Genomic DNA, 44,341 nt, shown 5'->3' with positions numbered 1-44,341 from the left:
TTACATTTTTTCATCTTGAAATTTAATTGTTTAGCATAACAGGTACTGAAGAACCTTTATTTTTAAGCATAAATTGCTCCAGATCGTGATATTGCCCTTTGAAGAAAGCATACTGTTTTAGTACACCCTGACTGTGAAACCCTAACTTTTCTAGCAACTTTTTAGAAGCGATATTTTCTAGCATGACTTGGGCAACAACGAAACGCAAACCCATTTTCTGAAACCCAAATTGCAAGATAGTACCCATCGCCTCAGTCATGATGCCTTGTCTCCAAAAAGCACTAGCAAGCTCATAACCAACTTCAGCTGAGTGTTCTTGCGGGTTCCACGTAAACCCACAAGAACCAATCAAAATGTTGTCTTGCTTACGGGTAATTCCCCAGCGAATCCCATCTCCTTGCTCAAACCGTTTGGCTCTACGTTCAATGACAGCGCTCGCTTCTTTAATAGAAGTGAAAGTATCAAGATCGTGAAACTGAGTCACACCTGGATCAGAGAGGACAGCAAAGATAGCTTCAGCATCCTGCAACGTTGTCTCACGAAGAAGAAGCCTTGCTGTTTCTAATTGAGGAAAGGAAGATGGTGAGAAATCTTTGTTCATAGTTGCTCGCCACAGTGACAAGACAATTCAAAAGGCTCAAGGCTGAATAGTCTTCGCCGACTGGTTAAATAACAAATCTCGTAACTTATCTGGATCGAGCGTTTCAGTTTTGAATGCTTCTGCTTTTTCGTAGGCGCGAATTGTTGCCGGACGCGCTTTAATTGTCTCAAACCAGCGCTTGAGGTGAGGAAAATTCTCTAGGTTTTGACTTTGGAGTTCATGGGGCACAATCCAGGGATAAGCAGCAATATCAGCGATGGAATAATCGCCAGCTACAAATTCTTTATCTGCTAATTGCTTATTTAGTACTGCATATAAGCGTCCCGTCTCATTTACGTAGCGGTTAATAGCATATTCAATTTTTTCGGGAGCATAGACGCTAAAGTGATGATTTTGTCCTGCCATTGGCCCCAGTCCTGCCATTTGCCAGAACAACCATTCTAAAACTTGAGCGCGATTACGTAAATCTTGGGGGATTAATTTCCTGGTTTTTTCTGCCAAATATAGCAAGATTGCACCAGACTCAAATACCGAAATTGGCGCCCCTCCATCTGCTGGCACATGGTCAATGATCGCAGGCATACGATTGTTAGGAGAAATCTTCAGAAATTCCGGCTTAAATTGATCCCCAGCCCCAATATTTACAGGAATTATCGTGTATGGTAAGCCGACTTCTTCCAAGAAAATTGTGATTTTATGACCGTTTGGAGTTGCCCAATAGTAAAGTTCAATCATGATTATTTTTCCTGAAATTGTGCTATTTTTTCTAGGTTAATAGTGCGTTACAGACACCTTTGGTATTCATATAAGTGACCATCAAATAGTCCAGACATCTGACACCTCTTAATTACGAATTACGTTAGCGTAGCGTTAGCGAGTCTTCTCCCAAGGGGAGACGCCAAGGGCGATAGCGCAGCGTTAGCGAGTTATCGAGCGTCACGAGCGTCATTACGAATTACGAATTAGATTGTGGTGATTTTGCGATCGCAGCCCAAACTCTATGGTGAACCTGAAGAATTGGTGTAGGATATTTTGTTTTGAGCAATGTTGCCAATTCCTGGTCAAATACTTCTACTTTTTCTGGTGTCAAGCTGGCTCCCACACCAGCACTCGCCCGAATTCGTCCCCGCCAGTCTTCGTGTGTATAACAGACAAATACATCGTAAGAAAATGTGCGGATTTCTCGAAAACCTCCTTCGCCAATGTCTTGTAACCACAAGGGATGCAATCCATTACCGCCGTCCAGATTCCACGCCAGATTATGAGCTTTGATCAGTTGTTCTGTTGCTTCAACTACATTACCTTTTAAGGGTATCCAATCAAAATGTGCGATCGCGATCAAGCCATTTCTTCTCAATATCCGAGTAATTTCTTGGACAGCACGCGGACGGTCAAACCAATGCCAACACTGTCCAGCTGTCACCACATCTGCGCTGGCATCTGGTAACTCGGTATTCTCGGCAGTTGCGACTCGATAATCTACTTTCAGTTGCACAGCTTCGCTTAACAGTCTGGCTTGTTCTAAAAGTGAGGCTGATGGGTCTATGCCAATGACATCAGCACCTCTATCAGCAAAGCCCCGCGCTAGTGTTCCTGTTCCTGTACCGAGGTCAACAATATTCTGCCCTGGTAAACCTATACCATATTCAGAGAGTTTGTTAAATAATGAACTAGGAAACCCAGCGCGGTGTTTTGCATAATCAGTAGCAGTTGCACCAAAATCAATTTTCATACCTTCAAAACTACTTTTGTAACAATTGTCCAAGCTAGAAGTTCTCTACCCAAGGACGTAGTTGTACTTCATAAGTCCAAGCACTGCGGGGTTGGCGGAGAATGCTGAGATAAGTTTGAGCGATGTCTACGACGGGCTACGCCTACGCATCCGGGTCAAGAGTACTATCAGGATTATCTACTGGATGTTGGCGGTCTGCGGATCTGATTGCCCCATCAATCACAAAATGCGCCACATGGATATTCTTTGGTGCTAATTCTCTAGCAATACTCTGAGCCAAACCGCGTAGTGCAAATTTACCCATTGCAAAGGGAGCAGACAGATGATAACCCTTAACACTGGCTGAAGCTCCAGTAAAAAATATAGCACCGCCACCAAGTTGCAAAAACCTTTTGGTAGCAGCTTGAGCCACAAGAAAGCTTGCTGCACATTTATAACCACTTGCGATCGCAGCTCAATTTCCACACCTTTTTTAAAGTAACGTATACAATGGACGGCTACTACCGCCAGCAACGGAGGCAGCAGCCCAATCAGCAGCATTTTCAGCCGGAGAAACAAGATTTGAAAAGGGTTTGGGCTTAAGTAGGACACCAATGCCCTCAACCCTTACCCGCTCTTAACCGTTAAGCGCTTCTTCTTGATGGGTTTGGATTACGCAATCAGAAGTGGCATAGGCAACGCAGGTAAGAACCCATCCCGCGTCCATTTGATCGTTGTCTAAGAAGTTCTGATCCGATTGGTCAACTGTACCTGAAATCAGCTTGCCGGTGCAGGTAGAGCAAGAACCAGCGTTACAGGAATAGGGCAAGTCTAGATTATATTCTTCATTAGCGATCTCTAGGATGTACTCATCATCAGGAACGTCAATTACTTGTTCACCCTCTGGAGTACGCAATGTAACTTTGTAAGTTGCCATGTAAAAATTCCTTACTCAATATAAACTCCATTTTCGATACTACGGGTTTATGTGCAGCTAGTCTAGAGTGAAATCTGGTTGATTATTTTACATCTTGAGACGCTTAGTTTTAATCGGAAGTAAGAGTAAAAAATGCTGCGATCGCTTCAGCAAATCCCTCAAATGAACTATAATCTCTAGCTACGATAGAGACATTCATACCCAACTTTTGGGCATTAGCAGTTGTATAAGGGCCGAAACATCCAATAACACAATGTTCATAATCGCTTTGTGAGTTGACCATTGTCAAAAAGCTTTCTACTTCCGCCGTGCTACTAAAGGCAATTACATCAATCATTCCTTGACGCATCAGATTTAATTCAATACTGTAGATACTTGTGTTTAAACCCTGTGTAATATACGTGGGTACGCAAGTTACTTCTATGCCCAATTGCTGCAAATTAGTAATTAAATTGGGTACAACATCAGGCTCAGGTAAACCAACAACTTCTGGAGCCGGGATCAGCACTTTTTTCTGGTGAATTTGCGGAAGTTTCGCTAATTCAGCCACAATTCCGGCTGGGCTAGGTTCTGTTGGAATTAAATCTACCTTGCCACAAAAAGATAATAAGCTTTCTGCATCTTTTCCTAAAGCACATAAGTGACATTTTTCTACCACAGAAATGGGAATATCTAAATCATTCATGCGGTGAAAAAATGCAGTGATTCCGTTTCTACTTGTGAAGACAATCCAATCAAATTCGTCTATGTGGTCTAGAGCAGTATCTAACTGAGTGTAGTTTGATAAATAGCAGGTTTCTATAGTAGGCATGAAAACAGGTAAACCACCTTTTTTGATGATTTGTTCGGATAACCTATAAGCATAATTTCTCGGTGCTGTTACTAAAATTCTCTTGCCATAGAGAGGTAAGTTTCTAGATGGAGTGAGCAGGTTGATTTTTTTTGACTTGGTGTACATTGGTTCATCTCCCATTTCATTACTATTCCACCTTAGAACGCAATACGCTTGAAATTTTCCCTTTCACCGACCATGTACATCGCTTCAAATCTGAAAAAGAATCTAGAGACGTAGCAGTACTACGTCTCTACAAGGGTTCTGGATAACGCATATTTAATTTCACTCCTATGTCTATTCAGCAATGCCAAAAAGTTGATGTAAATCCTAGCCATTTTTCTAGGGTGAATTCTCCCCATCTTTCCGATGTCGTCTGTGTTGAGAAAACGGCACGATCTGAATATCTAAAAACGTTTGCGGAAAAATCTTATGTCTTCATTACTGGCTTTGTCCAACAGTTTAGCTGATACCGTAGAACAAGCTGGGAGTGCTGTGGTTGCGGTGAATGGGGGTACACGTGTTTCCCCAAGCGGCATTCATTGGCGTAATGGCATTATTGTTACCTCTGATGAGTGCCTCCAGCGCTATGATGATATCACCATTACCTTATCAAATGGTAGCACTGCACCAGTAACACTCGTCGGTCATGACTCTAGTACCGATATAGCCGTTTTTAAACTAGAAAATGTAGAAATACCTGTGGCAAAAGTTGGCGATGCCAAAACGCTTAAAGTCGGTCATTTGGTATTAGGACTGGCAAGAGGTAGCGAAGGTGACTTAAGGGCGGCAATGGGTGCAGTGAGTGTGGTTAGCGGTGCTTGGCGGAGTATGAGTGGCGGCAATATTGACCAATTCATCCGCCCAGATATCACCCTTTACTCTGGCTTTGCAGGCGGACCGCTCGTAGATGCTGCTGGTTTTGTGGTAGGCATGAATACATCGGGGCGGCGTGGTACTGCTCTGACTATTCCCACTGCTACAGTCGATCGCGTGGTTGACCAATTAGTAGCAAAAGGACGCATTTCTAAGGGCTACTTGGGTGTGGGAATGCAACCTGTACGTTTACCAAAAAACCTGAAAACTGCTCTCAATTTAAGTTCGGCAACTGGGGTAATTGTTGTCAATGTTGAGGCTTCGGGGCCTGCTGACAATGCAGGTGTGCTGCTTGGCGATGTTTTGGTAACGTTCGATGGCGTAACTGTAGGCGATACAGGTGATGTGTTGGCGCTGCTCAATAGTAGCGATCGCATTGGTAAAACTGTCAACGTGCAAGTTGTCCGGGGTGGAGTGTTAATTGAGTTAGCGATCGCAGTTGGCGAACGACCTACTAAGGAGGAATAATGCCAATTTGGGATGGGTTTAACTAGCTCTGTCAAGATTTATCTAAATTTTCTATTCATTTGAGCTTCTGAACTCGAAACTTTGACCTCTGAACACGGAACTTTGACCTTTTTGCTCGAATGTTCAAACTTTGAACTCGGAAGTTTGACCTTTTTGCTCGAATGTTCAAGCTTTGAACATGGAACTTTGACCTTTTTGCTCAAACGTTCAAGCTTTGAACTTGAAACTTCGACCTTTTTGCTCGAACGTTCAAGCTTTGAACTCGAAACTTCAACCTTTTTGCTCGAACGTTTTACTGATTCTACTTTGACTTTTGACTTTTGACTTTTGACTTCCCCGAAGGGGCTGACATGCTCAAAAATTGTATAACATGGCAAACACAACATTAACTAACGTCGCTGCTGAATTGACAGAGGTAGCTGCTAGACTACGCCTACGCACTGTGAAAGTGAAAAGCGGCTCTCTAGGAGTCGGTTCTGGTGTCATTTGGCAACCTGACGGACTAATTATTACTAATGCCCATGTGGCAACCAGCAACCGCGCAACTGTGGAATTGGCAGACGGAAGAGTATTTGATGCGGTGCGTACCCAATTCGATCCACAGCAGGATTTAGCAGCTCTGAAAATTGTCGCCACTGATTTAACTGCTGCAACCATCGGCAATTCTGAAGCGCTACGAGTGGGTGAATTAGTCTTGGCGGTGGGTAATCCCTTTGCTGACAGTGGCGCTGTGACAACTGGAATTATCTATGCAAATAATCCACGAGCAGTTATGGCCGATTTGCGGCTGTATCCTGGTAATTCTGGGGGGCCACTTGCCGACTGTCAAGGCTTTGTCGTGGGAATTAACACGATGATTGCTAATGGTTTGGCTGTGGCAGTTCCCAGCAACACCGTTGAGCGTTTTTTACAGGGAAATAGTCGTCCGCAACTGGGAGTTACACTGCAACCTGTGCTTTTAGGTAGGCGTAGCTTGGGTTTATTAGTCTTGTCAATTTTACCTGGCAGTGCGGCGGAAACTGCTGGTGTGCAAATCGGCGATGTTTTAATTGGAGTTTCGGGGCGATTATTCACTAGCATGAATGACTTAACCAAATATCTCCATGACTGTAAAAAATCTGTGCCGCTACAACTCCTACGCGGTAGACAGCAATTCGTGATTTATGTTGCCTTACAGTCTGAGAAAACTGCTGTGGAGGCGACATGATTCGGGTGATGGTGGTTGCTACTTCCCCTGTGGTGCGAGCAGGGTTATCAACTGTGGTAACTACCAATCCTCGGCTGACGGTTGTGGGGAGTGCATCCGATTTGGATATATTGGCAAGTGAAATTGGACAATTACAACCAGATGTGGTGCTGGTAGATTTGAGCGGTAATTTTCAACAAGCGGTGTGGGAAAAATTGCTGATTATTCAAGAACAGCAATATCCATTAGGAATGATCGTCATTGTTGAAGAACTCGACAGCATCGACTTAGAGACGGCGTTACGTTCTGGTATCCGGGGAATATTGCCCAGTACTAGCACAGAGTCAGAAATTGTTGCGGCTGTGGAGGCGATCGCTTTTGGTTTACTGGTGCTGCACCCGGATGCTGTAGAATTACTATCTATCCGCGAAAAAATCGTCACGAATCCTGTACAAACCTTGACACCACGGGAGATAGAGGTTTTAGGAATGCTTGGGTCAGGGTTAGGAAATAAAGCGATCGCAAAACGTTTACATATTTCTGAGCATACCGTCAAATTTCATCTCTCATCCATTTTTCAAAAGCTCAGTGTCTCCAGCCGCACCGAGGCTGTTGCTGTGGGTGTGCGACTGGGTTTGATTATGCTTTGATCGAATGATGACATACAGCCTCCAATCAGGTCATGGTGTATGTATCACATTTGAGCGATCACTTTTATGAACATTTTAATGCTATCTTCCACCTTTCCCTATCCACCAACGCGCGGAGGAACCCAAGTTAGAACATTTAATTTACTCAAGTACTTGAGTCAACGTCATACCGTCACCCTCGCAACTCAACGCGAGGGTGATGTTACAGACGCAGAAATAGCAGGATTGCGCGATTGTGTAGATCATCTAGCTATTTTTGAACGCCCACCAGATTCTCGAACCACCGGAATATTGCAGAAAATACAGCGATTTGGGAGATTTTTGCAGCAGGGAACACCGCCAAGTGTACTTAACCGCTACTCAGTTGAGATACAAACATGGGTTAATAACTGGGTGGAAACGGGAAAATGTGATGTAATTACTTGCGAACATAGCGTCAATGAAATTTATGTGCAGCCACATTTTCAGAAACAGCTAAAAACCATAGTTAATGTTCATAGTTCTGTTTATGCTACCTGTCGGAACCAGCTAGCAACAGGCATTTCAGAAAATTCACTCAGAGACAAAATTAATCTGCCACTTTTGTGGCGTTATGAGCAAAACTACTGCGCTAAATTTTCGGCAATTGTTGCGACAACAGAAGAAGATAAAATTCAACTACAAGAATTTAACCCCAATAGTGAAATTACAGTTATTCCCAATGGCGTAGATTTAGTTTCTTTCCCTAACCGTACCACCGATCCAGGAGGACATCGCCTAATTTTTATTGGTGCAATGGATAATTTAGCAAATATTGATGCTGTCTGCTTTTTCAGCAATGAAGTTTTGCCAGAAATCCAAAAATTCTATCCCGATACAACTTTCGATATTGTCGGTTCTCACCCAGTGGCAGAAGTTTTAGCACTTGATAAAAAACCAGGAATTAATGTGCTGGGGCGTGTACCTTCGATGGCAGAATATTTGCATCAAGCCACCATCTGCGTTGTACCGATGCGGACTGGGTTTGGGATTAAAAATAAAACTTTAGAAGCAATGGCAGCTGGTATACCTGTAGTAGCCAGCGATCGCGGCTTAGAAGGATTAGCTGTAGATGCTGCTAGTCATCCATTACGGGCATTACGAGCCAATAAACCAGCAGAGTACGTCACCGCTATTAGTCAACTATTCGATCGTCCACATCTGCGTTCCGAATTGTCTCACAATGGCAGACAACTGGTAGAAAGAGAATTCACTTGGGATATTGCAGGTAAAAGCTATGAACAAGTTTGTCTTGGGAGAGAGTAATACTAATTCGTCATTAGCACATACATAAAAATGCTTGCTCTGACAAAGATCCCATCACTAACTCTAGATAATTTTTAATTGTTCTTTCTTGTCTCTGTGGGACAAATATGTGTAGAAACGTTGCAATGCAACGTCTCTATATCGGTTGTGCAAATTATCTTATCTAAATCGTATTGGTTTTTAGTTAGCTGGTGAATAAGCACGTCAATTATTGTCAAATCTAGTCGAACAACCTAACACAAGTAATTTCTTCTGCTTACGCTTCTTCTTATTTTTGAGAGTAATCAAATAATTATCAACGTAGCGAAAAGCAGCTGCACCGTCGTAATCAGCAATAGCTATAGCTTGCAAGAAAACCTTTGAGGGAATTTCAAACCCTAAAAATTTTTCTGTTAAGATTAATAAATCTTCATCTGTGGCAGGAAAAGTAGTTTCTTCTGCCCCTTCTGAATCAGAAAATATATCATCAATTAATGCTTTATACACTTTGTACCTCCCCAAAAGCATAAGATGCAAAGCCTGTAATGAAGTTTAGCTGCTGATCGCGAGTTTGTAAGTTAACAGGGAGTTCAGTACCGGGACATCCGATTTCCCGTAAAATTTCCAAACAATAAGCACCGAGTTGAGTGTATGGAGCTTGCTCCAATTCTTGAGCTACTTCTAGAGCCATCTCCAGATTGACTTGGATAACCGTCTTTACAGGGTTGGTCATAAATCCGCCCTAATAAACTGGATGCTCTAAGTTTTGATCACAAGCACAAATAGCGTAACGGTGTTTTTGCGGAATTTATGAAGAGGGGAAATTAAAGTATCAGCGCATTTGCGGTAATGTACCCAAAGTTATGCAAACTAAGCCCAGAGCTAGGCAATTTCTATCTACGTGCGATCGCCTGCCCTAATACGTATAAATATGTACAAATACTTCCTTATTATTGCCAATATACTTACTTTTTGTGGGGTAAGCCGAAAAGCCTACCCCACAATATTGGATAATTTATTTATTATAAATCCCTAATATCTAGTCTTGGAGAGTAGTTTAACAGAAGCCACTACCAGATTGCATCCCTTCTGCCTCCTGCCCTCTTCTATGCTTTGACCTTAGCTTTAGACCAGACACCATTTTCATCTTCATCATATTGCTGGTGAATAGTCTCCCAAGCAGCTTGTTCGGCTGTGAACTCGTCACTTCTTTCATTGAGTACAGCATTATAGCGCTCAATGAATGTACTCTGAGCTTCATCAGAAAGATGAGCGCGAACTTCAGGAGACAAGTCTGCTGGACTGTTGCACTGTCCAGAACAAGAACGAGCGAAAGTTTTCTCAATCGTATGAATTTCTTCACCACCAGCACTTTCGAGCAGCAATTGAAATTCGCCAGTGCGATCGCTCGGAACTTCTGCCATCACGAAAAATTCGCCAGCTTGTAAGCGAGTTTGGTAGATAGCCGCTTTATCTTCTGGCATTCCCAAAGTGGTTAGAACCGATACTAGACCAGCACCTGCACTACCTGCGATCGCTCCGCTAGCAGCCCCCAACAACACTGCACCAATAGGCCCTGCTGCCACGATTGGGCCAACAAAGGGAATAAACAATACGCCTACACCCGTGAGCAAGCTAAGAAAGGAACCAAACAAAGAACCGAAAACTGCTCCTGTTCTCAAACCTCCGAGAATCACATCTTTTTTACTAATAAAGCCAGCGATTCTCGTTTCCGACTGGAAATTTCTACCCATGACCGAAATATGATCTCTAGGCACACCCCTGTCTAATAAACGTCGAATAACATCATCAATTTGCTTCTGCTCTTTGAATACAGCAGAAATAGTACGTTCTGCTTTATATACTTCTGGCACTTAAAAACTCCCTGTATTATGTTGTTTTTGCAATAAAGATGACAAATCAATTTTGGATTTTAGATTGACTGCACTCATAACGGGGAACCACACGGTGGACGGATTCCCCGACATAAAGGAGCTAGTCGCATGGATGCGTCTCCCAACTTGACGCTAGTCGCCTCAAGTTGTGTTGGCGCACGAACCAATTTTCAATTCCAAAATCCAAAATTGGCATCGTGAAGAGGTAGATGCAGGCAGATTAATTCTTTCACATCAATTGAGGGAAGAATTAATCCTCCCTCAACTGATGTCAGATGCAGCCATCCTTAACTCAGATGTTATGAACTATACACCTACGGGAGTCTTAGCCCCTGCTGCTGGCTGTCTACCATCTGAGTCTATTGCCTCACCTTCAATAAATGAACGCAGCATCCAAGCTATCTCTTCATGCTGTTCGAGTAGTCCAGTTAAAAAGTCAGCAGTTCCCTGATCGTGGAACTTATCACTAGACTGATCCACATGGTCTCTCAAATTACGAATAACCTGCTCGTGATCGTCCACTAAATTAGCTACCATCCCTGTTGCTGTGGGCACACTCCCAGCATGTTCCTTGAGGGTAGCAATCTTGAGAAATCCCTCCAAAGAGCCAACTGGATAACCGCCCAAAGCACGAACCCGCTCTGCCAAAGCATCAATATTTAGAGTCAGCTTTTGGTAGTGTTCTTCCCAAAGCTGGTGCAAAGAGCGGAACTGAGGGCCAACGACATCCCAGTGGTACTTTTTGGTTTTCACTAGCAGTAAATAGGCATCTGCCAAATCTTGATTTAACAGATTAATTACACCTTGACGCTGTTCGTCCGTCAAACCAATGTTTATCGCACGCATTGTTTTCCATCCCTAAGCAAACTTATTTATTAATTTGCCAAATTTTCCACATAATCCACATCAACCAAAGGAAATATTATGAGTTTAGATTAATCATCACATTCCATAGCTATACTTACACCTTAATAGGGATGAACATATTTTTATATTTAATTGTAAGTTGCGATCGTCACATTAAAAAGTAGCAATGGGTCACTGCTTTGATGCAATCACCCATTACTAGCAAAAAATTACCAAGGTATTAACTCTGTTACTTACCTGTAACTTTGTCCAAGAAACTCTTTGCTTTTTCTTCCACTGAGGTTGCACCCTGTGAATTTTCAGGACTCTTTTGCTTCTCAATATCAGCCGCTCCCTGAACTTCATTGAGTCCTTTGTTGGACTCCTTTTGAACCTCTTTCAATCCTTGTGGTGGTTCTTTAGCAGCTTCATCAGTTTTGCGCTGAATGTCAAGCAGTTGTGTAGTACCTTCGGTGGGATTACTTTGGTAGCTATCGATTGCAAAAGCAGGAAAAGCATTAGAGAATAATACTAGGGCACAAGTAAAAGCCACTACTAGAAAACGCACTGGACGGAAAATAGATAAAACAGAAGTAATCATCTTCATTTGAAATCCTCAGATAACAGCTTTAACAACGCCGAACTTTTACTGAAAGAGCGAAGCATATACCTTTAATTAGCAATTTTAAGCAATAATAAAACTGGCAAGCTCCGCTTCAATTTAGAAGTTCTTGAAAAACGAACCTGACGAAGAAATCTCTTTTGTCTTTCTGCATTGGATTAGTAAGGGATAATAAGCAAATACCACCTTAACTTTTTAGCAAAATCATTAAATTTCATAATTGAAATTCTTCGTTTCAGGTTCCCTGTTTACACTTTTACTTTGAAAAAGCTAACGTCTGCATCAATCTCTAGAATGAAGTTTACTGCATCTTTAGTTGCAATAAAATCAGTCTCTAGGTATATCGACTTAATCTAGTTTTGGCAGGTTAATGGCTCCACTATTTATGTTCAGTTAGCTCAACTTTATCCAATCAAAGGAATTTAAGGAATATGCACTTGAGAGTAAATTTGTAAAGTATCAATTTATATAAAGATTCTCCTTAATCCCCTTTCATAAAAGGAGAAAAATAAATCTTTTCTTTAAACTTGATAAGTCTGCCTTATTACCTCTTCTATTGAACTTACCCGATGGAACATTTCTATTAATTCATGGGATCTTGTTTTTCGCTTTGCCAGCAGTACTTTTAAGGGCGTTAAATAATGAACATCTGGGTCATCTCCTAAAGCAACTTCGGCTGCTTGCAAGACTTTTGTCGCATTCTCAAAAATATCTTCGTTTTCAAACGCTTCTTTTGCAGAAAGTTGGTGTAACGCTGCATCGGGTACAGTTGCTCTACCCAGTAAGGTTTCATCTAACACCAAACCTTTCAATAATATCAGCAAAGCCGCATAGATTAAAAAATCATCACAACTATCACAAGCCTTAAATTCAATGCGTCCCACTTCAGCCGGAATGCGGGCAATTTTTGTTAAGGCAGGTATGCTATTAATCAGTTGTTCTTCTTTTTGAACAAAAACCAGAGTAGCTGGTCTTTTTCCAGTTCTGATAAATGTTCGTACCGATAGTCCATCCCATAAACCTCCATTATAAAAGGGAGAGCTATAACTAAAAGGAACGATATAGGGACTGTAATAAGTTAACTTTCTGCCAAGATCAATCACATCTTCAGTTGACAAATCTGCCACTGAAATATTTAAATCTGGCCCATAAGATACCATGTGAATATTAGCAGTTTGTTCGTCAGGATAAGCTTCTAGCTGTTTGATTTCATAATTGTTTAATGGGGGTTGAGGCTCAAAAGCTGGATTGTAGGGATTGAAACTAACCAAAACTGGTGATAAGCCAAAGTCAGCAGCCACCTTGCGTAGCAAGTCAAAACTTTCTGATAATTCAGTAATAGCGCCTTGAATATTAGAATGGATAGTTGTTCTAATTTCAATACCTTTAACATGACAGTCTATCACTTGATCAGAATCCGCAAATCTTTCAAATCCCTCAATGTACCATCTTTTCATCTTAATACCCGCATCGCCGATGCGTAGTTGAGGATAGTCACTGGGGTATGTGGGTAGCCTTTCAATAATTTGATTGAAATCAGCAAATTTTGTGTGGTAAAAATCAGCAAACTTTCCCTCATTGTTCAAGAAAGCGACTTCATGTTCAATGCCAAAGAAAAACATTATATATACCTTAATTTTTTAGAGTTAACGGAATTTAACTAATGCCAAGCGATCGCAATCCCACAAACAAGGAAGTAACATCAGTAAACGATTCATTAGAGAAAAGCGTCGGCGATATTTAGCTGGCAGGTTCGCATACTTAGAAAACTCCATCACTCTGTAGCGCAAATTACAGTCTTGAACCTGATGAATATTTGAGATACTCCAATCGAATTCAACTTAAGTATAAAAATTCTCAATAACGGTATAAATTGATTTTACCTTAAGACCGACTATTGCGATTTGAAAACTTCTCCGATTTATTTTTCTGTGCTGCTTTCACTATCTTCATAGTCACTGGTTAGGGTAGCGTAGTAGTGACCGAGGAAAGCTTGAGACGTGAGTTTATGACAAGTACCGTTCAATCCCCCTACAGCAGCGAACAGATTGCCGCTTGGTTGCGTGGACTGCTTACTATTGCTTGGGCTGATGGTAATTTTGACGATCAAGAACAGCAATTAATTGCCAGCATCACCAAAGATGAATTAGCTCCTAAGATTAAATGCGACTCACTAGAGATAATTACCCCAGAGGAATTAGCCGCAGCCTTGGGTAAAGGTACACCACCCGCGGAAAACTTCTTAAGGACAGCGGTGATGGTAGCGATCGCAGATGGTACTTATTCTCCCAGCGAAGATGAGGTTCTGCAACAGTTCTGTCAAGCCTTGGAACAGCCAGAGAAGTTACTAGAAGCCCTTCGCCACACTCTGGAACACCCACAGCAAATTACCCCCACTATCGCCAGCACTGGGCTGACAAAGCGTCAAATCAATGCCCTACACCCCCTGCAAGACTGGCTTGATGGGCTAGATATCCAAGACCCAAGAGTAGCACGCTTTTTGTGTAAAATGATTCCCGCCCAGTGTCCCTTTGAACGAGATATCACCCTATTTGGACGCAAGATTGTGCATATCCCACCAATGTGTAAAATTAACCCTTTATATGAGCAATTGGTAGGCTTACGTTTCCGCGCCCTCTCTTATTTAGCAGATAAATGCGGTGAAGATGTTTCACCATATATTTGAGTAGGGAGTAGGGAGTGAAGGGGACAAGGGGACAAGTAGACAAGGGGACAAGGGGGAGAATAAAAAATTACCTCTTTCTCCTCTGCCCAATGCCCAATGCCCAATGCCCAATAAATAGTTCTGTAGTTGAGTGAAAAATCTGACTCTGCTTTTGGGAATACTTGATTTATTCACCTGACTAATCTAGAACTCAGGCATTATTGAGTATGAAATGGATGAAACCATCTCTATATTTTGTACCCTTTTCCTTACCTTTGTATTTACTTTCTGCTTTAACAGCAGAGGTACAGGCTCAGTCGTACCATCCCAATAAAACTTGGCAAATTAGTCAAACATTTAAGCCACCACAGCGGGGAAAACCTCCTGCAAGTGCAGGTGGTTCTACCCGTGGTAGCTCTTGTCTAACAGGCAAAAAACTGATAATTCCCTTAATACCTCCAGATAAATTAGGGCTGACATTTGCTCAACATCCAACATTTTTCTGGTATATACCTCCATCTCAACTCAAAACAGCCAAGTTTCTGCTCTTGGCTGAAGACCAGAACGTATTTTATGAAACCTCTTTTACACTTCCAAATAAACCGGGAATTATTAGCTTTAAACTTCCTGACAGTGCCCCTGCACTCGCTGTAGGTAAAACTTATCACTGGTATCTAACAATTGTTTGTGATAATCAAGACTCTAGTGAAAATCCCACTGTAGATGGTTGGGTGGAACGCACTCAGCCAGGAACAACTTTGTCGGAGGCATTAGCAAAGGCAAATTTGTACAAGTTGCCCACTATCTATGCAGAAGCTGGGATTTGGCATGAAGCGCTGACTAGTTTAGTGCAGCTACGCCGGACTGAGCCGAATAATTTCAAAGTAAAGCTGGATTGGAGACAATTTCTCAAGTCAGTGGGTTTGAGTGCGATCGCTTCCGAACCATTGATAGATTGTTGCACATCTACGAAAGAAGGGCATGGGGCATTGGGCATGGGGCATTGGACTGAGGGAGAATTTCCAACTCCTAACTCTTGTACAGACGCGATTAATCACGTTTCTTGTACAGACGCGATTAATCACGTTTCTTGTACAGACGCGATTAATCGCGTCTCTCAGCACTAAATATTATGTGGGCAAACCTGAAACCGCACATCTGGCAATGGCGGGGTGTTTTACTTGCTGTTCCCAATATTACAGCCCTGGTGATTGCAATACGCTTGACTGGATTACTACAATTGTTGGAATTGGCAGCACTAGATCAATTTTTTCTCTTGCGTCCACAAGAGTCGGCTGATACCCGCATTGTCATAGTTGAGATTAATGAAGCAGATGTCCGCAAGCAGGGACAGTGGCCTATGCCTGATGGAAAACTTGCTAGTTTGTTAGAGAAAATCAAACAGCAAAAACCCAGAGCGATTGGTTTAGATATTTATCGTGATTTACCCGTCAATCCCGGTTATCAAGATTTACTTAAGGTGTTTAAGTCTACTCCTAATTTGATTGGAGTCCAAAAAGTCTCTGATACTATTGATAGTTCGGCGGTTGATTCGTCTCCAGAACTGAAGAAACTTAATCAAATTGGGTCGAATGATTTACCCATAGATGGGGATGGCAAAATTCGGCGAGCATTATTGTACGTAAATTTAAATAATGACGAAATTCTGGAAAGTTTTGGGTTAAAACTGGCATTGTTGTACTTGAAACCTGAAGGTATTACTGCCAAGCCATCGGCAACTAACTCTAATTATTTGCAGTTAAATCGGGGTGTTTTCCCGATTTTTGAAGCTAATGATGGAGGTTACGTCCGAGCCGATGCCGGGAGTTATCAAGTGCTGTTGAACTACCGAGGACGGATACAGCAGTTTACTAAGGTCTCTCTTACGGAAGTGCAAGAGAACCGCATTCCACGAGATTTAATGCGAGACAAGGTGGTATTAATTGGTGCTACTGCTGAGAGTTTAAAGGATCTATTCTATACGCCTTACAGCAGTAATGTCTTGACTGACCCAGAACGAATGGCGGGTGTAACAATTCATGCTAATTTGATTAGTCAAATTTTAAGTGCGGCGATGGAAGGTCGTCCGTTGATTAAGTGTTTACCTGACTCGCTAGAATGTTTATTGATTTTAATTTGGTCAATTATTGGTGCTAGCTTGTGTTGGCTGCAACGCCACAGTAGCAACCAGAAAACTTTGATGGCTCTTAGTGTAAATCTTGCAGGTGGCGGTTTAATTGGTGGCAGTTTTCTGGCGTTTTTGGCTGGTTGGTGGATTCCTGTTATACCTTCATTGCTGGCTTTTGGAGGTTCTGCGATCGCACTTACTCAGTATATTGCTCAAAGCGCTACCGAGATGCGAAAAACCCTCGGTCGCTATCTAACTGATGAAATCGTCGCCAATATCCTCGAAACTCCTTCTGGGTTAAAGCTAGGAGGAGAACGCCGAAAAGTTACGGTTCTCGTATCTGATTTAAGAGGATTTTCGGCTATTTCCGAACAATTGCCCCCTGAAGAAGTAGTGAAGATTTTGAATCTTTATTTGGGAACAATGACAGATGTGATTAATCAGTATAAAGGCACGATTAATGAGTTTATGGGTGATGGTATTTTTGTGATTTTTGGTGCGCCAATTAGTCGCAAAGATGATTCTGAACGAGCGATCGCCTGTGCTATTGCCATGCAATTAGCAATGGAGCAAGTGAATGAACAAAATCAGCAAATGAATTTCCCAATCCTGGAAATGGGAATTGGGATTAATACAGGCGAGGCTGTAGCGGGAAATGTTGGTTCTCAAAAACGCGCTCAATATACAGTTATTGGCAGTCATGTTAATTTGGCTGCTCGAATTGAATCTTATACAGTGGGAGGACAGATTTTAATTTCTGAAAATACCTGTAAGGATGCCAATATTGACCTACAAATTGCTGGGCAATTACAAATAGAACCCAAGGGTATAAAACACCCTGTGACAATTTGTGAAATTCGTGGCATTGGTGGTAAATATAATTTATTCTTGCCTAAATATAACGAACAAATGAGCGTTCTCACTCCAAGAGTACCTGTAGAATACATCATTTTGCAGGGGAAACATGCAGTAGGAACAGTATTTATGGGGGAATTGATTAGCCTTTCAGAAAAAGGAGCGCAGCTGCAATCGCCACATTCTTTAGAACTCTTGAGTAATCTCAAACTCAAGTTATTGATTGAAGCAGAAATGGCTACAGAAGAAGAACATATCTATGCCAAAGTGATCGAACAATCTTATGTTGACGAGCATCTTTTTCTGCTTCGGTTTACAGCAGTTCCCCCAAAAACTGACGCAATTCTCAATGCACTGCGTCAGCCTGGGTGAGATTAGGGCATCAATATTGAAATCGGAGGTGTATCTAAATAGGGTAAACCGAAAAAGTAGGTAGTCTAGCTTTTTCTAAAATAGTAACAATTGTTGCCGATAGAACCAAGCGATCGCGGTAAGATTTTGGACTTAAGCCTGATCCAACTCCAATAACTCCTTAATAATTCGTAATTCGTAATTTCTGGTATGAAGCAACTAAGTTGAGTTGTGGAGTTCAAAATATGATTTTTTCTAAAACTGAGATTCAATTACACCCAAAATACAAATGACAAACGGAAACAACTTTCAAAGATTAGTAGAACTTGCAAATGATTATGGAATTATTTGCGAACCAACACCAGAAGAATGTTTGATTGCATCCTTACCTGGAGACGATGATTTCTTATTAGCTTTTACTTGGTCTGGTACAGTTGAGGGAGAGCCGCCAGAGCATGAGTTAATCGCAATTAGTGTACAAGATATAGTCAAAGAAGTTACCGTTGCAGCTTGGCAGATTCCTTTTTATTTATTCGGAAACGTTTTAAGACAAGCTCAAATGCTTGTTGCTGCTCACAAAGATTTTGTTAGCAGTTAGTAGACAAGCTTTAGCTAAAAACTCCTATCCCTGTCAACTGTGGCAGGGATTTTTATTTGAACTATTGCGCCTAACGTAAGAGTTGCTGACACGGATGCCTTGTTTGATAGGAATAAATAATGCCTTCACTCTTTCGCATTCCCAGCGCCATGCATTCTCTAACAAGATTTCTTTTCCATTAATGAATTTGATAAATTCTTTTAAAACTTTCAGCGTAAGTTTCTGTATGACTGCTCATTTGACCCCTTCCTTCATTAAAAGACTTGTTGCTCTATCTAACGAGTAACTGAATTCACGTTTAGCTCCTAACCAGTTAATAGCAGACAGACAAAAAACTACAACGCAAATCATCACTGAAAGGACTCCAGCTTTCCAATTGGTTACCCAGCCTTTGGTTATCCAGCACGTAAAACTTATTCCGAATAATGGAGTAATAAGCAATGAATTTCTGAATAATCTGTTTAAATTTTGTATGTACTCAACTCTCTTGACTAAATTGTCTGAGCCGTTTTGATATACAAAGATTAACTTCTTATCTTCTTCCCTATCCACCTTATGATTTTTCTGGAAAAATTTTATAAAAAAACTCCAAGTATCTGGAGACATAAAACGATGCAAACATGCTCCCAAAATATAAGATAAAGGGAGAATAATGAATCCTATGAGGGGAATAGATTTGTCAAGATTATTACTCTGAAACCAGGTGGCAATGTCGTAGATATTGAAGAATGAAAGCACAGTAAAAAAGATTGAAAGGAGCGCGATTAAGCCAGTTACTAAAAATTCAGAAAGCAGTAAGGTTGTACCCATATCTTTATATTCCAAAACTAAGCTTGATGGATGAATAATATTTATCTGGTTTTGTCGTTTCTGTTCTTACAATCAAATTACTTCATGATTGGCCTCAACAAGTTCTTTTGAGACTCGATTTCAAAATCACTTAACTAACAACCTAGTACAGTACGGCGTAAATAAACCACCCATTCAAAACCAATGAAATGCTTACGCTGTATTAATTTTGAATTTTGAATTTTGAATTTTGAATTTTGAATTCCGCCTTGCGGTACTAGCTGGCTAACGTTTCCAATCAGCGGCGGCAGACAAACTTGGTAACCCCACAAGCGGCTTTCGTCCGTCTGCTGCATTGGGGCGATTGGAGTTCAATCAACCATAGCTACCTAAATCTGAGTGCCGACTATTAACCAATACGGTTCAGTTAAGGCTAAAAACTAAAACTGGCGTAGTAGCGTGACATACTTAAAATGTTGGGTAAGAAGGCTAAGGACTAGCACCGTATGAGTAACCCCAATAAATACACCGTCAATTTGAGTGAAGCTGAACGGGAACGGCTAAAACAGATCCCAGTCCGCTTCATCGATGTCAAAGCCGAGCAGGACAACATAGGTTCCGGCAATGCCCTGAACGGTGAGTCCTTGATTAGTAACTTTTACTCTTATGGCAATTTGGATTGAAGCAGTTAAGCGACTCAAACTAGGTAATAAATCTCACATAGCGACCTTCAGTGCTGGCATCTTCTTTGGAGTAGCTAACGGCATGGACTTGATGACCAGAGGCATCCTTTAGGCGGATTGTGCCGCCTTTGTTACCGAGTTGAGCCGTGTTTCCAGATAACACGATGCGTCGTGATTCACCCGATCCCAATACACCAGAAAGCGTTTCTGCAAGATTATTGCGATCGACAATAGTCCATCCGGTTAAATCAACATCTGAAGATGAGGCATTACCGATGACAACCAGTTCTTTGCCTGGATCGCTGCCAATTGGGTTTACTAATGCCCGCTCAACGTAAATATCTGGGTTTGAGACGTTCGAGGGTGTGCCATTCCCATCTGGGCCTGGGGGAATATTCGATCCGGCTGGAATAGTTCTGGATTGGTTGGGTATACGATTTCCACTGCGATCATCTGTGGGCAACCATTGGGTCTGAAAACGGAGAAACAGACCAACATATCGATTGGAGAATTTTAAAATTAGTCCACCATCTTGGAAGACACCGTTGTCTTTCGCAAAACGACCAGGAGGATTACCTTGATTCATGTGGATATCATGAATGCCTTGGTTGGTGCCAAATTCTCGATCAATCGGTCTAGGATTAAACGGTTGACCTTGTTCAGGAAATTTAGCACCGAAGACAAAGATATCGCCATTTTGTGACTTGAGACTTTTTAAATCAGTAATCAGACTATCTTGTAAATCGTCATTCTCACCTGGTCCAGAAGGTAGTACTTCTACACCTGTGGGCCAATCAAATAATGGAGAGCGCAGAAAATCTAAGGCGCGGGATACAGAACGAGAATTGGATGGTAGGGGAATAAATCCAGGCTCAAGATCCGATAGACTCGCTAAAATTGGGTGTCCCTGGAGCGGATCTACACGATGGAATATCAAAAGTGATTGATCTCCAGATAAGACGTTAACAGGAACCCGCCATGCCTGATTATTGCGATCGATAACCCGAATTTGGAGATGTGGCGTATCTTGGTCATCTTCACGCTTGAATACATCAACTTTGCCAGCTAGAACACCATACTCTAAAGACATATGAACACGACCTCTTCACTGAAAGGTTTAGCGAACAAATTTAGCTGTGGTACATATGACATAACGGCTTGGAGTTCACCAGACAGCATTGCACTTTGCATCATAAATAATAGTGTAAACCTCTGTTCCGGTGCAACTACTGGTTATACAGCCAAGACAGAAATTTTCTGTATAGGGGTCAAATGAGCAGTTCTACAGAAACTTACGCTAAGAATGGTTATCACAACTTTTTCTATAGTTAATAACGTTTCTACTCTGATAAGTAACGCTTAAGTTGTTGTTACTACGGCTGAAGTTGTGCTTATAAACGTTCAAGTTGTCGTCAAGACACAAGAACACGATCATAAATTAATTTTTCCAGTTTTCATCTCTTCTATCTGGATTTTTTACTGGCTGCTACTCATTTGTTATTCAAAACGGTAGCCTGGAATAGTTCAGCAACTCACACACATTGCATTATGTTACCTAAACCCAAAAAGCACTGGACACCTTCAAATTGGGCCAGTTGGAAGCCTTTCGGCATTGGCGAACAGTACCCCAATAATTATTGGGAGGTATTTCGGGCAATTTGGCTGTCTCGTGACAAACTACCTTATGCGTGGAATATTCTTGATAAAGGTGTCTGCGATGGTTGCGCTCTCGGAACAACCGGGATGAAGGATTGGACTTTAGATGGCATCCATCTCTGCAATGTCCGGTTGCGGCTGTTGCGAATGAATACTATGCCAGCTTTTGATCCTGTGCTATTGGAAGATGTTTCGCAGTTACAAAATCAAAAAAGTGCCCAATTGCGCGACTTGGGAAGACTCCCGTACCCGATGATTCGTCAACGAGCTGAAAAAGGCTTTCGCCGTGTGAGTTGGGATGAAGCTTTAGGGGTAATTAGCGATCGCATCCGCACTACTACACCAGACCGTCTCAGTTTCTATGTTACCAGTCGTGGTACTGTCAACGAAACTTATTATACCACCCAAAAAGCTGTGCGGGCAATGGGAAGCAATAATATTGATAACGCTGCCCGCATTTGCCATTCTCCCAGTACAGCAGGATTGAAAGCTGCTTTGGGTGCAGGGGCTACCACCTGTTCTTATAAAGACTGGATTGGCACTGATTTATTAGTTTTCATTGGCTCGAATGTTGCTAACAATCAGCCTGTTACCGTTAAGTATCTCCATTATGCCAAAAAAGCTGGCACTAAGATTGTAGTCATTAACACTTACCGTGAGCCAGGAATGGAGCGCTACTGGGTGCCTTCAATTGTGGAAAGTGCCGTTTTCGGTACAAAGTTTGCCGAAGACTTCTTCTTAATTAATATGGGCGGGGATATAGCATTTTTAAATGGCACTATTAAACATATAATTGCTAATAACTGGGTAGACCAGTCATTTATAAATTTATACACAGTTGGCTTTGCTGAACTCAAAGCATCGTTAGAGAGCCAATCTTGGGAAGAATTAGAGCGGCTTTCTGGAACATCCCGCGAGTCAATGCACGCCTTTGCCAAAATGGTCAAAGAAGCTAATAAAGCCGTATTTGTTTGGAGTATGGGTATTACTCAGCATGAATGCGGTGAAGATAACGTGCGAAGTATCATTAATTTAGCTCTTACCAAAGGTTTTGTCGGTCGGGAAGGCTGCGGTTTAATGCCAATTCGCGGTCACTCTGGGGTGCAGGGTGGTGCAGAGATGGGATGTTATGCGACAGTATTTCCTGGTGGTAAACCGATTACCCCAGAAAATGCTGCCCAATTGAGTCAACATTGGGGCTTTGAAGTGCCAGCAACTAAAGGTTTAATTGCTCCAGAAATGATTCACGCTGCACATCAGGGGGATTTAGATGTGTTGTTTTCTGTGGGTGGGAATTTTTTAGAAGTGCTGCCAGAACCAGATTATGTGGAAGCGGCGCTGAAGCAAATACCTCTACGGGTACATATAGATATTGTTCTCTCCAGCCAAATGTTGGTGGAACCTGCTGATACTGTGGTGCTGTTACCTGCGACGACTCGCTACGAAATACTAGGAGGAGTCACAGAAACTAACACCGAACGCCGGGTAATTTTCAGTCCAGAAATTCCGGGGCCGCGGATTGGCGAAGCGCGTCCTGAGTGGGAAGTATTTTTAGAATTGGCAAGGCGGGTAAAACCAGATTTGGCAGATAAGCTGACTTTTGCTAACACCGCTGCTATCCGTCAAGAAATTGCTCAAGTCGTCCCCCAATATGCTGGTATTCAACACTTACAACAAGCTGGCGATCAGTTTCAATATGGTGGCTCACATTTGTGCTTTGGTTGGAATTTTCCTACAGCCGACGGGAAAGCACACTTTGGCGTATTATTGCCACGCCAAAGAGAATTACCAAAAGGTTATTTTTTATTAGCAACACGCCGAGGTAAACAATTTAATAGTATGGTGCAGGAACGCAAGGATGCAATTACTGGGGCGATGCGAGAGGCGGTGCTAATGAATGCTGCTGATGCGGCAATGTTGGGTTTAAAAGATTGCGATCGCGTCATTCTTAAGAATGATTTAGGCGAGTTGTTATGTCAAGTCTACATTGCCCCAATTCAGTCAGGTAACTTGCAAGTACATTGGCCAGAAGGGAACGTGCTACTAGATAAAAGTAAGCGATCGCTCGAAGGTGTACCTGATTATAATGCGATCGTGCGGTTGGAAAAAGAATCCGACAAATAGACCATTTGTAGAGACGCGATTCATCGCGTCTTTACCCAAGGATGTGTTGCAATCATTAATTGAATTGGTATAATCAAGCGGACTTGATATAACTTGCATCAAGACTACCGCAGAGATGAGGATCTTTGCGGTAGTTCTAAGTTAACCACTATTAAAGTAGAACAAAAACAGCCAGGTATAGCTTAATTTGCGACTTTCAGTTATCCCAAATTCTAGAAAACTATTGAGAGTTCTTGGACTTGACTAACCCATTGCTTGCACCGCACTCAGCATGAAATTAATCCGTTGCTCAAACTCTAGCTTTTTGATCAATGCGACAAATTCATCCGTTTCACCAGGAAGTTGATAGTCGGAGGGCACTTGAATTATGCTTCCATCCTCCATTCCTTGTGCTAGCAGAAACCAAACGTCTAATTTGGCATTGGGACTTAGGGCATTATAGGCTTGGCTGATATCGTTAGCTGCACCATTAATAATGTCGCGTTGTGCTTGCAGTTGCTCTTCAGGAGACAAGTCCAGGAATTTGTCAAAGAGTGTTTTAGCAGGAACTTCTACGCTTTGAGGAGGTGCAGGTTTTAGCTGCTCTTTAAGATCCAAGTAACCGAACCAAAGTAGGGCTAGCTGAGTATCTACATCAAAGCGTTGAAGACTTTCTAAAGCCGGTTTTGTTGCTTCATCAATTGTGTAAGTCATAAAAAACTCCAACTAAGTTAAGGGTATTCTGATTTCGTTAGTTACTGTAAAGATTTGTTTTCAGTACCTTCATATAACTTAACGAACGAATGGAAATAGATAACCCTACTTAGGGTAGGGATCACTACATAAGACAGATATAGATAACTGAAAATTGCTAGTTACAAAAATGCCTATTTCGATGTATATACAAGCTAAGTAACGTCTGTGACTCTAAGCGATCGCTTGAAGGGGTTCCTGATTATAATGCAATAGTACGCTTAGAAAAGCAAACCTAATATTAACGCTTTCCGACTGCGACGTTCAAGTTAACATCACTCCAAAACTTGCAGCCATGTCTGTCGCCAAAGATTTTGAAACCCCAGAAGATGTTATATTTCCACCAGGGGATTTAGAAAGTAACGAACCACCATTGGAAACATACCTACATTTGCAGCAAATGCTGCTATTGATAAAATGTCTTGATTGGTGGTGGCGAGACCACAATCGCTTTAATGACTACTTTGCTGCGGGGAATCTTAGCATTCATTACAGTCCACGCCAGCGTAAATCCGAAGACTTTCGAGGTCCAGATTTCTTTGTCGTTTTAAATACTGAACGCAAACCCCGTGATAGTTGGGTTGTTTGGGAAGAAGATGGGAAATATCCGAATTTGATTATAGAACTGCTTTCAAAGTCAACCGCAGCGACCGACAAGGGCTTAAAAAAACAAATTTATCAAGATATCTTTCGCACTCCTGAATATTTTTGGTTTGACCCCAAGAATCTAGAATTTGCTGGGTTTATTTTGGTGGGTGGTACGTATCAACCTATAGAACCCAACCCACAAGGATTGTTGTGGAGTCAGCAGCTAAGTTTGTACTTGGGCGTTCATGAAAATCAATTACGCTATTTCAATGCCGAAGGACAGTTAATGCCCACACCTGAAGAAATTGCCCAGTGGGAAGCGGAACACGCCCAACAAGAAAGACAACGTGCTGAACAAGAAAAGCAACGTGCTGAACAAGAAAGACAACGTGCTGAACAAGAAAAGCAACGTGCTGAACACCTAGCAGCAAAACTGCGAGAATTGGGTGTTGACCCAGATACGATTTAAAGTATGTAGACTTGCTCTAAAAATCATGGAAGCTCAGTTTATGACAAACTCGAACAGATATTATCTGAGATAGAAGAAATAGAATTTTATTGCCTAAATGCTTTGCTGGATGTATTAGGGTTGCATTTGGCGGTAACAGTTAAGTTAAGCTGAAACCTACAAGCATAATTAACAAATTACTATCATTTATTTTCGACAACTTCCAGACCTGTCCTAGCTACTGATTTAATATCAACATTCTGATTGTTTAGCAGCACTACTATAGTAGTATTTTCATAGGGTAAATATGCAAGCAATGTTACAAAGCCATAAGCTGTACCACTATGCCCAATTGCTTTGGCTAAAGGAGATGAGAACCTTTCTACACCCAAGCCATAACTATAGCCTGCGCCATTATCTTTAAATTTCAGCATTTCTTTCATCATTTTTGAGGAAAGTAAGGTTTTTTTGACAAATAACGCTTTGGCGAACTTGGCTAAATCCTCTGCTGTTGAAACCAATCCACCATCTCCCAAACCATTACCATCATTGACTTCGGCGTAGCTATCTAGCTTACCATCCTTATTGCGATCGCCATAACCTGTAGCGACTTCTCCAATTGTCGGTTCGCGCAATTCTGTGAAGGTATGTTTTAATCCTAATGGTTTTAAAATCTGACTGCGGATTGCTTGGGCGAGAGTTCCTCTAGTGATATTTTCAACAATCAGTTCCAAAAGAATGTAGTTGCAATCAGTATAAATAAATTTTTCTCCGGGATTTGCCTGCGGTTCTTCTTGATACATATACTGAATAGCTTCTCTGGCTGTCCAAGGCTGTGAGCGGCTTCTTTTCGCTGTAGCTTGAATAAACTCTTTTGTTTCTAGGTATTCAGCAACACCACTGGTGTGGTTGAGGAGTTGACGAACTGTAATTTTGTCGCTGTTGACAATATGAGGAGTGATGTCTCTTGGTAAGTAGGTTGCGATCGCCCGATCTAATTCTATCTTCCCTTGTTCCACTAATTTCAGCACAACCACCGCCATAAAAGTTTTACTCATACTGGCAATAGAAAAGCCATCTGTGGGTTTCATCCGGGTTTTAGTTGACAAGTTACTGACACCAGATGCTCCCAGCCAAGAACCTTTAGGTGTAGTAATATACATGACTGCACCAGGAATTTTCTGTTCTACAATTATCTCATTTAAAAGTTTCTGTAGTTGAGAACTTTTTCCTACGGTGGAGGTAGATATCACTTGTTTAGCAAGAGATTTTTCAATTACTCTCTGACTAATGTTATTAGCCACTAAATATCCTGTAAAACCAAGGGAAATTACAAAGACTATTGCAAATAAAATTTTACTGAAAGCCAAAAGTTTTAGGTTCATTTTACTTCCTAAACAGAAACATAGCCGATCTAGCTCAACTGCACAAAGTAATTGGTAAGCATCAACCTGACATCTGACATATAAATAGCATTACTTTGTTTCCAGATTAGTATCAAAATTTCAATTCACCAACTTTCACAAATATGAGAATGCCAACTAAAAGTAAGACCAAAGCCACTGTTTGGGTAGTGGAAAAAGGTCAAATACGGACTCGTTTAGACCAACTTACCACCGAAGAACCTTTAGAAATTCGTCTTGTTCCTTTCCAGAAGACGGTAGCTGTAACAATGCGGACACCAGGGGCAGATTTTGAACTAGCTGCTGGTTTCCTCTACAGTGAAGGAGTCGTTAATAGCAGGGAAGATATTCGACGTATCAGCTACTGCGTAGATGAATTAGTAGATGGTGAACAGCGCCATAATATTGTAAATGTGGAACTGCGGGATGGGTTGATTCCAGACTTACAGCCTTTGGAGCGTCATTTCTATACAAGTAGCGCCTGTGGAGTGTGTGGTAAAGCTAGCCTTGAGGCTTTGCGTCTGCGGGGATGTCCAGTAATTTCCTCTGGCCCAACGGTAAAACCTGAGATCGTATACAGCCTACCAGATAAACTCCGGGCTGCTCAAGGTATCTTCACTGCTACAGGAGGTTTGCACGCTGCGGCTATCTTTGATGCTCAAGGACAACTGTTAAACCTGTGGGAGGATGTTGGGCGACACAATGCTTTGGATAAATTGATTGGTACAGCTTTGCTCAGTGATGAATTACCTTTAAATAATTGTATTGTCCTGGTCAGCGGACGCTCAAGTTTTGAGATTTTGCAAAAGTCTACAACTGCTGGAGTTCCCATTGTTTGTTCTGTTTCCGCTCCCAGTAGTTTGGCGGTATCTGTCGCCAAAGAATTCGGGATTACCTTAATTGGATTCCTGCGCGGAGAACGGTTCAATATTTACACTGGTTTACAAAGAATAAACGCAGCTTAAGAACACTTTCGTAGTGCCGTGGCAAGGCTTAAAATGATGCAAAAAAATTTGTAGGTTGGGTTGAGGAACGAAACCCAACACTCGCAATACGGTTCGGTTAAGATTTTTGATGAAAATTCTAAATCACAAAAATGGGATAAATTATCACAAAGACGCGATAAATCGCCGTCTCTACAATAATCAGTCTTTTGTAGAGACGGCAATTCATCGCGTCTCTTGCGTTAACCGAAAAGTATTGCCAACACTCCGATCAATGTTGGGTTTCACGTTGCTCAACCCAACCTACATCTAATGCACTATTTTAGCTGTCTTGAGCCAAGATATTGAGCCGTTAATTGCGATGAACAAAAAAATTACATAAAGAAAAGCAATAAATTTAACTTCTTTAACGTAGTACAACCAAATACCAATAACATCAACAATAATCCAGTAATACCAGCTTTCAATCCTTTTTTGCACCATCAGCCACATAGCAGTAAAACTCATAATTGTTGTGAGTGCATCTAAATAAGGAAAAGAAGCTTTCTCTAAAAATATTGCAGGGAGTAAATGGTGAATTTGACTCATCAAAGCTCCTGTTGCAAATGAAACTGCTATTGTAATTGCTGCAATCAAAACAATTTTACTTGAGGGACTATACCGAACCTGCAAAACTTTACCAGTATCACGTTCAGGTGTAATCCATCGCCACCAACCATAGACACTAATAACTAAATAGTAGATTTGTTCTAACATATCCGAATACAAGCGGATTTGATAGAAAAGCACCATGTATAGCAAGACGCCGACTATCCCAACAGGCCAAGTCAGGATTTTCCTCTGAGAAATTAGCCACACCGACCAGAGAGAAAAAATCGTTCCCAAGAATTCTACATAACTCATGGGGTATCCCATAAGATTAAAGGCGATAGTATTTACACTCCAAAATTTAATCATTTTAATGCACTTTATCAAACAATTTAATGGGAAAATAACTCTCCCAGGTTGCCATACTTGTAGTAGCTAGACAATACTCTTTTAACAAAACTAATGCGTGTATTCAGATCGCCATTCAAGCGAAAAAAGGAAATTTTTCTAATAATTAATTCGTTCTGAATCTGTTTTTGAAATATGTTACGGTTTGCGTCTCCAGAGCGATCCCAGGTATCATCATAAGGTATATCTGAATCGCAAAGAAACACTAAATCATAGCGCGACATGGCTTGATGGGCAAGTTCTACTAACTCTGGAGCAACAGTTTTGTGGTAGTACAACGAGAATTGATAGGTTGTCAATGCATTGGTATCTGTAAATAAATACTGATTTGCTTGCAATAAGAAGGCTTCTTCACGTTCTAAATGCCCTTTGGCAATTTCCACAAGTTGGGAGAGCGAAAGTTGTCTATTAATTTGATATTTTTCCCAATACTCGCGTCCATACTCAGGCATCCATACAGTGTTAAACTCTTTAGCTAATTGTGATGCAATGGTGGTTTTACCAGTTGAAGGAGCGCCCATAAAAACAATATTAGCGATCAGATCGCGGTACACATCAGGATGTAAATACTCCCGAAATGCGTAAGCGTCTCTTCTTACTTGCGTTCCAGAAATTGGAAAAGTTTGGCGATCGCAATCCACGAGCCGATTAACTGCCCCTAGCGCCTGACTTACGTGTTCCCCGTAAAATTCACTACAGTAAAAGTGGGTAATTTTTTGTGATTTTAATTGTTTCAGGATGTAATCTTCGTGCTTTTGCTTAATCTCAGGAGTATCACCAACCTCAGTTGGCCCATCCCACGCTTCAATCACCTGGATTTGTGGATAAATTTGCCGCAGCCAATTCGCTCGAACTGTTAAAGGAATAGCAGTCACTTCTGGACAGTCATAAATCATCACCAGCACTTCATCCATCTCTGCTAAGGCTGTTTCAATCACCAATTGATGCCCTTTATGGAGAGGCGCGTATTTACCTAGCGTGAGTCCGCATTTACCAGTCATAATTTTGACTTTCCATAGATATCTATTGTTGCCCCATGACTGCCGCTTTACAATTAGCCAAAAGGATAAAGCCTCTCGCAGGCATTGTCTCTCTCTTTTTGGCAGAGGTATTGTTTTTCACCGTAGACAAGTTTTTTAATATTCCGCATGGCTCAAGTAGGAGTAAACTACGACATAGTTTACTTGGTAATACTGAGCAATGTATAGAAAGACTAAAAGGTTTACTGCTATTTTTCTATTGGTGTTTTCTCTGATTGTTTCTATCAACTTTTCTGCGATCGCTCAAGATAGTTCAGGTATCCCTTCTGTAAATTTTGCATCGTCTCGCGCTTGTTATGTTCCTGCAAATCTCAGAACTGAACGAGTCATTGCTGATAACGATCGCAGCCAAGTTAAGATGGGCGATCGCATTAGGGTAAAAGTTAAAGGATTGTCAGCAGCAGCCACAAGTGCAACGCCTAAAGGCAATTCATTCGATCCTCGCCAATTAGTGTTGTACCTGAATGGCTATCAGCTAGAGAATGTCCACGGAGAACCAGTCAGCGTCATGGAGGAGGGTGAAGATCAAAAGAAAACTCTTAATAATGATTGGTTAGCTTTTCAGCTTGAACGTACTGATGTATCTGAAACTGCATGGAATTCGCTACTTGGTGGCAGGCCTAAATATAGTATTGATACGATAGTTGGGGTAGGCTGTCCCAGTAAAGTTGCGATTCTGGTGAGCGATCCTCTCTCACCTCCTCAATTAAAAATAGTTCTGTTATCATGGCGATTTTGGCTGTGTCTGCTTCTAGTTATAGCTATTATCTTGATATTTATCAGATATGGTCGAGACAGTCTACGTAGCCCTGGAATAGAAGGAATTTACTCTACAAAAGAAGTAATCAATGGTCAGGAAATGTTGATTACAAAAGAGTTTCTACCTGCAAAGGAAGCTCGTTCGGGAATTGCTAAGTTTTTTCTTGGTTCAAATGAAGAGTATAGAAATCCCTTCAGCTTATCGATATCTCAACTTGCTTTCTGGACATTTCTCATTTTTTCTGCTTACCTGATTATCTACGGCATAACAGGAGATTACACCAATATTTTAACTGGACAATCACTAGTTTTATTAGGAATTAACTCTGTAACTGCATTTGGTACTTCATTAATTGATGGGCAGGGGAATGAGAAAAATAGAAAAGGTAGTCAAGGCGTTTCTCAAGGTTTTTTTAATGATGTCTTATCAGATATTAATGGAGTCAACTTTCATCGATTCCAAACATTTATTTGGACAGTTGCCATCGGACTATTTTTTGTTTGGGAGGTAATTAAAAATCTCGCCATGCCAGAATTTGATGATACACTTCTGGCGCTACAAGGAATCAGTGCCGCAACATATCTTGGACTGAGAGGGCAAGAGCAGCATGGTATGACAAAAGATCCAGAACCTGCATCTGGAGAAGCTAACTTATCTCAACAACTGCCTACACCAGAAAACGATCGCACTCCAACTAATACTTTGTCAAGCTAGTTTTGAAGGTTTGTGGTCAGGACTTTAGTGCTTAAAAATAAGGACTAAAGTCCTTAATACGAACTTGTTAGTATGGGCAATAATCTAAAATATTAGGATCGGCTAGATTTGCAATCATAGCTTGTATGGTAGTTCTGCACACACTTTCAGATTTCATCGACTGCGATTTTGCTATCAGCGACTCATCTTGTAGCTATTGGTACGAAGGGCGTTGTCCGCAAAATGGCGTAGGCGTAGCCCGTCGTAGACATCGCCTAAAATTACCCCGCACTTCAATGTCTGAAGCGATCGCCCACGGACTAATGCAATATCTTGCCAACAATGACTGTTATTCTCGTGAAGGGAAGATGTATGGAATCCTATTGGTTGAACTGCCTAATGGCGAACAACGGGTACTAAAAGCTTTTTCCGGTCTTTTGAATGGTTGCAGTGTGGTTGAGGGCTGGGTGCCGCCAATTCCTGGACGAGACGAAGTTGCTTTCGAGGAAGCCCGTACTTTGGCTGAGTTGGACGCGATTAAGCAAGAAATTATTACCTTGAAGCAACTCACCGAACGCCAGCAGTATGAAATCCTGTTTAATGACTTTGAGCAGCAATTACAAGCAATGAGTGATCGCCATCGCTATTGCAAACATCAACGACAGGAAAAACGTCAGCAACTCTGCAATACACTCTCTCCCGAAGCACTCACGATTGCCCTTGAACAACTTGACGAAGAGAGTCGTCAGCAGGGAATTGAGCGACGACAACTTAAACGCCAGCAAAATGCCCTATTAGAGCCACTACAACAAGTAATTACAGCGACGGATGCGCGAATTAGCGAACTGAAAAAACAGCGTAAAGCACTTTCTTGTCAATTGCAAGCTCAGATGCACGCTAGCTACAGCCTGACTAATTTTTCCGGGCGATCGCAATCATTGCAACAATTGATGCCAGGAGGTTTGCCCACTGGTACAGGAGACTGTTGTGCCCCAAAGCTTCTTCACTATGCGGCTACACATAATCTTAAACCCCTAGCAATGGCAGAATTTTGGTGGGGTGCGTCTTCCGTAAATCAGGATAAAATTCCGGGAGAGTTTTATGGAGCGTGTGCCGAGCGATGTCAGCCATTGATGGGGTTTCTGCTCTCAGGCTTGAAACCTCCCTTCTCTACTAGGGAAAAGGGAGTAAGAAGCCCCTCCCCTGATCGGCTACGGTGTTGTATACACAAGTCCTTCTCACCCCCTCTAACTCCCCCTTGCCAAGGGGGAGAACCGGGAACCAGATATTTTCCCCCTTTGCAAGGGGGGATTAAGGGGGGTAAATCCACATTACCAAGATGTGTGTACACCGTAGCTCCTGATTGGGGAGAGGTCACTTTACCCATTATTTATGAAGATGAATGGTTGATTGCTATAAACAAACCTGCTGGATTACTTTCGGTACCTGGTCGTTATCGCAATCGCCAAGATAGTGTCTTGAGTCGCTTACGTCATTTGTTACCGGATGGCATGGCACTTATATCTGTGCATCGCTTAGATCAAGAAACTTCTGGGATTTTGTTGTTGGCACGCGATCGTCAAACCCATCGGCAACTCAGTCAACAGTTTGAGCAACGCCAGGTTCACAAGGTTTATGAAGCCATACTTTCTGGTGTTTTAACTGTTGAGCAAGGTAAAATTGACTTGCCACTATGGGGAGATCCTGAAAATCGCCCTGAGCAAAAAGTTGATTGGCAGTATGGTAAACCTAGCTTGACACACTTCCAGGTTATAGCGAGAGAAGGAGACTACACTCGCGTAGAATTTACGCCATTAACAGGACGCACTCATCAATTAAGGGTTCATGCAGCTGATGCGCGAGGACTTGGGATAACTATTTTAGGCGATCGCCTTTATGGATGCTGTGCAGTTACTAGTCGGTTACATCTGCACGCCAGAGAACTTCGCCTTCAGCATCCGCAGTTAGAAAAAACCCTGCATTTACAAGCAATTACACCCTTTTGACCAAGAAAGGGGTGTAGGGGTATAGGGGTGTAAGGGTGTAGGGTCAAACAGAGGATCTTCAAAGTTGTACACCCCTACAAGGCAGCTATTTGGGTTCAGAGCCAACACCAAATTTACTTGTTTTGTGGTCAATAATCAAGTAGTGGGTTCAGAGCCAATACTAATTATTTCCCCTACACCCCCATACCCTTACACCCTTACACCCCTAGTTTTTGACGAGTCATATTATGAAAAACCTCAAAGAGCTAAAGCTACGCTTTGTCTCTCCTAACAGCTAGTACAGCATGGCGTAAATAAACATACCATTTCAAATGGCGCAAGAGCTTGGAATACTATTCTTTTGACTTTTGACTTCCGCCTTACGGTACTAGCCTATTGCTTTTTAAATTTGTATGTGATATTTTTTGCTTGTAGTTAATTCAACGGTTATCCGACCGAATTACAGTACTTACAGAAATTAATATAACAGCTAAGAGGCTTCCCAATAAAAATATCCAATTACAAATGATTGTGAGACACCCCACAAAATTGGATAATTTATTCCTTGGAAATCCCTAAATCAGAGGTAAAGACAAGAGTGCTGGAGTTGACCTCTAGACTCTCATTCTTGTCTTTTCTTTAATAAAAGGAGTAATAAAGGAGCAGAGGGAAAGGGGAGCAGGGGAGAATAATTTTCTCGTTCCATAGCTTAGTAAGGGGATTCTCCTAGTCCCCAGTCCCCAATCTGACGATCGCAAATCTAAAATTCAAAATTACATGACTAAAGTATTCATTCTCGATGCCAACCAACAACCGTTATATCCAGTACGCATCAGCCATGCTAGGGTGCTATTATCACAAGGTAAAGCTACCGTATTCCAGCGATATCCTTTTACTATCATTCTGAAGGAGTCCCTTTCTCATCTAAAACTTGAGCAACTTGGCTTTAAGATTCATCCTGGGATTAAAATAAATCGTAATTGAATTCTTAACTACCAATTACGACTTAGCAATTAGTTAATCTTAGTCGCCTCCTAAACAGAGGAATATAGATGACGAACCACACTATTTTAGAACCGTTACCAGAAGACCAATGGTTTATTGAGAGCCAGGAACTACGATCCTTTGTAGCAACAGTACGGGAAATTAGCGCTAGCACTGTTGGCGATCGCCCACAAACTCTCGCCAGACTAGAACCCTATTTTCAAGAACTCCTTGCCCAACCGGAATGGCTACTGGAAAAGTTTGCCCAAGTCAATCCCGAAAGCCGGATGGGTGGCGGTATTGGCCAGTGGCTGCTTTATCGCGCTAAAGACCGTTCTTTGTCAGTATTCAGTTTGGTGATTCCCCCAAACTCAACGACTCCCGTCCACGACCATTTAGCTTGGGGATTGATTGGTTTATACAAGGGTAATCAAGAAGAAACAGTCTATCGCCGTGTAGATAGCGGTGATGCCGAAGGACACGCACAATTACAAGTAACTGAAGTGCGATCGCTTCAACCAGGGGATATCTACCGCCTCTTACCCCCAGATGGTGATATCCACGCTGTCAAAACCACATCCCAGAGCGCATCTGTATCCATCCATATCTTGGGTAATGATACTGGTTGCGTTTGGCGTCACCAGTTCATCCCAGAATCTCACAGCGTCAAATCCTTTCGCTCTGGATATTCCAACGCTCCCTGTAAAGAGGAAGAAGAAAAAGAATATGTCCAGTTACATTAGACCACAACCCCCAGCATTCGAGCGAGTTGAAGACGAACGCCTCCACCGCAAGCAACGTCTCGCCGCTGCCTTTCGCCTCTTTGGAAAGTTTGGGTTTAGCGAGGGAATCGCAGGCCATATTACGGCTCGTGATCCGGAGTTTACAGACCATTTTTGGGTTAATCCATTCGGGGCATACTTCGGTCATATCCGAGTTTCTGACCTGATTCTAGTTAACAAAGAAGGTGAGGTGGTTAAAGGCGATGCTGAGGTAAATCAAGCTGCTTTCGCCATCCATTCTCAGATTCATGAAGCTCGACCTGATGTAATCGCGGCGGCTCACGCCCATTCACTTTATGGCAAAGCCTGGTCTAGTTTGGGGCGTCTCCTTGACCCCTTGACTCAAGATTCTTGTGCTTTTTACGAAGATCATGCCCTGTTTGATGATTTTACAGGTGTTGTTTTAGAAACTTCTGAAGGTCAGCGATTGGCGCAAGCTTTGGGACCAAAAAAAGCCATAATCCTACTTAACCATAGCATTTTAACTGTGGGACATACAGTCGATGAAGCTGCCTTTTGGTATATTAGCTTAGAGCGATCGTGCCAAGCCCAACTGTTGGCTGAAGCTGCGGGTAGACCCACTACTATCAAACACGAAACAGCCCGTTTAACACAAACTCAAGTGGGGTCACATGTAAGTGGGTGGTTCAGTTTCCAGCCCCTTTACGACCGGATTGTGCGTGAAGAACCTGATTTGCTAAATTAGTGCTGTGTTTTTTGACACTGGGATATTAACAATTTAAAATTCAAAATTCAAAATTATTCGCGCCGCATCTCCTAGAGAAGAGAGTTACATAAGGGGATTTAAACCCGACTGTAGCTAGTTAAGAACAGGGTAACTGAACTGAGCGCAGTAGCTCCGACTCCGCCTCCCAGCTATTTATTGTCAACTAAACTTAAATTTATTTATATACTCCGGTAAACCTATAAGTTTATAGTATTCATATAGCTCAGAGAAATCATTTTGATGATTAACCAAATCTTTCGCCGTTTCATTGCCAAGTGGATATCGTTGATAAAATTCAGGAATATCCCATTTAACAACCAACATAAATTATTCTTTTCTTCTCCTTTGCCAACAGTGGGGGCTTTTGTTACAGGTCTTTGTCTGAGCTTGCTATTTGCTGCTTGTTCATCGACACCGACTGTTAATGCCCCTAATCCCAGTGCCACATCTGTTAGCAATTCGGCTTCCAATAATAAAGCAACAGTAGTCAGATTTGGCTATCAAAAATCGACCATTTTGCTGAGAGCTAAGGGTGTTTTAGAAAAGCGTTTAACACCTGAAGGTATTACTGTAAAATGGACTGAATTTCAAGCAGGTCCACAACTACTAGAAGCCATGAATGTGGGTAGTATTGACATCGGACCTGTGGGAGAATCACCGCCAATATTTGCTCAAGCAGCCGGAGCATCACTAACTTATGTTGTTGGTACTGCTGCTACTCCGGCTAGTTCAGCAATTCTTGTTCCTCAAAATTCACAAATTCAAAAACTTACTGACCTTAAAGGTAAAAAAGTTGCATTTCAGAAAGGATCTAGTGCCCATTTATTGTTAGTCCAAGCTTTAGAAAAAGCCGGATTAAAATATACAGACATTGAACCTAAATATTTGGCTCCGGCTGATGCCCGTGCTGCATTTGTGAAAGGGAGTGTAGATGCTTGGGTAATTTGGGACCCTTTCTATGCAGCGGCTCAAGAGGCGACTAAAGCCAGAGTCCTAATTGATGGCACAGGAATTAATAAACAGGGAGGATATTATTTGATGACCCGCAAATTTGTCACTGAAAATCCCCAAACTGTCAAGGCAATACTGGAAGAAATTAAAAATCTAGAAGAATGGTCTAAACAGAATCGAGAAGAAGTAGCAAAAACTCTTGCACCTGTGTTAGGAATTGACTTAGAAACGATGAAAAAAGCAACTAATAGACGAACTTTTGGTCTTGTACCAATTGACGATAATCTAATAAATCTACAACAAGGTGTTGCGGATACATATTATAAATTGAAGCTAATTCCTAAAAAGGTAAATGTGAAGGATGCAGTGTTGACAAAAGAAGAATATGCTGCTTTCTCACCAAAAACTTAAATTAGGGCAATGAATCGGGTGTAGGGATATACAGATATATATCCCTACAAATGAAATTGGTGTTAGTAATAAAACAACTGACAATTTTTTAATTTTGAATCCTGGAATTGATTATGACTAATCCTACAGAATTACTGCGATCGCGCTACGGTGAAATTCCCTTCAATCCCGAAATTGGATGGAATGATTCGCTAACAGCACTACTATCTCACCGTTCAATTCGGTCTTATCTATCCGATCCTTTACCACCGGGAACTCTAGAATTACTAATTGCAGCTGCCCAATCTGCATCTACTTCCTCTAATTTGCAAACTTGGAGTGTGGTAGCAGTCGAAGATCAACAGCGCAAAGAGGAGTTATCCAAGCTAGCGGGAAACCAAGCACATATTAAGCAGGTTCCTTTATTCTTGGTTTGGTTAGCAGATTTGGCGCGTCTAAGTCACGTTGCTGACAGTCGCGGCATATCTCATGATGCGCTGGAATATTTGGAAATGTTTGTGATGGCAACAATCGATGCAACATTGGCGGCGCAAAATGCAGCAGTTGCAGCCGAGTCACTCGGTTTAGGAACAGTATATATTGGCGGAATCAGGAACCGTCCGCAAGAGGTAGCACAGATATTGAATTTACCCTCCTCTGTGTATGCTGTATTTGGATTATGTGTGGGCTATCCGAATCCTGAAGTAGAAGCGGCGATTAAACCACGCTTACCCCAGTCAGCTGTGCTGCATCGTGAAACTTATAAATTGGCAGAACAAGAAGAAGCGATCGCTCACTACAACGACATCATCAAAGAATTCTATACTGAACAAAAAATGAATATTGCTGGTGATTGGTCAGAACACTCAGCCCAACGCATTGCAACTGTAGAATCATTGAGAGGACGCGATCGCTTGCGTGAAGCTCTCAATAACCTGGGCTTCAAATTACTGTAAATTAAGAAGAATCAAGATTATGGATTTGCAACTCCGTGGCAAAGTCGCCTTAGTGACAGCTGCTAGTAAAGGTTTGGGCAAAGCTACAGCGAGGCAATTTGCCCGTGAGGGTGCAAAAGTTGCCATCTGCGCCCGCAGTGAGTTAATTGACAAAACCGCTGCGGAGATTGAAAGCGAAACAGGTACAGAAGTGCTATCTCTGCGTGCGGACGTTACTAGTCAAGAAGATATTGAACAGGTAATTAACGCCACAGTGGAAAAATTCGGCGGGTTGGATATCCTCGTTACCAACGCCGGAGGCCCACCTGCTGGCACTTTTGATGATATTGATTTGGCAACTTGGGAAACTTCGATCGACTTGACTTTGCTGAGTGCGGTACGCCTGGTAAAGTACGCTTTACCTCACTTACGCCAATCTATCGCACCAGCAATTCTGACCATCACCTCAACCTCAACTAAACAACCAGTCCAAAATCTGGTTTTATCTAATTCCATTCGATTAGCAGTGATTGGTTTAACGAAAACTCTCAGCCAAGAACTGGGTAGCGATAAAATTCGCGTCAACAGTATTCTACCAGGCTGGACATATACAGAACGGGTAGAAGAATTAATCGATGCCCGCATTGCTAAAAATGGTGAAACGAAAGAAGCAGAAATTGCTAGAATCAATGGGACAGTTCCTTTGGGTCGTATCGGCACACCAGAAGAGTTTGCCAATGTTGCGGTATTTCTGAGTTCACCAGCAGCCTCATTTGTGAATGGAGTCATGCTACAAGTAGATGGCGGAATTATTCAAAGCACATTTTGAGCGGCTTGATCGATCGAACAGAATTCAGGAGTCAGAATTCAAAATCAATTCTGTACGACTGGAGGATAGCGAGTCATCATACCCTTACAGGGAAGCAAGCTACGCGCAGGGTCTCGTAGAGAACGTTGGGCTGTTTTCCTCCTGCCTCCTACCTCTTGCCCCTTGCCTCCTGCCTCCTGCCTCCCAATACGGTTCGGTTAAGGCAAGAGACGCGATAAATCGCCATCTCTACAAAGGACTGATTATTGTAAAGACGGCGATTTATCGCGTCTTTACGATCTAGGGCTTGTGATCAAAAAACCTTATCCGAACCGTATTGCCCTGCCTCCTGCCTTCCTCGATAAAAACTAACTTTGACTACTTTCATCATTTCTTCAATTGTTCTAAATAGACAGCAACCACTATCATAATGCTGTTACATCTTTGTTAAGAATAGTTACAGGCTCTTAACACAAGGAAATTTTTATTATGGTAGTCTCACTTGAAAAGAATGCACCACATCGGGTTGTAGTTGTTGGTGGTGGCTTTGGTGGACTGTATACAGCAAAAGCTTTGAAGACAGCAAATGTAAATGTTACTCTCATTGATAAACGTAACTTTCACCTATTTCAGCCGCTTTTATATCAAGTTGCCACAGGTACGCTATCACCTGCTGATATTTCCGCACCATTACGATCTGTATTCAGCAAAAGCAAGAATACAAAAGTGTTGTTAGGAAAAGTAAATGATATCGATCCAAAAGCACAACAAGTTATTCTGGGTGATGAAGTAGTACCTTATGATACATTGATTGTCGCCACAGGTGTTAACCATTCCTATTTTGGTAAGGATAACTGGAAAGAATTTGCTCCTGGCTTGAAAACTGTTGAAGATGCCATAGAAATGCGTCGCCAGATATTTTCGGCATTTGAAGCGGCAGAAAAAGAAACCGATCCCGAAAAACGCCGTGCTTTTTTGACTTTTGTGATTGTCGGGGGTGGGCCCACCGGTGTAGAATTATCGGGGGCGATCGCAGAATTGGCATACCAAACTCTCACAGAAGATTTCCGCAGCATCAACACCTCAGAAGCGAGAATTATACTATTGCAAGGGGGCGATCGCATCCTCCCACACATTGCACCAGAGTTATCGAAAGTAGCAGCAGAATCTTTGCAAAAGTTGGGTGTGGCTGTCTACACTAACACTAGAGTGACAAATATTGAAGGTAACATTGTTACTTTCAAGCAAGGCGATGAATTCACAGAAATTACCTCAAAAACTATATTGTGGGCAGCAGGTGTTCAAGGTTCGCCTATGGGGAAAGCCCTAGCAAAAAGTACAGGTGTAGAGTGCGATCGCGACGGACGTGTGATTGTAGAACCGGACTTGTCTATCAAGGGTTATAAAAACATTTTTGTAGTAGGAGATTTAGGCAACTTTTCCCATCAAAATGGTAAACCCTTACCTGGTGTTGCACCTGTAGCCAAACAACAAGGAGAGTATGTAGCTAGACTCATTAAACGCAGGCTTCAAGGTGAGACTTTGCCACAATTTCGTTACAATGACGTGGGTACTTTGGCGATGATTGGGCAAAATTTAGCTGTCGTAGATTTAGGCTTAATCAAACTTAAAGGTTTCATTGCTTGGCTCTTTTGGCTAGTAATTCACATCTATTTCTTAATCGAGTTTGACACTAAAATAGTAGTAGCAATTCAGTGGGGGTGGAATTATATCACTCGTAATCGTCGCTCTAGATTGATTACAGGTCGAGAAGGTTTTGTAGAAGCAAAAACTGTTAACAATAGGGTACAACAGCCTTCTGGGACACCTCTTTAACTTCAGGTATCACACCCAATAGGACTCATATCGTGTCTGGCTCAAAACTTAACCGCAGGAGGCAGGAGGCAGGGGGAAAAAGGCTTTTGGGATTTTTGCACAGATGCGGCGATCGTAAGTGATTAATCGGACTTGATTTCACAAGCTAGGTAATTCCTATACTTGCAAACTGCTGTAATTTAGTGCGATCGCGATTGCACTACACAAGATCGGACTTGGTTGAAAATCCCTATTTTGTTAGGGTAGCAAACGCTATAAACCCTTTAAATTATTTACTGTCGTAGCTAGCGATCGCAACAATCGTAGATAAAGGAACTTCCGCAAAATACTGTTGCTGAAATTGTTCTTCTCGAACAGCAGCTAAAAATCGTCCAACGGCTTCGTCAGCAAGGTTTTCGGCACTATCGCTTGGATGCCAGGTAATTTGTAAAGAACGGTCTTGTCGTTGAACTGTGAAGCCTAAGTATTTTAAAGCTTTGATTCCGACAAGTAAGGTTTGGTCGCTGATGCCGATTTTCTCTAAAAGTTGTCCGCGGGTAACTAGTTGATTTGTGCGACTGAGATATTTAGCAATTCCGACAAGAGTCAGCCAAATTTGATTAGGTGGTTGGTGCTTAGGTTTAGACCAAGCGATCGCTAATTGTTGCTGATTGTCAAGCCCAGACGTAGAGCGGCTGATCGCCAAACATCGCCGCAACCACATGCGTAAATCATCCCAATTTGTGGGACAATCTTCAATAATTAGTGCTGAATGCTGAGTAGTGTTAGCGGTAGCGAGGCGTTGAGCCACTGCTGAGTGTTCCTGATTCCGTAAGTCTAGGATGAAGGGTGTTAGCGATAGCGGGGCGTTGAGCCACTGCTGAGTGTTGAGTGCTGAGTTAGCAGAAGAACGCACGGCAATTAATCTGATTTCATAACGTTTTTTGAAGGTGTTGTAGTCTAATTCTGCTATGCAATCACATCTTCCTATAGGCAATTCATCTTTATAGTGTCCCCACCATAAGCCAGGAAAAGCACTTCTGCTAGAATCATCTTGAATATCAAACTCAGTTTTAATGTACTGTACCTTTTTCCCTTGCCAATCCTGCTGATTGCGATGCCAAGAATTTTCAAACCAACAGTTTTGAATTAGCAATTTCGGAACAGGATTACCCATTCCACAAGGTTCTAGCAGTTTCAGTTCCAAAAATAACTCTTTCCCCAAATCTGCAACTGTCACCGTCAAGTCTGCTTGCACGGTTGGCATTAGAGTTGTACTACCTAAAGATTGCCGCAACTGCTGATTAATCGCCGCTGTAAATAAAGGAATGTTTTCCACCAACAAACTCAAACCCGCTGCAAAGGGATGTCCCCCAAAACGATGTAACAAATGTGCTTGCTCTTTCACCAGTTGATATAAATCGACAGAATTCACCGAACGGGCAGAACCCCTTGCAAGCAAAGAAGAAGAATTGCTCCCCTGCTCCCCTGCTCCTCTGCTCCCCTGCTCCCCTGCTCCCCTGCTCCCCTGCTCCCCTGCTCCTTCTGTACTCAACAAAATCGTCGGGCGTCCAGTTTCTTGTGCTACCTGTCCGGCGACTAAGCCCAATACACCCGCAGGCCATTGGGCATCTTCTAAGACAATGACGCTAGTGGTTGATAAATCTAGTTGAGTAAGTTTTTGCGCCACTTGTGCCTGCACATCTTTTTGTAAAGATTTGCGGCGGGCGTTGGCGAGTTCTGTAACTTCGGCTAGTTCGTTACAACGTTTGACATCCCGACTAGTTAATAATTCCACGCAGAAACTGGCATCACCTTGGATGCGACTAACGGCGTTAATTCTTGGCCCCAAACCAAAAGAAATATCTGTGGGGCGATCGCCACTTTTCTGGCACAATTCTAATAATCGTCCTACCCCTGGCCGCCGCCGCGCTGCTGCTGGCTGTTTAAAATCTTCTTGCAATCGTTGAATTCCCATCTGTGCCAAGTAGCGACAATCTCCACTTAACTGCACCAAATCGGCAATTAATCCAACTGCAACTAAATCTAATAAATCCTCTAACGGATATTTTGCAACATTGGGCAAGCTTTGATATAGTGCTTCCACCAACTTATAAGCTACCGCCACCCCAGAAAGATTAAATAACTGATGTTCCTTTGGTAAATAGCGAGGATTGATAATCGCTGCGACGGGTGGACGTTCGGCTGGTAAGGTGTGATGGTCTGTAACTATTACATCTATGCCTAGCTGTTTGGCATAAATAATTTCCTCAATGTTTGTGCTACCTGTATCACAAGTAACAATTAATTTGTAACCTTGTTTTGCTAAATTATCAATCCCTTGATTATTAAGTCCGTGGGATTCTTTCAGGCGATTGGGAATGTAGTAACTTAACTGGGTATTTTGAGCGAAAAACTGCCCCAATCCATCCCAAAGTACCGATGTAGCGGTAATGCCATCGGCATCGAAGTCTCCCCAAATAACGATTTTTTCTTTAGTATTATATGCTTGTTGCAAGCGTGCGATCGCCAGATGCATTTCTTGCCCAAACTCAAAGGGACTTGCTGGTTGATAAGCTTTATAGTTGATAAAAGCTGTTAATTGTTGACGATCTTTAATACCTCGTTGCCACAACAACTGCGCTGCATACAGTCCACTTGATGCAGGTGTATACTGTTTCACTGCTTGGATAAACCACTCTAGTGGTTGTTCAGTTGCTGTTATAGTCCACTGCTGTTGTTCTAGCATACAAACAAAGTTAGGATTTAGAAGTTAAAACTCTTAAAATACAAGGATAATTTGTAAACCTGTGGAGTTGACCTTTAGAAGAGTGAAGAAAGGTTCCAGGAATTGCTAAGATAATCTGGTCATCAAGCTGAAATTCTAATTCTACCTCTTGAATAGATAAAGCTTCATCTTTGTGACTATGAATGTGGTAAGGTGTAAAGTTTTGTTACTGAACAGTGATTCTCTACTCTCCGTAATTGTTTAGTTAATTTTTAACTAATCAACTTAGCAGCACCAAAAGTAGCATTGAACTTGCGACACCAGATAGCGGCAGATTTGTAATCTGCTAAATTGATGTTGTTAGGAATAGGATATGTTTGAGCGCCGCTATATTTTTTTAAGGGAGCAAGAATGATATAATCTCCATTTTTGAAAGAATAAGCTGGTGGCTTAGTTGAACCAATTACATTATCTGAACGATGCAAAATTACGACTAAATCCGGGTCTGATTCCGAGATTTTAAACGATTGTCCAAGCTCTAGAAATAATTTACTGTCTTTCGTAGTAATACTGACTGTTCCTTGAGTTCTATATTCTCCAGAAACAAAAGTACCTGACTTGTGAGATTGTACCGAAGGGGTTAAAGACTGCGCCAGAGTTGAAGATTTGGCAACAGATATATTCACTGCGATCGCAACTTCTTTAGACTCATTATTTGATACTTCTCGGACACAGCTAATCATTACAAGAGAAGAAAAAATTAGTATTAATAAATTTCTGATTTTCATAATCAACAATATAGGTTTTGAATTGAGCTTTGAACTAATTATTGCTTACATAATTAAGTAAGTCGGCGCGAAAAAACCAAACTATGTAAAGATAAATAAATACGGAGA

Annotated in this window: 44 protein-coding genes; 22 read left to right on the top strand and 22 right to left on the bottom strand. The window is 41.9% G+C overall.

What is annotated here, in order from left to right:
• Nucleotides 1-22: 22 nt before the first annotated feature.
• The 6 genes from HWQ40_RS26320 to HWQ40_RS26295 all read right to left on the bottom strand — a co-directional run bounded on the left by HWQ40_RS26320 (nt 23) and on the right by HWQ40_RS26295 (nt 4,207).
• Nucleotides 23-601, bottom strand: a complete 579-nt coding sequence (locus HWQ40_RS26320; protein ID WP_292783867.1) for a GNAT family protein — start codon at nt 599-601, stop codon at nt 23-25.
• A 36-nt stretch (nt 602-637) separates the two neighbouring features.
• Nucleotides 638-1,336: a glutathione binding-like protein gene (locus tag HWQ40_RS26315; protein WP_292783864.1), complete on the bottom strand. Its 699-nt coding sequence runs from the start codon at nt 1,334-1,336 to the stop codon at nt 638-640.
• A gap of 220 nt (nt 1,337-1,556) precedes the next feature.
• Nucleotides 1,557-2,333, bottom strand: coding sequence for a class I SAM-dependent methyltransferase (locus tag HWQ40_RS26310; RefSeq protein WP_292783862.1), 777 nt, complete (start codon nt 2,331-2,333; stop codon nt 1,557-1,559).
• Between the two features lie 142 nt (nt 2,334-2,475).
• The gene (locus HWQ40_RS26305; RefSeq protein ID WP_292783869.1) at nt 2,476-2,781 is read right to left on the bottom strand and encodes an SDR family NAD(P)-dependent oxidoreductase; all 306 of its coding nucleotides are present in this window, start codon (nt 2,779-2,781) and stop codon (nt 2,476-2,478) included.
• A 168-nt stretch (nt 2,782-2,949) separates the two neighbouring features.
• Nucleotides 2,950-3,249: a ferredoxin gene (locus tag HWQ40_RS26300; RefSeq protein WP_292783860.1), complete on the bottom strand. Its 300-nt coding sequence runs from the start codon at nt 3,247-3,249 to the stop codon at nt 2,950-2,952.
• Nucleotides 3,250-3,358: 109 nt separating this feature from the next.
• On the bottom strand, nt 3,359-4,207 hold the full coding sequence (locus HWQ40_RS26295; protein WP_292783858.1) for a uroporphyrinogen-III synthase: 849 nt from the start codon (nt 4,205-4,207) through the stop codon (nt 3,359-3,361).
• Nucleotides 4,208-4,513: 306 nt separating this feature from the next.
• Between HWQ40_RS26295 and HWQ40_RS26290 the strand changes: the two genes are divergently transcribed.
• From HWQ40_RS26290 to HWQ40_RS26275, 4 genes are all read left to right on the top strand, one after another.
• A complete protein-coding gene (locus tag HWQ40_RS26290; protein WP_292783855.1) occupies nt 4,514-5,425 on the top strand; it encodes a trypsin-like peptidase domain-containing protein in 912 nt (303 codons plus the stop codon).
• Nucleotides 5,426-5,795: 370 nt separating this feature from the next.
• Nucleotides 5,796-6,632 carry a trypsin-like peptidase domain-containing protein gene (locus HWQ40_RS26285; protein ID WP_292783852.1) on the top strand — a complete coding sequence of 279 codons (837 nt, stop codon included), beginning with the start codon at nt 5,796-5,798 and terminating at the stop codon, nt 6,630-6,632.
• Entirely contained in the window at nt 6,629-7,261 is a 633-nt protein-coding gene (locus tag HWQ40_RS26280; protein WP_292783849.1) for a response regulator transcription factor, read from the top strand. Before HWQ40_RS26285 ends, HWQ40_RS26280 begins: the two co-directional genes overlap by 4 nt.
• Before the next feature lie 66 nt (nt 7,262-7,327).
• The gene (locus HWQ40_RS26275; RefSeq protein WP_292783846.1) at nt 7,328-8,545 is read left to right on the top strand and encodes a glycosyltransferase family 4 protein; all 1,218 of its coding nucleotides are present in this window, start codon (nt 7,328-7,330) and stop codon (nt 8,543-8,545) included.
• Nucleotides 8,546-8,749: 204 nt separating this feature from the next.
• On the opposite strand, the gene HWQ40_RS26270 is transcribed toward HWQ40_RS26275, so the two are convergent.
• The 7 genes from HWQ40_RS26270 to HWQ40_RS26240 all read right to left on the bottom strand — a co-directional run bounded on the left by HWQ40_RS26270 (nt 8,750) and on the right by HWQ40_RS26240 (nt 13,662).
• On the bottom strand, nt 8,750-9,031 hold the full coding sequence (locus HWQ40_RS26270) for a hypothetical protein (protein ID WP_292783843.1): 282 nt from the start codon (nt 9,029-9,031) through the stop codon (nt 8,750-8,752).
• The gene (locus HWQ40_RS26265; protein ID WP_292783841.1) at nt 9,024-9,257 is read right to left on the bottom strand and encodes a hypothetical protein; all 234 of its coding nucleotides are present in this window, start codon (nt 9,255-9,257) and stop codon (nt 9,024-9,026) included. Before HWQ40_RS26265 ends, HWQ40_RS26270 begins: the two co-directional genes overlap by 8 nt.
• A 373-nt stretch (nt 9,258-9,630) precedes the next feature.
• Nucleotides 9,631-10,398 (bottom strand): ChaB family protein, encoded by a 768-nt coding sequence (locus HWQ40_RS26260; RefSeq protein WP_292783838.1) that lies wholly within the window; start codon nt 10,396-10,398, stop codon nt 9,631-9,633.
• Between the two features lie 327 nt (nt 10,399-10,725).
• Nucleotides 10,726-11,265, bottom strand: coding sequence for a Dps family protein (locus HWQ40_RS26255; RefSeq protein ID WP_292783835.1), 540 nt, complete (start codon nt 11,263-11,265; stop codon nt 10,726-10,728).
• Nucleotides 11,266-11,515: 250 nt separating this feature from the next.
• Nucleotides 11,516-11,872 carry a hypothetical protein gene (locus tag HWQ40_RS26250; protein ID WP_292783832.1) on the bottom strand — a complete coding sequence of 119 codons (357 nt, stop codon included), beginning with the start codon at nt 11,870-11,872 and terminating at the stop codon, nt 11,516-11,518.
• A gap of 536 nt (nt 11,873-12,408) precedes the next feature.
• Nucleotides 12,409-13,509 carry a glutamate-cysteine ligase family protein gene (locus HWQ40_RS26245; RefSeq protein ID WP_292783829.1) on the bottom strand — a complete coding sequence of 367 codons (1,101 nt, stop codon included), beginning with the start codon at nt 13,507-13,509 and terminating at the stop codon, nt 12,409-12,411.
• A 24-nt stretch (nt 13,510-13,533) separates the two neighbouring features.
• Nucleotides 13,534-13,662 (bottom strand): hypothetical protein, encoded by a 129-nt coding sequence (locus tag HWQ40_RS26240; RefSeq protein ID WP_292783826.1) that lies wholly within the window; start codon nt 13,660-13,662, stop codon nt 13,534-13,536.
• A gap of 233 nt (nt 13,663-13,895) precedes the next feature.
• On the opposite strand from HWQ40_RS26240, the gene HWQ40_RS26235 reads away from it, so the two are divergent.
• The 4 genes from HWQ40_RS26235 to HWQ40_RS26220 all read left to right on the top strand — a co-directional run bounded on the left by HWQ40_RS26235 (nt 13,896) and on the right by HWQ40_RS26220 (nt 18,484).
• Nucleotides 13,896-14,573, top strand: coding sequence for a Mo-dependent nitrogenase C-terminal domain-containing protein (locus tag HWQ40_RS26235; protein WP_292783824.1), 678 nt, complete (start codon nt 13,896-13,898; stop codon nt 14,571-14,573).
• 215 nt (nt 14,574-14,788) lie between these two features.
• Nucleotides 14,789-15,679 carry a DUF928 domain-containing protein gene (locus HWQ40_RS26230; RefSeq protein ID WP_366934030.1) on the top strand — a complete coding sequence of 297 codons (891 nt, stop codon included), beginning with the start codon at nt 14,789-14,791 and terminating at the stop codon, nt 15,677-15,679.
• A 5-nt stretch (nt 15,680-15,684) separates the two neighbouring features.
• Nucleotides 15,685-17,907, top strand: a complete 2,223-nt coding sequence (locus HWQ40_RS26225; protein ID WP_292783821.1) for an adenylate/guanylate cyclase domain-containing protein — start codon at nt 15,685-15,687, stop codon at nt 17,905-17,907.
• Nucleotides 17,908-18,175: 268 nt separating this feature from the next.
• Entirely contained in the window at nt 18,176-18,484 is a 309-nt protein-coding gene (locus tag HWQ40_RS26220; protein ID WP_292783819.1) for a hypothetical protein, read from the top strand.
• Between the two features lie 234 nt (nt 18,485-18,718).
• Here the strand turns inward: HWQ40_RS26220 and HWQ40_RS26215 are convergent, their stop codons facing one another.
• Entirely contained in the window at nt 18,719-19,294 is a 576-nt protein-coding gene (locus HWQ40_RS26215) for a hypothetical protein (RefSeq protein ID WP_292783816.1), read from the bottom strand.
• Between the two features lie 134 nt (nt 19,295-19,428).
• Nucleotides 19,429-19,629: a hypothetical protein gene (locus HWQ40_RS26210; protein ID WP_292783813.1), complete on the bottom strand. Its 201-nt coding sequence runs from the start codon at nt 19,627-19,629 to the stop codon at nt 19,429-19,431.
• A 150-nt stretch (nt 19,630-19,779) separates the two neighbouring features.
• On the opposite strand from HWQ40_RS26210, the gene HWQ40_RS26205 reads away from it, so the two are divergent.
• Complete coding sequence (locus tag HWQ40_RS26205) at nt 19,780-19,956, top strand: hypothetical protein (protein WP_292783811.1); 177 nt, start codon at nt 19,780-19,782, stop codon at nt 19,954-19,956.
• A 19-nt stretch (nt 19,957-19,975) separates the two neighbouring features.
• Here HWQ40_RS26205 and HWQ40_RS26200 read toward each other — a convergent pair whose 3' ends face one another.
• Complete coding sequence (locus tag HWQ40_RS26200; RefSeq protein WP_292783808.1) at nt 19,976-21,046, bottom strand: DUF2278 family protein; 1,071 nt, start codon at nt 21,044-21,046, stop codon at nt 19,976-19,978.
• A 458-nt stretch (nt 21,047-21,504) separates the two neighbouring features.
• Between HWQ40_RS26200 and HWQ40_RS26195 the strand changes: the two genes are divergently transcribed.
• A complete protein-coding gene (locus HWQ40_RS26195; protein WP_292783805.1) occupies nt 21,505-23,736 on the top strand; it encodes an FdhF/YdeP family oxidoreductase in 2,232 nt (743 codons plus the stop codon).
• Between the two features lie 243 nt (nt 23,737-23,979).
• Here the strand turns inward: HWQ40_RS26195 and HWQ40_RS26190 are convergent, their stop codons facing one another.
• The gene (locus HWQ40_RS26190; RefSeq protein ID WP_292783802.1) at nt 23,980-24,429 is read right to left on the bottom strand and encodes an orange carotenoid protein N-terminal domain-containing protein; all 450 of its coding nucleotides are present in this window, start codon (nt 24,427-24,429) and stop codon (nt 23,980-23,982) included.
• Between the two features lie 334 nt (nt 24,430-24,763).
• Here HWQ40_RS26190 and HWQ40_RS26185 point away from each other — a divergent pair, with 334 nt between their 5' ends.
• On the top strand, nt 24,764-25,525 hold the full coding sequence (locus HWQ40_RS26185) for a Uma2 family endonuclease (RefSeq protein WP_292783799.1): 762 nt from the start codon (nt 24,764-24,766) through the stop codon (nt 25,523-25,525).
• 182 nt (nt 25,526-25,707) lie between these two features.
• Here the strand turns inward: HWQ40_RS26185 and HWQ40_RS26180 are convergent, their stop codons facing one another.
• Nucleotides 25,708-26,889, bottom strand: coding sequence for a serine hydrolase (locus HWQ40_RS26180; protein WP_292783796.1), 1,182 nt, complete (start codon nt 26,887-26,889; stop codon nt 25,708-25,710).
• A 143-nt stretch (nt 26,890-27,032) separates the two neighbouring features.
• On the opposite strand from HWQ40_RS26180, the gene fdhD reads away from it, so the two are divergent.
• Both fdhD and HWQ40_RS26170 read left to right on the top strand, forming a co-directional pair.
• Nucleotides 27,033-27,872, top strand: a complete 840-nt coding sequence (gene fdhD / locus HWQ40_RS26175; RefSeq protein WP_292783793.1) for a formate dehydrogenase accessory sulfurtransferase FdhD — start codon at nt 27,033-27,035, stop codon at nt 27,870-27,872.
• A gap of 109 nt (nt 27,873-27,981) precedes the next feature.
• Nucleotides 27,982-28,164, top strand: coding sequence for a hypothetical protein (locus tag HWQ40_RS26170; RefSeq protein ID WP_292783790.1), 183 nt, complete (start codon nt 27,982-27,984; stop codon nt 28,162-28,164).
• Here HWQ40_RS26170 and pnuC read toward each other — a convergent pair.
• Nucleotides 28,161-28,754 carry a nicotinamide riboside transporter PnuC gene (gene pnuC, locus HWQ40_RS26165; protein WP_292783788.1) on the bottom strand — a complete coding sequence of 198 codons (594 nt, stop codon included), beginning with the start codon at nt 28,752-28,754 and terminating at the stop codon, nt 28,161-28,163. The genes HWQ40_RS26170 and pnuC overlap by 4 nt on opposite strands.
• 77 nt (nt 28,755-28,831) lie before the next feature.
• Nucleotides 28,832-29,848 carry an AAA family ATPase gene (locus HWQ40_RS26160; RefSeq protein ID WP_292783786.1) on the bottom strand — a complete coding sequence of 339 codons (1,017 nt, stop codon included), beginning with the start codon at nt 29,846-29,848 and terminating at the stop codon, nt 28,832-28,834.
• 199 nt (nt 29,849-30,047) lie between these two features.
• On the opposite strand from HWQ40_RS26160, the gene HWQ40_RS26155 reads away from it, so the two are divergent.
• The 9 genes from HWQ40_RS26155 to HWQ40_RS26115 all read left to right on the top strand — a co-directional run bounded on the left by HWQ40_RS26155 (nt 30,048) and on the right by HWQ40_RS26115 (nt 40,738).
• On the top strand, nt 30,048-31,361 hold the full coding sequence (locus tag HWQ40_RS26155; RefSeq protein ID WP_292783784.1) for a hypothetical protein: 1,314 nt from the start codon (nt 30,048-30,050) through the stop codon (nt 31,359-31,361).
• A 125-nt stretch (nt 31,362-31,486) separates the two neighbouring features.
• Nucleotides 31,487-33,346, top strand: coding sequence for an RluA family pseudouridine synthase (locus HWQ40_RS26150; protein ID WP_292783782.1), 1,860 nt, complete (start codon nt 31,487-31,489; stop codon nt 33,344-33,346).
• 756 nt (nt 33,347-34,102) lie between these two features.
• Entirely contained in the window at nt 34,103-34,309 is a 207-nt protein-coding gene (locus tag HWQ40_RS26145) for an RRXRR domain-containing protein (RefSeq protein ID WP_292783780.1), read from the top strand.
• A 68-nt stretch (nt 34,310-34,377) separates the two neighbouring features.
• A complete protein-coding gene (locus tag HWQ40_RS26140) occupies nt 34,378-35,052 on the top strand; it encodes a cysteine dioxygenase family protein (RefSeq protein WP_292783778.1) in 675 nt (224 codons plus the stop codon).
• A complete protein-coding gene (locus HWQ40_RS26135; protein WP_292783776.1) occupies nt 35,036-35,797 on the top strand; it encodes a class II aldolase/adducin family protein in 762 nt (253 codons plus the stop codon). Before HWQ40_RS26140 ends, HWQ40_RS26135 begins: the two co-directional genes overlap by 17 nt.
• Before the next feature lie 261 nt (nt 35,798-36,058).
• Nucleotides 36,059-37,180: a sulfonate ABC transporter substrate-binding protein gene (locus HWQ40_RS26130; protein ID WP_292783773.1), complete on the top strand. Its 1,122-nt coding sequence runs from the start codon at nt 36,059-36,061 to the stop codon at nt 37,178-37,180.
• A gap of 113 nt (nt 37,181-37,293) precedes the next feature.
• Nucleotides 37,294-38,115, top strand: coding sequence for an NADPH-dependent oxidoreductase (locus tag HWQ40_RS26125; RefSeq protein WP_292783770.1), 822 nt, complete (start codon nt 37,294-37,296; stop codon nt 38,113-38,115).
• Nucleotides 38,116-38,134: 19 nt separating this feature from the next.
• Nucleotides 38,135-38,923, top strand: a complete 789-nt coding sequence (locus HWQ40_RS26120) for an SDR family oxidoreductase (protein WP_292783767.1) — start codon at nt 38,135-38,137, stop codon at nt 38,921-38,923.
• A gap of 468 nt (nt 38,924-39,391) precedes the next feature.
• Nucleotides 39,392-40,738 (top strand): NAD(P)/FAD-dependent oxidoreductase, encoded by a 1,347-nt coding sequence (locus HWQ40_RS26115; protein WP_292783764.1) that lies wholly within the window; start codon nt 39,392-39,394, stop codon nt 40,736-40,738.
• 268 nt (nt 40,739-41,006) lie between these two features.
• Here HWQ40_RS26115 and HWQ40_RS26110 read toward each other — a convergent pair whose 3' ends face one another.
• Both HWQ40_RS26110 and HWQ40_RS26105 read right to left on the bottom strand, forming a co-directional pair.
• Nucleotides 41,007-43,466: a DHH family phosphoesterase gene (locus HWQ40_RS26110; protein WP_292783762.1), complete on the bottom strand. Its 2,460-nt coding sequence runs from the start codon at nt 43,464-43,466 to the stop codon at nt 41,007-41,009.
• A gap of 251 nt (nt 43,467-43,717) precedes the next feature.
• Complete coding sequence (locus HWQ40_RS26105) at nt 43,718-44,233, bottom strand: DM13 domain-containing protein (RefSeq protein ID WP_292783760.1); 516 nt, start codon at nt 44,231-44,233, stop codon at nt 43,718-43,720.
• Nucleotides 44,234-44,341 lie beyond the last annotated feature (108 nt).

The organism is Nostoc sp. NMS9 (assembly GCF_017114995.1).
Classification (GTDB): domain Bacteria; phylum Cyanobacteriota; class Cyanobacteriia; order Cyanobacteriales; family Nostocaceae; genus Nostoc.
Note: the sequence above shows the minus strand (reverse complement) of the source record. Positions and strands in the feature narration are given on the sequence as shown.

What these genes read in the sequence shown, in the direction of transcription:
- HWQ40_RS26125 (WP_292783770.1), top strand. Translation starts at nt 37,294, where the DNA reads ATGACTAATCCTACAGAATTACTGCGATCGCGCTACGGTGAAATTCCC.
- HWQ40_RS26160 (WP_292783786.1), bottom strand. Translation starts at nt 29,848, where the DNA reads ATGACTGGTAAATGCGGACTCACGCTAGGTAAATACGCGCCTCTCCAT.
- HWQ40_RS26310 (WP_292783862.1), bottom strand. Translation starts at nt 2,333, where the DNA reads ATGAAAATTGATTTTGGTGCAACTGCTACTGATTATGCAAAACACCGC.
- HWQ40_RS26155 (WP_292783784.1), top strand. Translation starts at nt 30,048, where the DNA reads ATGTATAGAAAGACTAAAAGGTTTACTGCTATTTTTCTATTGGTGTTT.
- HWQ40_RS26115 (WP_292783764.1), top strand. Translation starts at nt 39,392, where the DNA reads ATGGTAGTCTCACTTGAAAAGAATGCACCACATCGGGTTGTAGTTGTT.
- HWQ40_RS26110 (WP_292783762.1), bottom strand. Translation starts at nt 43,466, where the DNA reads ATGCTAGAACAACAGCAGTGGACTATAACAGCAACTGAACAACCACTA.
- HWQ40_RS26295 (WP_292783858.1), bottom strand. Translation starts at nt 4,207, where the DNA reads ATGTACACCAAGTCAAAAAAAATCAACCTGCTCACTCCATCTAGAAAC.
- HWQ40_RS26180 (WP_292783796.1), bottom strand. Translation starts at nt 26,889, where the DNA reads ATGAACCTAAAACTTTTGGCTTTCAGTAAAATTTTATTTGCAATAGTC.
- HWQ40_RS26255 (WP_292783835.1), bottom strand. Translation starts at nt 11,265, where the DNA reads ATGCGTGCGATAAACATTGGTTTGACGGACGAACAGCGTCAAGGTGTA.
- HWQ40_RS26280 (WP_292783849.1), top strand. Translation starts at nt 6,629, where the DNA reads ATGATTCGGGTGATGGTGGTTGCTACTTCCCCTGTGGTGCGAGCAGGG.
- HWQ40_RS26230 (WP_366934030.1), top strand. Translation starts at nt 14,789, where the DNA reads ATGAAACCATCTCTATATTTTGTACCCTTTTCCTTACCTTTGTATTTA.
- HWQ40_RS26145 (WP_292783780.1), top strand. Translation starts at nt 34,103, where the DNA reads ATGACTAAAGTATTCATTCTCGATGCCAACCAACAACCGTTATATCCA.
- HWQ40_RS26285 (WP_292783852.1), top strand. Translation starts at nt 5,796, where the DNA reads ATGGCAAACACAACATTAACTAACGTCGCTGCTGAATTGACAGAGGTA.
- pnuC (WP_292783788.1), bottom strand. Translation starts at nt 28,754, where the DNA reads ATGAGTTATGTAGAATTCTTGGGAACGATTTTTTCTCTCTGGTCGGTG.
- HWQ40_RS26185 (WP_292783799.1), top strand. Translation starts at nt 24,764, where the DNA reads ATGTCTGTCGCCAAAGATTTTGAAACCCCAGAAGATGTTATATTTCCA.
- HWQ40_RS26195 (WP_292783805.1), top strand. Translation starts at nt 21,505, where the DNA reads ATGTTACCTAAACCCAAAAAGCACTGGACACCTTCAAATTGGGCCAGT.
- HWQ40_RS26300 (WP_292783860.1), bottom strand. Translation starts at nt 3,249, where the DNA reads ATGGCAACTTACAAAGTTACATTGCGTACTCCAGAGGGTGAACAAGTA.
- HWQ40_RS26250 (WP_292783832.1), bottom strand. Translation starts at nt 11,872, where the DNA reads ATGAAGATGATTACTTCTGTTTTATCTATTTTCCGTCCAGTGCGTTTT.
- HWQ40_RS26265 (WP_292783841.1), bottom strand. Translation starts at nt 9,257, where the DNA reads ATGACCAACCCTGTAAAGACGGTTATCCAAGTCAATCTGGAGATGGCT.
- HWQ40_RS26135 (WP_292783776.1), top strand. Translation starts at nt 35,036, where the DNA reads ATGTCCAGTTACATTAGACCACAACCCCCAGCATTCGAGCGAGTTGAA.
- HWQ40_RS26245 (WP_292783829.1), bottom strand. Translation starts at nt 13,509, where the DNA reads ATGTTTTTCTTTGGCATTGAACATGAAGTCGCTTTCTTGAACAATGAG.
- HWQ40_RS26315 (WP_292783864.1), bottom strand. Translation starts at nt 1,336, where the DNA reads ATGATTGAACTTTACTATTGGGCAACTCCAAACGGTCATAAAATCACA.
- HWQ40_RS26205 (WP_292783811.1), top strand. Translation starts at nt 19,780, where the DNA reads ATGAGTAACCCCAATAAATACACCGTCAATTTGAGTGAAGCTGAACGG.
- HWQ40_RS26225 (WP_292783821.1), top strand. Translation starts at nt 15,685, where the DNA reads ATGTGGGCAAACCTGAAACCGCACATCTGGCAATGGCGGGGTGTTTTA.
- HWQ40_RS26200 (WP_292783808.1), bottom strand. Translation starts at nt 21,046, where the DNA reads ATGTCTTTAGAGTATGGTGTTCTAGCTGGCAAAGTTGATGTATTCAAG.
- HWQ40_RS26215 (WP_292783816.1), bottom strand. Translation starts at nt 19,294, where the DNA reads ATGGGTACAACCTTACTGCTTTCTGAATTTTTAGTAACTGGCTTAATC.
- HWQ40_RS26170 (WP_292783790.1), top strand. Translation starts at nt 27,982, where the DNA reads ATGAAAATTCTAAATCACAAAAATGGGATAAATTATCACAAAGACGCG.
- HWQ40_RS26150 (WP_292783782.1), top strand. Translation starts at nt 31,487, where the DNA reads ATGGTAGTTCTGCACACACTTTCAGATTTCATCGACTGCGATTTTGCT.
- HWQ40_RS26190 (WP_292783802.1), bottom strand. Translation starts at nt 24,429, where the DNA reads ATGACTTACACAATTGATGAAGCAACAAAACCGGCTTTAGAAAGTCTT.
- HWQ40_RS26275 (WP_292783846.1), top strand. Translation starts at nt 7,328, where the DNA reads ATGAACATTTTAATGCTATCTTCCACCTTTCCCTATCCACCAACGCGC.
- HWQ40_RS26120 (WP_292783767.1), top strand. Translation starts at nt 38,135, where the DNA reads ATGGATTTGCAACTCCGTGGCAAAGTCGCCTTAGTGACAGCTGCTAGT.
- HWQ40_RS26210 (WP_292783813.1), bottom strand. Translation starts at nt 19,629, where the DNA reads ATGCAGCAGACGGACGAAAGCCGCTTGTGGGGTTACCAAGTTTGTCTG.
- HWQ40_RS26220 (WP_292783819.1), top strand. Translation starts at nt 18,176, where the DNA reads ATGACAAACGGAAACAACTTTCAAAGATTAGTAGAACTTGCAAATGAT.
- HWQ40_RS26240 (WP_292783826.1), bottom strand. Translation starts at nt 13,662, where the DNA reads ATGGAGTTTTCTAAGTATGCGAACCTGCCAGCTAAATATCGCCGACGC.
- HWQ40_RS26105 (WP_292783760.1), bottom strand. Translation starts at nt 44,233, where the DNA reads ATGAAAATCAGAAATTTATTAATACTAATTTTTTCTTCTCTTGTAATG.
- HWQ40_RS26320 (WP_292783867.1), bottom strand. Translation starts at nt 601, where the DNA reads ATGAACAAAGATTTCTCACCATCTTCCTTTCCTCAATTAGAAACAGCA.
- fdhD (WP_292783793.1), top strand. Translation starts at nt 27,033, where the DNA reads ATGAGAATGCCAACTAAAAGTAAGACCAAAGCCACTGTTTGGGTAGTG.
- HWQ40_RS26235 (WP_292783824.1), top strand. Translation starts at nt 13,896, where the DNA reads ATGACAAGTACCGTTCAATCCCCCTACAGCAGCGAACAGATTGCCGCT.
- HWQ40_RS26140 (WP_292783778.1), top strand. Translation starts at nt 34,378, where the DNA reads ATGACGAACCACACTATTTTAGAACCGTTACCAGAAGACCAATGGTTT.
- HWQ40_RS26290 (WP_292783855.1), top strand. Translation starts at nt 4,514, where the DNA reads ATGTCTTCATTACTGGCTTTGTCCAACAGTTTAGCTGATACCGTAGAA.
- HWQ40_RS26130 (WP_292783773.1), top strand. Translation starts at nt 36,059, where the DNA reads ATGATTAACCAAATCTTTCGCCGTTTCATTGCCAAGTGGATATCGTTG.